This window comes from Phytobacter sp. MRY16-398, from assembly GCF_003925915.1.
Lineage (GTDB): Bacteria > Pseudomonadota > Gammaproteobacteria > Enterobacterales > Enterobacteriaceae > Phytobacter > Phytobacter diazotrophicus.
Genome location: NZ_AP018756.1, coordinates 1,093,242 through 1,150,727, shown reverse-complemented (window position 1 = coordinate 1,150,727; position 57,486 = coordinate 1,093,242). Strand labels below are relative to the sequence as shown.

Here is a 57,486-nt window from a genome sequence, read left to right as displayed (position 1 = left end):
ACGGGTTAAATTTTACTTTAACTTGAGCATCAAAATAAAAAGCCTGCCAGCGTCGGGCAATAAGCGAGAGGTCATGGGTATTTGCTAACGAACCTTGCCCAACTAAGGTTAATTTCCCATTACCCGTGGTGCCCATTTTTTCGCTGAACGGGACACGGAGCGTATTCCAGTTGGGATCGAGCGTTGCGGTTTTAAACTCGTCATACTGGCTATGGTCTTTTGCGCTTTCGGTGTAAATGGCATCGACGGGGCCTTCAACAAAGGTTTTCCCCCCGTGGCCGCCTTCGATACGCGGCCAGCCCTCTTCATCCCAAAATACTTTCTGGATAGACGTTTCCCGGCCCAGGGTTGACCAACCGCGAGGATCATAGGCGGACTCACCGGCACGATTCCATGGACGAGCGCAGAGCGAGGCGTAATACCATTCACCTTTGGGCGTCGAAACCAACGCGCCATGCCCCTGTTTTTGGATGTAGCTGTCCGGGGTATCGACGTTCGTTAAGAAAACGTCGCCGGGCTCTGTTTCAAAACTATTGGCATCCAGGGTTTTCGAACGCGCAACCACCTCCTGGTGGGTGAAAACGGTGCCTCCCTGAGCAGCAAAGAGATAATAATATCCGTTTATTTTGTAGAGATGCGGCCCCTCAACAAGTGCAACGGCGGTGCCCCGATAAAGGGTACGCGCGGTTTCTGGTTTCAATTTTAGGGTGCGGGTATCAAACTCAGTCAACGTGATACCATCAAAAGGGTGATGGTATTCCCGATGGTCCCAGGTTTGTTGCACTAAATATTTACGGCCATCGTCGTCATGGAAAAGTGACGCGTCAAAACCCACGCCATTAAGCTTAATGGGATCTGTCCAGGGCCCGCGAATGTCGGTTGCGGTGGTCAGGTAGTTTGTCATGTCTTTAAAGGCACCTTCTGTGACTTTGACATCCGTATACACTAACCAGAATTTGCCGTCAGCATAAGAGAGATCCGGAGCCCAAATCCCACCAGAGGAAGGATTGCCTTTCATATCTAACAGCGCGGTTGTTGATAATGGCGACGGCAGAAGATTCCAATGTTCCAGGTCTTTTGACTCATGTAAACGAACGCCAGGGAACCATTCAAATGTGGAATTCGCAATATAGTACGTGTCATCTACACGGATAATACTTGGGTCTGGGTTAAATCCAGGTAATATAGGGTTTTGAATAACTGACATATCGTTTACCTTTTTAAATTATCCATTTTGTATTTATTATCATTTTTAATTTTTGAACTATACACGAATCTCATCAAGTTGACGGTTGATATCATTGACATTGTCATCTGAAATTGGATAGAAGTGAATGGCAACCATCGACATAATGGCTAACACCACCGGGATCCAGATAGCCGTCATATTTATTCCGGCGATAGCATTGGCATGCTGATATACACTGGTTTCGTTAAAGCCATAACCGGCCAGTAACCACAGAGGAAGCGCACCGCCAATCGTAAAACCTATCTTGAAGAAAATGCCCATAATCGCGTTAATGATTGCGGCATTTCGCTTGCCTGATTTCAATTCGCCATAGGCAATCACTTCCGGAACAAGCGCCCACATAAAGCCAGTAGCCGATGTTAAGCCCCACTGTTTAATAAAGGTGGCGATGTACGCAAGCCAGAGAGCATCATGCATTCCGTCGAGTGACCAAATGTAAGTGAGAAATTCACCGACAATAAACATGCCAAGGAAAAGATGGAAAAAACCTTTTTTACCGAAAATCTTCTTAAGTTTTGGCCAAAAAACCGGGAATAAGATACCTGGAATTGAAGCTACCAGACCCACAGCCCCCATCCATTCTGAGTGGCCGACAACAAACTGATTGAAAAAGCCATTAGCCGTGTTCATGACAAACATGAAGGTAAAGGCCAGCATGAAAAACAATCCGAGAATAACAAGCGGTCGGTTATTTTTGAGTTCAAGGAAGAGGTCTGTCGTTTTTACGTTAGCTGTTTGTTCTTCAGTAGCGACGACGCGTTCTTTGGTTAATTTATAGCAGAGGAAGAGCGCAACGGCCCCAATAACCATATAAATAGAGTAAACACCAAACCAGGCGTAGTTAGCAGAAGGATCGGTATAATTCCCCAGATTGAGATGCAGACCAAAAAAACCCGTATCCTTGAGGCTTCTGTCTTTTGGCGCAGCCATTTGCACAAACATGGGGAACAGCGTGTAGACAAGCAAATTAGCACTGTTGGCCAGCATCATTCGTGTACTTGTAAGCTTGTCAATTGATTCAGGATCCCTTGTTAATGAAGCATTAAGAGAACCATAAGGGATATTTACAACGGAATAGACTAAATCCAGGGCAAGGTAAATAATAAAAGCAAAGGGAACTGAACCTCTCACCCCAGGAATGGGGGCAAAGAGTAAAGCAGAAAGAATAACGAGAGGAATGCCTGCTCTTAAAAGCCAGGGGCGATATTTACCAGCTTTTGAACTTCTTTTGTCAACATAGGTTCCTACCATCGGGTCCCAAATGACATTGATGATACGGACAAAAAGAAATATAAACCCTGCAGTTGCTGTACTGATCGTATTCACAGTGAGCATGTGAAGAGCAAGGAAACCACCTATCGTACCAAAAACAAGGTTTTGGGCAAAGTCGCCCATCCCATAACCAATGCGTTCCACACGAGTTAACTTATGATACTCATCATGTCGATTGTGTATTAAGTTTTCACTCATTTTAATCACATCTCCGGTTTATTTTATAAATGAGGAATACTTTCTGACACAGGTAAGCCCGCAAAATCCATTACGTTTTTGGATTAAGTAATTATGTTTTTTTACTAGTGTGATCATTAGAACAAAGGACTTATACAAGCCGCACAACCCCGATGTTGACTGGTAATTCGCCAGTAATACCTGCGGCAGATGAACGCACCTGGCAAAACCGACATTTTATTTCAGCGCTTTTCATCTCTAAAAGCGAGAACGCCAGATGATTCCTGGGGCTTTGAATACCTTGCCACATTTTTTTGCGACACTGCTCACAATTAAGCATTCTCTTAGCCATCGAGTGAAATAACGTAATTGAACGACCGGCCAGGAGAACAGAGGATGTACGCAGTCATCGTTTATTCATGGTTTCGTTCATGCACAGAAACGTTCGCGATATATTGCCATCGTGCTTCATTGTTCAACACATTAATACTTAGCCTGGTTAATGGAGTTGGTGAGACGCTGTCGTATTTATTTCTGACCTGTCGTGTCGTTGTCACGCGTTGAGAATCTCCAGACGCACAGTAATGTCAATGCGGCTTCGGGTTTGTATAGTGATGCGACAGGCGTATATGCTGGCAACACAATAGCAGCACGGGAAATAAGTGGATACCAGGATTAATGATGTTCAGGCAGCTCGATAACGTTACGCTTCAAATCAGAGAAGAACCCACCACGACAGCGATGGGGAAATACGAGGTGCTGATTGCTGAAAACGGGACAGGTATTACCGTTCCGGTTCAGATACTGGAGGCTGCTGTTCAGGTGGATGACAAACGGCTGTTGTTATTCCTTACTGATGATACGCCCTTCGAGGAAATGCTTAATATTGCGCTGATTGATCTGGATGATGGGGTGAAAGAGATACTGACGCTGGGTGGCGCGTACCTGACAGGATCGTTTACAGACCTGCATATAGCGCCGAATGCCGTTGAGTTTAGCTTTATCGGTGAGACAACATGGCGGATTGAAATCCCCCCGTCACCCTTTGTGAAAGTGCCTTTTACCGGCGATCCGCGTGGTGTTTCGCGGTCTGTAGCCGTGAAACATTACATTAAAATTACTGCCAACCCTCCACCCGCGCGGATAGACGGTAGTCGCTAAAGGTGGAGTAAGCGGGCAGTGTCGGTGTTGCCTGTTACGGTATTGCCATCATGGTTTTCCCGGATGGCGGTGCAGGCGCCTTATCCGGGGCTACACTTGCTTAATCAGGGCATGAGGTTACTCGTCCACACGCCGCCTTCGTTTTCAGGTTAAACAGTAAATAGCTCGCCAGAGACAGGCAACCTACCCCCACGGCCCCGTATATCAGCACACCGGAAAAGCCTTCGGTAAGCACTGCTGTAATGATATCGCGGCTCAGCGAAACCTCAGCCCCACCGGCTATGCGTTCTGCCAGTACAGACTTGTCGCTCACGGTGTTCATATGGTTTTGCAAACTTTCGGCTATCCCCGAGACCAGCAGACTCCCCATGAGGGCAATATTGATGGAAAGCGTGATGAAGCGCGCGCTGATATCAATCCCGGATGCCATTCCAACGCGGTCAGGCTCGACGGATCCCGTGGTGGCGTTAGTGACAGGCGTATTGGTCAATCCCAAAGCGATCCCTGAGAGCAGCGCTCCAGGCAGCAAACTGAGCTGATATGTGACTGCCAGCGCCATCAGCGCAAAACCCAGGCCTATACAAAATAGCCCCAGCGGAATGACGCGCGAAGCGTTGAATCGCAGCGCTAATTTTTCCCCCAATGGCGGCATTAATAATGTCGGCAGCGTGTAGGCCAGAAGCGCCATGCCGGTCGCCATACTGCTGTACCCAAGCCCACTTTGATAATAAACCGGCAGATAAATCATCAGCGGCCAGAAGCTGAAATTCATGCCAATCGCCCCCATAAGCGCACCGGAAAAAGGCCTTATGCGAAACACAGAGAAATCAAACATGGGGTGTGAATGCCGTGTCTCAATAATGACAAAGAGTGCAGAACTGATTAAGGTGGCAAGAAAAATTAATCGCACTTCAAGGCTACTCCAGCCGATACTCCCGCCCTGAGTAATAAGCCAGGTGACGCCAACAACGCTCATCGTCAGGGTCATTAAACCAGCAACATCAAGTTTTTTTGTCGTGTTATCACGTGATTCCACGACGTTGTTCAGCGCCAGAACCAGGGTGAGTAAAGCAATAACGCCATGCACCAAAAATACCCATTGCCAGCTAAACCACGCCACTAACATCCCGCCAATAATGGGGCCGAATCCAAGCCCAAATCCAAAGGTGATCCCCCAGGCGGCAAACGCCCGGCTACGTGCTTTTCCTTGTGGAAACTGGAACGACAGTATGGCGATCAGGCTGGTTAACATCGCGCCGCCGCTTAATCCTTGCAAGAAACGCCCAACGATAAGCCAGAATGCGCTTTCAGCCATGCCGCATATTACCGAGGTCAGGCCAAAGCCAATGATGCTGATAATAAAAATGCGTTTACGCCCATATCTATCCGCTAATGTGCCGGTCGCCATTAATACCGCCGTGCATGAGAGGGTATAGGCATTCATGATCCACTGCAGCTCGCGAAAATTGGCCTGCATCTGCTTTTCCAGCACCGGCAAAATAACCGGAACACTGGATATTTCCAGTCCCGACATTAATGCGGCCAGACACACCGCCATCAGCGCTAATATGTTCTTCATACTCAGTTCCTGTGAAACGTTAACAGGGCGCCAGCATGAAAGATTTACGTGGCAGTAGAAATCCATGTCCGTGTCAGTTATCGTCAAGATCGTGCCATTTTCAATAACAAGGTTTCTATGCAGATCGCCTCCCCCCTTCACCGCCCTTCTTTTACGCTTAAAAACCGGCGCATGGTGCTGCTGGCATATGAATGCCTCTGCACGTTTGAATTTGGTATTGCCGCCGAAGCGTTTGGACGCGTTGATGAGGTGCTGGGTCAACCGCTTTATGATCTGCGTGTGGCGTCGTTAGAAGACGGTGCTTTTGGCGCGCAGGGGGGTGTTCGAATGGTGGTTGATGGCGGACTGGAACTACTGGAAGATGCCGGAACCATTGTCATTCCCGGCTGGCGCAACGTCTATGAATCAGCCCCGGAAAAGCTTATCGCGGCATTACAAAAGGCCTACCAGAAAGGCACACGGCTTGTCGCGATTTGTGCCGGGAGTTTTATACTCGCAGAGACGGGATTACTGAACGGCAAACGCGCGACTGCCCACTGGAATAGCACAGAAATTCTTGCACAAAGGTTTCCTGAGGTGCAGGTGGAACATAGCATGATCTACGTTGATGAAGGCAGTATCGTCACCTCGGCGGGCGGCGCTGCGGGTGTCGATTTATGCCTGCACCTTATCCGGCGCGATTACGGTATTGAAGTCGCCAATCGCTGTGCGCGCCGAATGATTACCCCGCCCCTGCGGGAAGGCAGCCAGGCGCAGTTAATCCAACAACCCGTCCCGCAACGTCAGGCCAAAAGCCTCGCGCCATTGTTGGACGATTTGCGCAATCACCTCAATACGCCCATGGTGATTGAACAACTGGCTCGCAAAGTGGGGATGAGCCGTCGAACCTTTATACGTCGATTTTATGACGCCACCGGTACCTCACCGGGAGAGTGGATGCTCAACGTTCGCCTTGAAAAAGCCTGTACTCTTCTGGAAAGCGAAAGGCTAAGCATCGATCATGTTGCAGAGCAGGCCGGGTTCGGCTCACCTGAAACGCTGCGCCATCATTTCAGACGGCGTTTTAAAACGACGCCAACGCAATGGCGCAAGGCATTCCGCGAGCGAGCAATGATGCCCGCCTGCTGATACAGACAGTATCATTGCCCACGGCTTTTATTTTTAGCGGTAATCAGTGCGTTGGATTATTAATTTTGTACATAAACGTTGTCGTCTGAAGCGTATTATCGATAGACCTTGCGTAACAGGGGATTGTCCCGGCAATCTGCCAGCCCAGGGAAAGATATAAATCGCTGGCGACATCGCCACTGCGTGTATCAAGAACAAGCAATGAAATCTCTTTTTCCCAGGCCATAGCCTCTGCCCTATTCATTAACTCTCTGGCAATCCCCTGACGACGCGCCTGCGGGTGAACGAGCAGTTTGGATATTTCAGCACGATGACGCCCATTAGGCGTTCGGCAATAATTAATGAAAACGGTTGCGGCTAAAAACCCGTTATCGCGGGCGATAAATAACTCACAGTCGTGACTGGCAAGACTATAAATTTTATCTTTCCAGAAGCTATCTATTGCCCGACGATCGTTGGGATCGGTAAAACCTACGCTTGCCCCATCCTTTACACAAGCCTGTAATACGTCACCTAATTCCGGTAAGCATTGATGCGCCTGTGTAGCACTGAGAATTTCATATTCAATCATGATTTACATACCACCAAAATGTAATGGGCACCGAGGCTTTCATGCGCGCTAAAAGATGAAGAGCCTGATAAATGAAAACGTAAACTGTCACCTTCTTTCAAGGTCCATTGTTCACTGTTCATCGCAATGGTTAATTCACCGGAATATAACCATATATATTGTTCAAGCCCCTGAACGGGAGGGTTGGAATATTCAATGAAAGCACCCGGACGCAATTTTCCTTCAACCATCTCGCATCTGAATTGATTCGAAGGGGGTATTAACATGCGTCGCTCAAACCCATTAAGCTCATCCTGCCATAGGGTTTGTTGGTCAACCCGGAACAGATTATCCGCAACCTGTTCAACCTCGCTAATAAGCCGGGACATCGTCATTCCGTATACAATACAGAGTTGGTTGAGGACCTCTGCTGTCGGGCTGACTTCACTGCGTTCAATGCGTGACAAAGATGCCCTGCTGATGCCTGACGCAGCGGAAAGCTCCTCAAGCGACCAGTTATGTTGTAAGCGCAGCGCCGCCAGACGTGCGGCTAATCGTGCTCTGTAATCTTCATTGTTCATGACACATCTCTTATATGAGAATTTATTCCCACAAATGAGATTACTGATTACTGAAATACTGTCAAGCGCTATTGCACCGCTTAGCGTTTAACCCTCCCCCGACTGCGGGCGCTGGGGTGGCTAAGAGCTCATTGTGTTTCAGGTAAGGAGAGCTGAAAACGCGTTCGAATCGCTGTAGCGATACCCGATGCATCGAGCCCGCAATCAGCCAGTAGCGTTAGCGGGTCGCCATGGTCAATAAGGTGACGTTGTCGAGCCTTTCTCGCCCTGCAACCGAGATAGCTGCCAGCGATTCAGGCTGATCCATTTCGCCATCGCCCAGAAACGCCCACACTTTACGCCCCTGATGTTCCAGCATTCCACGATACTCGAGATAGCGCATAAACCGGGCCTGATAGACCGCAGTCAACGGGCCAGGCCCCATCGATACCTTCGGGAATTGCCAGAAGTCGGGCATCAAACGGGGGTGTGGGTAGGAAGAGAGGCCATCACGCCCGAATTATGAATTGCAAATGCAATCCTCGCGTTCGCAATGCTAAGTCAGGTATAATTGCAATTGCAACTAAAAAAATGAAAGGAGCCCGCCATGGAGAAGAATCAAACGGATCTCTGGTTTTCGTTTGTACGCGCTCATCGCTTGATGATTCGTGAAGTGGAGAGCCGTCTGGCAGCCGCGAAACTGCCCGCCTATGCCTGGTACGACGTACTTTGGGGGCTGGAAAGTGGGCAAGGCGGCACCCGTCGGATGCATGAACTGGCCGATGCGCTGGCGATAGAGCGCTACAATCTCACGCGTCTGGTAGACCGCCTGGAACAGGAAGGGCTGGTCGAGCGCACCCGTTCGCCCGATGACGGTCGTGCGGCGTATGCCACCATCACTAAGGAAGGGCGTGCGCTACGCAAGAAGATGTGGAAAGTCTATGAAAGTGCGGTGGCAGAACTTTTTCTGAACCAGTTCAGTACCGATGAGCAGAGCACCTTTTCTGCCGCGCTGGACCAGGTCGCTGCTGCGGCCCGCGCACAAAAGGCGCTGCGTTAACAGCGCCACAGAATAACGCCCGTATGCCTTTGGCATGAAGGCGTTCACCCGCTCAGACATGGTTCGAACCGCCAGGCGCGTTACACCTTTTTGCCGAAAACGTCTGTAAGAGTGAACCCGCCGAATTGCTGGCCACATTCATTACCGACAGCCATTGTGGTCCCCTTGTGATACCTGAGTGAGGATTTCCCAAAGCAAATCATCAAGCCTGGAATATGAAAATAATTCCCGCTCAAACAGGGTTGTCAGCGTGTATTCTGACCCGTGCGTGAATACGTTTTTTTGGATGCAGCAACGGTAAATACAGGTGAGATGATGACTGAACATATAACGAATAAGCCGGGTGGGAATTATGTACCCGTTATTATCCATGACGGGCTGGCTTATGTGAGCGGGCAGCTTCCGCGTAAAGGTGAAACTCTACTTTATTCAGGAAAAGTGGGAATGGACATTGATCTCCCTGATGCCCAACAGGCTGCTGCTTTTTGTGCAGACCTCTGTATTGCGGCAGTGAGTGAGGCCGCAGGCGGTGAGGAGAATATTATCCAGGTGCTTAAAGTGGTTGGGTATATTGCTTCTGCGCCTGGTTTTACCCAGCAAAGCCAGGTGATGAACGGAGCTTCCGATCAACTCGTCGCAAGGCTTGGGGCAAGGGGCACCCATACCCGAACCTCGGTAGGTGTCGCTGAACTCCCTCGGGGCGCGCCTGTTGAGCTGGAAATGATAGTCGCGGTGCGAAAGTAGAAATCATTCCCGGTAGAAAGCCTGGGCTGTTGCAATAGTTTTTATAAGCCTCCAGGGATACGGAGGCAAATCGGTTTGCAGATAACGGGCATAGTGTTGAGAGAGAATATTAATTTATTCCCGAAAATTTCCATCAACATAATACCCATCGGGCGTTTCTGGTTATTCCGGGAAATGACAAATGTCCTGCGTTATTTCCATAGCGGCGGTCTTTATCCGTACAGAGGGTTATGATGAAAGAAAAGCCTGTTTATATCCCCGTTCTGGAGTTTTTGCAGCGCCAGTTGCAAGGAACACTGGACGAGACAATGACAACACATATGAATTATCCCACTGCCATCTCACGGCTACTTGGTTTCAGTATTGTGGATGTCGGGGAAGCGACAGCGACCCTTGCGCTTGATGCCGATCCGGCACTTCACGGAAATCAGCAAGGTACCGTCCACGGCGGGCTATTATGCGAACTGGCGGACGCGGCGATTGGAACGGCGCATTCTACCTTAATGAAAAAGGATGAAAGTTTTACCAGCATCGACATTAAAACCACGTTCCTGCGCCCCGTATGGCGTTCACGTTTGTTGGCTACCGCCAGGGTGGAACATCGCGGTAAAATGATCAGCCACTACCGGTGCGAAATAGCGCGCGAGGACGGTAAAGTCGTCGCCATTATCACAAGTACGGTGTTAACGCTGACCGGTGAAAAAGCCAGGGGAAGATAAGATCTGCGTTATTAGCGATAAAATTAAGAGGTCAGGGTTCCTGCCTATCTTCTCTGTTTTAGCACAGCGGCCTGTTAAGCCACTGTGTCATTAACGTAGAGGCACTACCGCCAGCCGGGCCAATGATGTGCTTACCCCGTTGTTTCGCAGAAACGTAATCCGATAATGCCAATAAAAGCCAGCCCCATAAAACACATCCGGGGCCAGCTCATCTCATCCTGAAAAATCAGCATACCCGCCAGCACCAGCCCAATCGTTCCTGTGCCGGTCCACATGGCATAAGCCATTCCAACAGGCAGAGAACGCAGCGCCAATGCAAGCAAGTAAATACTGCCCAGCCCAGCCATAACGGCGATGATACTTGCCCCGAGCCGGGTCCACCCCGCGTTTAATTTGAGGGAAACGCCCATCACGATCTCAAGGGCTGCGGCAAGAAACAAATAGGTCCATGCCATAGACTTACTCCTCACTGGAGGTTGAGCGTTGCCTCGTTGCTCTGGAAGTCGGCTTACTCGCATGAAGTCCCGCTTGTACTGCCGGTCGCGCGGCGATCACATGAAGCCACCGCTTGAGGTGCGGGTAAGGCGTAATGTTCAGCCTCAGCTCGTCCCAGGTTCGCAGCCAGGTGAATGCGGCAATATCAGCAATGCTGTAGTTTTCACCAGCGAGGAAAGCAGACTCACTGAGCCGCGTATCCACAACCTGGTACAGGCGCAGTGATTGCGCCTTGTATCGCGCTATTGCCTCGTCATTGACCGTTTTGGCGCCATGCAAAAACCACCACAACTGCCCCAGCATTGGGCCGATACTGCCGACCTGGAAAAATAGCCACTGCTGCACGGCAATGTTTTCCGCTTCTGTCGCGGGCAGCAAACACCCCGTTTTCGATGAGAGCCAGGAAAGGATGGCACCCGACTCAAAAATGCGCAGGCCGGTTTGCCGATCAACAATCGCGGGGATCTTGCCAATCGGGTTGATCTTAAGGAAATCGGGTTGATGCTGATCCCCCTTGCCAAGATCAAGATCGAACTGCTCATACGCCAGGCCGGCTTCTTTCAGAAAAATGCTGACTTTTTGCCCGTTTGGCGTATCCGCCGTATAAAAAGCGAGGTCGCGGGTTACCTGTGTCATGTTTATCCTTATTGCGTGATTGGATTGCAAATACAATCGTTGCAATTGCAATCATATGCCACTCAACATGGCCGTGCAACAAGCATCTCAACGCGATCATGCGTGCGGCTGGAACCGCTTCATATCGCAGATATGATTTTCAAAGGAGAACAACAGGTATCCGGGAGATTGGCCAGGCGAAAATAGCGGACTCAGGGAGTCGGGGATGGGCTGCATTTGAAATGCAGAGTACGCATTCCGGCACGTCCCTGAGCCGGACATACGAATTACTGACGCATGCCGATCGCCAGGCGGTTAAATGCGTTCATCAGTGCAATCGCAAAGGTCAGATCGGAAATTTCAGCTTCGCTGAAATGGGCCGCCAGAGGGGTATAGTCTTCGTCAGGAGCATGCGTTTTATCGACATGCGTCAGCGACTCCGTCCACGCGAGGGCGGCACGTTCACGTTCACTAAATAATTCGCTGACCCGCCAGCCTGCCAGGCTGTCCAGCCGCGCAGCGCTTTCACCGTCGGCACGCAGGGCTTTGGCGTGCATCTCAAGGCAAAATGCGCAGCCGTTAATCTGCGAGATGCGCAGCCAGACTAACTCAATCAGCGCTTTCCCGAGGCTGCTCTTACTGAGCGCCTTTTTGGTCGCAGTAAAGCCGTTATACGCTTCCGCGGAAAGGGTGTAATAGGGTAAACGTTGTGGGGTGCTCATCAGGTTATCTCCGGTTATTAAAAAAACGTCATATTAAGGACTGGCGAAAGTGCATACCTACCGCCAGCAAGCCTTGTCGATAGTAGAAACGTTGGCCCAGCGCATTACCTAAACCGGTATCCAGCACCAGGTGAGTACAAGTCTGAGCGCGCGCCTCTTCACGCAGAGCATCGATTAATATCGCGCCCAGACCGAGGCTGCGGGCATGGGGCGCTGTCACAAGGTCATCCACATACAGAAAACGCCCGTACAGCAAATTTTCAGAGATCCGGTAGCCCGCCAGAGCCAGTAGCTCTTGCTCCTGCCAGACGCCCAGCAGGCAATACCCCTTCTCAGCCTGGCGATGAACGCGAGTGATAAAGTTCTCTGCATCGGTCAGGTGTGGTCGCAACTCCCGCATCACCAGGTACGCGGCATGGAGCGCCCGTTCACTTTCCACCTTATGTACTTCAAATGTCGCCATACGTTTCTCCTGTCTGATGGCTGCAATATATCGCCGCAATGACCTATGCTACAGTGACAAGAATTATCTAAATGACCAGGACAAAGACCGTGAAAGCACTGATGCCTGAAGCCACCTGGCAGCCGGACACACCGCTCTATTTGCAGCTTTATCAGCGATATCGCGACGCCATCACTGCCGGTCGGTTACGTCCAGGGGAACGTGTGCCATCAATACGTAATCTCGCCAGCGAGCTTCACGTGGCGCGGGGAACGGTGGAAATGGCTTATCAGATGCTGGTGAGCGAAGGCTATCTTGTGACGAAGGGAGCGGCAGGTACCCAGGTTTCCCCCCAACTGGCGAGGCTGCCGAACGCCGGAAGTCCGCCACGGCGGCGCAAAACCTCTGAGGCACAGGCGTATCAGACGCGCCTGACGGGAAATATTTTACCGTTTCAGCCAGGTGTTCCGGCGCTGGACGCGTTCCCACGGAAAATATGGTCTCGCCTGTCGGCACAAACACTGCGCCTGATTGAGTCAACGGTGATGACTCAGCCCGATCCGGCCGGATATGCGCCGCTTCGGGAAGCCATCGCCACCTATCTGGGCATCTCTCGCGGTATCGCCTGCACGCCGGAGCAGGTCTTTATTACCATCGGCTATCAGGGGGCGCTTGAACTGCTGTGTCGCACCGTTTTACGGAGCGGTGACGAAGGCTGGTATGAAAACCCCGGCTATTTTCCCGGCAGATATTTTTTGCAGCAAATGGGCATGACACTGACACCCGTTCCGGTAGATAAAGAGGGGATACAGGTTGCCACCGGGGAGCAACTGGCACCGAACGCCCGTTTTGCTGTCGTTACCCCTTCTCACCAAAGCCCCACAGGCGTCGCGCTGTCCTTACCCCGACGCCTGGCATTGCTGGCGTGGGCGAACCAAAAAGACGCCTGGATCATAGAGGATGACTACGACAGTGAGTTCCGCTACCACGGCCACCCACTCCCGGCCCTGAAAAGCCTCGACCATGAGCAACGTGTGCTTTATACCGGCACCTTTAGTAAGGTTCTTTTTCCCGGCTTACGTCTGGCCTACGTGGTGGTGCCCCCCTCTTTGCAATTGACCTTTGACGAGGCCGTTAATCACTGGCCAGGGCCGGGATCGATTCTGCCGCAAGCGATGGTGGCAGCGTTTATGCAACAGGGGCATTTTGCCCGCCATTTGCGCAAAATGCGTCAGTTGTACGCCATCAGGCGCGGTTATCTTGTAGAGGCACTTGAACGTGTTTTCGGCTCATCTCTGCATATCCAGCCACAGGCCGGGGGAATACAGGTTCTGGCTTACCTGGATGAATATCAATCCGATAAAGCACTGGCAACGGCGGCGCTGGCGGCAGGGCTGGGCGTCAAGGCGCTCAGTGAATGGGATGCAGGCACCCCGCCGCAAAACGGGCTATTGATGGGATTTACCAATTTTACCAGTGCGCAAGAAGCACATGCGGCGGTGAAACGGCTGTCAGCGCTGTTATCGCCCTGATGTCGCCTCCTGGCAGGGTGAAAATCACCATCGTTACCCAGCGGGCGGGTGCGGGCAAAGCGCGTTTGGTATTCGCGTTGATCCGCCCCGTTAATTAATACACAGCAATGTTAGTTTTGAGGCGACGGTTTTCATCCTTCCGATCTTTTATCTATTTGATATCAGTGGCTTGCATAGCGCCGTACTTTACTTTCCAGTTGTAATAGCTGACCTCGACGCACCTCAGAACGGCAATGATCTCATGTTCGGTAAATCGGGCTTTACGCATGGCTATCTCCTCCGAGGAAATAACCACTATGTCGGAAGATTTCTAAAAGAAAATAACTCCTTTTGCAGGGAAAGTTACAGATGAAGCCGATACTGTTCTTATCACCCAACAGATAGCAAACTGGGGCAATATTCAAGAAAATCTGGTCATTTTATCAAAGAGAAGAAACGCATTTTAATCACTGACAAGCTCATAAATTCAAATGAGGCAATAATTAACCTGGCCATAAAATAGGGTTTTGACTCTCATGTTCTCTTGACCAGAATCAGAAATAAAAAACTTCCCAATAAATTACCTTCATATCAGCCCTGGACAAAATGGTTATTTACCACGCTCCAAATTAGCTTTATTTCTGAATTCTAATTATTGGCGCCAGGAAAAGCAGTCATGAAGGTGCGGGCAAGAAACAATATAATATAAACTCTTATAAATAATTAAATGATATATAAAAGTAAAAATTATCATTTAAAAGAGTGTCAAAAAACTGTCATAAAACACATATCCATTTACAGGGAGTATGAACATGGCAGTTTTACTTGTTAGCGCCGTTTACGGTCTGGCGGTACTAACGGAAGGATACATTTGAGAAATGATGACAACGTTGTATTCGCTTGCTCCGGTGATGTTCCTGATCGTCATGGGATTTGTACTGCGGGCCAAAAACCTGCTTGATCATCAGTTCTGGTTGCCTTGCGAAAAGCTTAATTATTTCTGGCTGTTTCCGGCGCTGATGTTTTCTCAGGTGGCGACGGCGAGCCTGAATGATTTTCCGGTCAGGCCAATAGCGTGGTCGATTCTGGGCGCAGTGGTGATTGCCGCAATTTCACTCTGGTTGTGGCGGATATGGCGAAGCCAGTCGGGAACCGTCTTTTCTTCCGTCATTCAGGGTGCGCTACGCCCTAACACCTATATTGGTGTTGCAGCGGCTGCGTCCACTTACGGCAGTACCGGGTTGACGGTCACATCTATCAGTATCGCCGTGGCTATTCCCCTGCTGAATGTCGCTTCTATCATTATCTTGATGCATTATGGGCAGGGGAAAAGGCCAGCCGTAGGGCAGATTGTCAGAGCATTGGTACGTAATCCGGTGATTATCTCAGTGGTTGCAGGGCTGGCGTTTAATGTCAGTACGCTCAAACTTCCTGATGTGATCGGCAATATTCTGCATATTCTCGGCGGCGCGTCGCTGCCTCTGGGCTTACTGGCGGTAGGCGCGGGGCTCGATCTGCAAGCCGCACGCTCGGCGCACGGGCCAGTATTACAGTCGTCATTTGTGAAACTATTACTGGTGCCGGTTATCACACTCTTTATTGGCGTTGAATTGGGCATTTCAGGGCCGGTACTGGCCACCGTCGTCTTATTTAATGCCCTGCCTTGTACGCCTTCTGCCTATATTATGACTAAACTTCTCGGTGGTGATCATCGGCTTTCCGCCGGGATTATTTCCGTGCAAACGGTGCTGGCAGCGGTGACCATTCCCTTTATTCTGATGCTGACCCGGCTATCACCGAACTGAGGGAATGCGCTTCTCCATGGAAACAGTGCCAGTCTAAACTGAAATCGCCAGCCTCTCTTCCATCTTACAGAGAGGCATCTCGCCATGAAAAAGACCCGTTATAGCAAAGAACAGATAGCCTTAGCTTTGTCACCAGACCTCATCATTTCTCTCGTTTTAAACGACAGCAGCCTTCCCTCTGGTTTTCCTCCCTCACAGACTCCGTTATCATGCAATCTGTGCATTTATGAAATGCCCCGGCATTCATAAAAATCAATGAGACGTGAAACTCAATGAGAACAAAAAACATCACTAACTCATTAAAATTTAAGAAAATGGACATCACAAACTGATGAGTACACTAGAGAATTTCGACGCACATACGCCAATGATGCAGCAGTATCTGAAACTGAAAGCGCAGCATCCGGATATCCTGCTCTTCTATCGCATGGGCGACTTTTACGAGCTGTTTTATGACGATGCGAAACGTGCATCTCAGTTGATGGACATCTCGTTGACGAAACGCGGCGCTTCCGCAGGTGAACCCATCCCGATGGCCGGGGTGCCGCATCACGCGGTAGAGAACTATCTGGCAAAACTGGTCAGCCTGGGTGAATCGGTCGCCATTTGCGAGCAAATCGGCGATCCGGCCACCAGCAAAGGGCCGGTTGAGCGCAAAGTGGTGCGTATCGTCACCCCCGGCACCATCAGCGACGAAGCGTTATTGCAGGAGCGTCAGGACAACTTGCTGGCGGCCATCTGGCAGGACAGCAAAGGGTTTGGCTATGCCACGCTGGATATTAGCTCCGGGCGTTTTCGCGTCAGTGAACCCGCCGACCGTGAAACCATGGCGGCAGAACTGCAGCGCACTAACCCCGCTGAGCTGCTCTATGCCGAAGACTTCGCCGAAACATCGCTGATTGAAGGTCGTCGTGGCCTGCGTCGTCGCCCACTGTGGGAATTTGAAATCGACACTGCACGCCAGCAGCTCAATCTGCAATTTGGTACCCGCGATCTGGTTGGCTTTGGTGTGGAAAATGCCCCGCGCGGCCTCTGCGCTGCGGGTTGTCTGTTGCAGTATGTCAAAGATACCCAGCGCACCGCCCTGCCCCACATTCGTTCCATCACCATGGAGCGCCAGCAGGACAGCATCATTATGGATGCCGCCACGCGCCGCAACCTGGAAATAACCCAGAACCTGGCGGGCGGTATCGAAAACACCCTCGCATCCGTGCTCGACTGCACGGTCACGCCGATGGGTAGCCGTATGCTCAAACGCTGGCTGCATATGCCGGTACGCGATACCAAAACCCTTCTGGAACGTCAGCAGACCATTGGCGCATTGCAGGAAAACACCGGCGAATTGCAGCCAGTACTGCGTCAGGTTGGCGATCTGGAACGTATTCTTGCCCGTCTGGCACTGCGAACCGCCAGACCCCGCGACCTCGCGCGCATGCGCCATGCGTTCCAGCAACTGCCGGAGCTGCGCGCCCAACTGGCGCAGGTGAAGAGCGAGCCGGTGCAAAACCTGCGGGAGAAAATGGGTGAGTTTACGGAGCTACGTGAACTGCTGGAACGCGCCATCATTGATGCCCCGCCGGTGCTGGTGCGCGATGGCGGCGTTATCGCGCCGGGATACAACGCCGAGCTCGATGAGTGGCGAGCGCTGGCAGACGGCGCAACGGACTACCTCGACAGGCTGGAAATTCGCGAGCGCGAAAAGCTCGGTCTCGATACCCTTAAAGTCGGCTATAACGCCGTACACGGCTATTACATTCAGATTAGCCGCGGGCAGAGCCATCTTGCCCCCATTCACTATGTTCGCCGTCAGACGCTTAAAAATGCTGAGCGCTACATTATTCCTGAACTGAAAGAGTATGAAGACAAGGTTCTGACCTCAAAAGGCAAAGCGCTGGCGCTGGAAAAACAGCTTTATGATGAACTGTTCGACAAATTGCTTCCACACCTTGGCGATTTGCAGCAGAGCGCCACGGCGCTGGCAGAGCTGGATGTGCTGGTCAACCTGGCAGAGCGTGCGGACACGCTGAACTACTGCTGTCCGACATTCAGCGATAAACCGGGTATCCGTATTGTTGAAGGCCGTCACCCGGTCGTGGAGCGTGTGCTCAATGAGCCGTTTATCGCCAACCCCTTGAACCTTTCGCCCCAGCGCAGGATGCTAATCATTACCGGGCCGAATATGGGCGGTAAAAGTACCTACATGCGCCAGACGGCGCTGATCGCGTTGCTGGCCTATATTGGCAGCTACGTTCCGGCGCAGAAGGTGGAAATTGGCCCTATTGATCGCATCTTTACGCGTGTGGGCGCGGCAGATGATCTGGCAAGCGGGCGGTCGACCTTTATGGTGGAGATGACCGAAACGGCCAATATCCTGCATAACGCCACGGAAAACAGCCTGGTGCTGATGGATGAAATTGGTCGCGGCACCTCTACCTACGACGGTCTGTCGCTGGCCTGGGCCTGTGCAGAGAATCTGGCCAATAAAATCAAAGCGTTGACGTTGTTCGCCACCCACTATTTCGAACTGACCCAGTTGCCAGAAAAAATGGAAGGCGTGGCCAATGTCCATCTTGACGCACTGGAACATGGCGACACCATCGCCTTTATGCACAGCGTGCAGGATGGTGCGGCGAGCAAAAGCTATGGTCTGGCGGTTGCCGCACTGGCAGGTGTTCCTAAAGAGGTGATCAAGCGCGCGCGTGGAAAATTGCGCGAGCTGGAAAGCCTGTCGCCGAGTGCCGGCGCCACGCAGATTGATGGTACGCAGATGTCACTGTTAGCCGTACCGGAAGAGACCAGCCCGGCAATGGAAGCGCTGGAAAATCTGGACCCCGATTCCCTCACGCCGCGTCAGGCGCTTGAGTGGATTTACCGCCTGAAAAGCCTCGTCTAACTCCCCCGGCCCGCAATGACCTTGCGGGCCATGCTTTATCGAATAATTTCCCCGAATGCCAGGCAAGCCCGATATCGGCTTCTATACTTTTTATTTGTCTCGACTGATTTCTCTCAATAATGAAAAGGAACCATGCTATGGCAATTCACAAGAAAGGGCAGGCTCACTGGGAAGGTGATCTGAAACGTGGGAAAGGGACTGTTTCAACAGAAAGCGGTGCCCTTAAAGAACTTCCTTATGGCTTCAACACCCGTTTCGAAGGCGTTCAGGGGACTAACCCGGAAGAGCTGATCGGCGCGGCACATGCGGCCTGTTTCTCAATGGCGCTTTCGCTCATTCTGGGCGAAGTAGGCTACACGGCAGACAGCATCGACACAACGGCAACCGTCACGCTGGACCAGGTTGACGGCGGGTTCGCGATTACCAAAGTCGCCCTGAAAAGTGCGGTAAAAGTACCGGGTGCCGACCCTGCTAAATTTGATGAAGCCATTCAGAAAGCCAAAGCCGGTTGTCCGGTATCGAAAGTATTAAATGCGGAAATCTCACTGGAATACACGCTGAACTAATACGTCGTATTTTGCAGGAAACACTCCGTCCGGATTGTTTCCTGCCCTTCCCTACTGACTCAGCGCATCATCCGACGAACAAGCTGCGTGAATTGTTCACGTTCTTCCTCGCTTAACTTGCCAAGAAACTCTGCGTCCACGCCATTACCCACCGGGATGCTCGCTTTCAGCACCGCTTCACCTTCCTCGGTCAAAAATAAAAAACGGCGTCGTTTATCGTCCGGATCGTGCTCACGGCGGACCAGACCACGCGTCTCCATACGGCTGAGCATTTCCGCGAGGGTCGCTTTCGTGCTGACCGCCACCTCCGTCAGGGCGACCTGTTCAATACCGGGATTTTCGGCAATAGAACGCATCACCGCATATTGTGGTTTGGTCAGTTCCGGCAGTACCTGTTGCCAGCGCGCCGTGTGCTGCTGGAATAGCTGACGTAGCAGGTGAAAGGCCTCTTTTCTTAACTCCATGAATGCTCCGTTATGGGTTTCTCCTCCCTATGATAGCCATTAACTTGCCGAATTTTAACGCGACTTTTTTTAGCAAAAAATGCGCATGTATACGAACAATCTTGTCTGTGACGATCCTCAGGAGTAGGTTATTTCAAAACGTTCGCATACGAACAATGATTGAGGTGGTGAATGAAACTGATAATCGGGATGACGGGGGCAACCGGCGCACCATTGGGCGTGGCGTTATTGCAGGCGCTACGGGAGATGCCAGAGGTTGAAACTCATCTGGTGATGTCGAAGTGGGCGAAAACCACTATTGAACTGGAAACGCCCTGGACTGCCCGCGAAGTGGCGGCACTGGCTGATGTCACTCATAACCCGGCCGATCAGGCAGCCACCATCTCCTCAGGCTCGTTTCGCACCGACGGCATGATAATTATTCCCTGCAGCATGAAAACGCTGGCAGGTATCCGTGCGGGCTACGCCGAAGGGCTGGTTGGTCGCGCCGCCGATGTGGTGCTCAAAGAGGGCCGCAAACTGGTGCTCGTCCCGCGTGAAATGCCGCTTAGCACCATTCATTTAGAAAATATGTTAGCGCTTTCCCGCATGGGGGTGGCGATGGTCCCTCCCATGCCCGCGTATTACAACCATCCGCAGACTGTTGATGACATTACCCAGCATATCGTGACCCGCGTGCTCGATCAGTTTGGTCTGGAGCACAGCAGAGCACGCCGTTGGGAGGGCCTGCAGGCGGCACAGCATTTTTCACAGGAGAAAGAATATGGCTTTTGATGATTTACGAAGCTTCTTGCAGGCCCTTGATGATCAGGGGCAACTGCTGAAAATCAGTGAAGAGGTTAACGCCGAGCCAGATATTGCGGCGGCGGCCAATGCCACCGGGCGTATCGGCGACGGCGCGCCTGCACTGTGGTTCGATAATATTCGCGGCTTTACCGATGCGCGCGTGGCAATGAACACCATTGGTTCCTGGCAGAATCATGCGATCTCTATGGGGTTGCCATCGAACACGCCAGTTAAAAAGCAGATTGACGAGTTTATCCGCCGCTGGGATACCTTCCCTGTCGCACCGGAGCGCCGTGCAAATCCGCTGTGGGCGGAAAATACCGTCGATGGTGAAGAGATTAACCTGTTTGACATCCTGCCGCTGTTTCGTCTGAACGATGGCGATGGCGGTTTCTATCTTGATAAAGCGTGCGTTGTCTCCCGCGATCCGGTCGATCCTGACCATTTTGGTAAGCAAAACGTCGGCATCTACCGTATGGAAGTGAAAGGCAAACGCAAACTGGGCCTGCAGCCGGTGCCGATGCACGACATTGCGCTACATCTGCATAAAGCGGAGGAGCGTGGCGAAGACTTACCGGTTGCGATCACGCTCGGGAACGATCCAATCATCACCCTGATGGGTGCCACGCCGCTGAAATACGATCAGTCTGAATACGAAATGGCCGGGGCGCTGCGCGAAAGTCCTTACCCCATCGCCACCGCGCCGCTCACCGGTTTTGATGTACCGTGGGGCTCGGAAGTGATCCTCGAAGGGGTTATCGAGGGGCGTAAACGCGAAATCGAAGGCCCCTTCGGCGAATTTACCGGTCACTATTCCGGTGGACGCAATATGACGGTCGTGCGTATCGATAAAGTCTCTTATCGCACAAAACCGATTTTTGAATCGCTTTACCTGGGTATGCCGTGGACTGAAATCGACTACCTGATTGGCCCGGCGACCTGCGTCCCCCTGTATCAACAGTTAAAAGCGGAGTTCCCGGAAGTGCAGGCTGTGAATGCCATGTACACCCACGGCCTGCTGGCCATCATCTCCACCAAAAAACGCTACGGCGGTTTTGCCCGCGCGGTGGGCCTGCGCGCCATGACCACGCCGCATGGCCTGGGCTATGTAAAAATGGTCATTATGGTCGATGAAGACGTTGACCCGTTCAACCTGCCGCAGGTGATGTGGGCGCTGTCGTCAAAAGTGAACCCGGCAGGCGATCTTGTGCAGTTACCGAATATGTCGGTACTGGAGCTGGACCCAGGCTCAAGCCCGGCAGGCATTACCGACAAACTGATTATCGACGCGACGACGCCGGTCGCACCGGATACGCGCGGTCACTACAGCCAACCGGTACAGGATCTCCCTGAAACCAAAGAGTGGGTTGAAAAACTGACCGCCATGCTGGCCGCACGTAAATAAGGAGAAGAGAATGATTTGTCCACGTTGTGCCGATGAACACATTGAGGTGATGGCAACCTCACCGGTGAAAGGTATCTGGACCGTTTATCAGTGCCAGCATTGTCTGTATACCTGGCGCGATACCGAGCCACTACGCCGCACCAGCCGCGAACACTATCCGGAGGCGTTTCGTATGACGCAAAAAGATATTGATGACGCGCCGCAGGTGCCAACGATCCCACCGCTGCTGGCGGCAGATAAGCGTTAAGCCGGAAAGCGCGCAAGAAAAAGGCCGGTCATTTGACCGGCCTTTTGATGTCCAATACTTATTCGCGGAAAAGCGCTTCGATATTCAGCCCTTGCGCCTGCAGGATTTCACGCAGACGGCGCAGACCTTCAACCTGAATCTGACGTACGCGCTCGCGTGTCAGACCGATTTCACGACCCACATCTTCCAGCGTTGCTGCTTCATATCCCAGCAGACCGAAACGACGTGCCAGCACTTCACGCTGTTTGGCGTTCAGTTCGAACAGCCATTTGACGATGCTCTGTTTCATATCGTCATCTTGCGTTGTGTCTTCCGGGCCGTTTTCTTTTTCATCGGCCAGGATATCCAGCAGCGCTTTCTCGGAATCACCGCCCAGCGGTGTATCCACCGAGGTGATACGCTCGTTGAGGCGCAGCATGCGACTCACATCATCGACCGGCTTGTCGAGTTGTTCGGCAATCTCTTCCGCACTCGGTTCGTGGTCCAGTTTATGGGACAACTCACGCGCGGTACGCAGATAGACGTTCAGCTCTTTAACAATATGGATTGGCAGACGGATAGTACGGGTTTGATTCATAATCGCCCGTTCAATAGTCTGACGAATCCACCAGGTCGCATAGGTGGAGAAACGGAAACCACGTTCCGGGTCGAATTTTTCAACCGCACGGATCAGGCCCAGGTTCCCCTCTTCAATCAGGTCCAGCAACGCCAGGCCACGATTGCTATAACGACGGGCAATTTTCACTACCAGACGCAGGTTACTTTCGATCATGCGGCGGCGAGAAGCAACGTCACCACGCAAAGCGCGACGTGCAAAATAAACTTCTTCTTCGGCCGTTAGCAGTGGGGAATAACCAATTTCCCCAAGATAAAGCTGAGTCGCATCCAGCACACGCTGGGTAGCGCCCTGCGATAACAATTCCTCTTCGGCCAGGTCGTTATCACTGGGTTCCTCTTCAACTAAGGCTTTCTCATCAAAAGCCTCTACTCCGTTCTCATCAAATTCCGCATCTTCATTTAAATCATGAACTTTCAGCGTATTCTGACTCATAAGGTGGCTCCTACCCGTGATCCCTGGACAAAGCACCTGAAAAGCACTTCATTACTGACCATTGCAGCGGCATCTGCGCGCGCTGCAACGACAACAATGAGGAACGGTTCAACCACTTTGCCGATTTATCGCTGCGGCAAATAGCGCAGCGGGTTTACGGATTTCCCCTTGTAACGAATTTCAAAATGCAAGCGTGTAGAACTGGTTCCGGAGCTACCCATGGTAGCGATTTTTTGCCCCGCCTTAACTTCTTGTTGTTCCCGGACCAGCATCGTATCGTTATGGGCGTAGGCACTCAGGTAATCATCGTTATGTTTGATGATAATAAGATTACCGTAACCGCGAAGCGCGTTACCGGCATAGACGACGCGCCCATCTGCGGTCGCGACGATTGCCTGTCCTTTGCTACCTGCGATATCAACACCTTTGTTGCCACCTTCGGTAGCAGAGAAGTTGTCGATAACTTTGCCATCTGTCGGCCAGCGCCAGGAAGCAATCGGCGTACTGGTTGACGTGCTGCTGATGGTCGGTTCGGTCGTGCTGACAGTTGGAGCCGTAACAGGCGCTGTGACAGGGGTCGCAGGCTTGTTGTTCGGCAACATTTTGTTAGCACTTTGTTCACCTGAATCCTCAGAATACGTAATTGTTGGTTTTGAAGCAACAGCTACGGTGGAATTTTGTGCAGGTTTTGAGACAATTCCTTGTGCGCTCGCATCTGCCTGAGTTATCGCGTTTCCGCCCGTTATTGGCGTACCTGATGCATTACCCACTTGCAAGGTTTGACCCACTGTCAAGCCGTAGGGTGCAGCAACATGGTTGCGCTGGGCAAGATCGCGGAAATCGTTCCCGGTTATCCACGCAATATAAAATAAAGTATCACCGCGTTTTACGGTATAGGTACTGCCGCCGGTATAGCTCCCTTTCGGAATGTTCCCATACTGACGGTTATAGATGATTTTGCCATTAACAGTCTGAACAGGCTGTTCCGGAACAGACTGAACAGGCGCGGTCTGTACCGGGCGCTGAACGGGCTGTACGGGCTGAATTTGCGGCTGTGACGCGGTACCGATTTTTGGTGGCGGAGTGATTAACATTCCGGAATTGCTGCTGGAGCTGGTGTTGCCACCCACCGAACTGACCGGAGCGGGTGCGTTGCTGGAGCTTGTACAGCCTGCCAGCCAGATAGAAACCAGTGATAGTGCCGCAACACGGCTTACGGTGAATTTAGGGCTTCCCGTGCTCATTTATCCCCCAGGAATGTGTTAGCTACCAATGACTTAAAATTAACCGTGAACGGTTTCGGCAAATTTGCCCACCATACGCTGATGCGGCATGAAAACATCAGGAAAAATCTGTTTATCAGGCCAGTTCGCCTTTAACCAGCGGCACAAAGCGCACGGCTTCCACGGTATCGATTACAAATTCGCCTCCCCGCCGACGAACACGTTTAAGAAGTTGCTGCTCGTCGCCCACAGGTAAAACGAGAATCCCGCCTTCATCCAGTTGCGACATCAACGCCGCCGGAATTTCTGGCGGTGCGGCGGTGACAATAATGGCATCGAATGGACCCCGTGCCTGCCAACCCTGCCAGCCATCGCCATGTCGAGTTGAAACATTATGTAAATCAAGTTGTTTAAGGCGACGTCGTGCGTGCCATTGCAGACTTTTAATGCGTTCAACCGTACAAACGTGATGCACCAGATGCGCCAGTATCGCAGTCTGATAACCAGACCCCGTGCCAATTTCCAGCACCCTGGATTGCGGCGTCAGCTCGAGTAAAGCCGTCATCCGCGCCACCATATAAGGCTGAGAGATAGTCTGGCCCTGGCCGATAGGCAGCGCCACGTTATCCCAGGCCTTATGTTCAAACGCCTCATCGATAAATTTCTCGCGCGGTACCAGAGAGATGGCTTCCAGCACATGCTCATCGGTAATGCCCTGCGCGCGTAATTGATCAAGCAGTGTTTGTACGCGTCTGTTCACCATCGTTCAGTCACTCCGGCGCGATCCAGCCAGCCCGAAACCACATCATGCGCGCTATGCGCAGTTAAATCCACGTGTAGCGGGGTGACAGAAACAAAACCCTCATCGATGGCGGCAAAATCGGTATCCGGCCCGGCGTCGTATTTCTCGCCCGGAGGGCCAATCCAGTAAAGCGTGTTGCCTCGTGGATCCTGCTGCGGAATGACCTTATCCGCAGGATGACGACTACCGCAGCGGGTAACACGAATACCCTTGATTTCACTGAGCGGCAAGTCCGGGACATTAATATTCAGAATACGCCCGGTACGTAACGGCTCGCGCGACAGCGCGCGCAGAATGGAGCAGGTGACAGCCGCGGCTGTCTCGTAATGCGTCTGGCCGTTTAATGACACCGCCAGGGCCGGAAAGCCCAGATGGCGTCCTTCCATCGCTGCCGCGACAGTACCAGAATAGATAACATCATCCCCGAGGTTCGGCCCGGCGTTAATGCCAGAGACGACAACGTCCGGGCGCGGGCGCATCAGCGCGTTGACGCCCAGATAGACACAGTCGGTCGGGGTGCCCATCTGCACCGCAATGTCGCCGTTTTCGAAGGTGAAAGTTCGGAGGGAGGATTCCAGCGTTAACGAGTTGGATGCGCCGCTACGGTTACGATCGGGAGCCACGACCTGTACGTCGGCAAACTCCCGCAGGGCCTTTGCCAGCGTCTGAATACCTGGCGCATGAATCCCGTCATCGTTACTCAGCAATATTCGCATAATCACCCAAAGTATTGATAATTTCCCTTACCACACTGGTGGCGAAGCTACCTGCCGGCAGCCAGAAGCGTAACTCGACGGTCACGTCATCCCACCAGTTCCAGCTTAATTGTTGCGGAAAGAGCAACATTGCGCGGCGCGACGCCTCAACCTTTTCACGCACCAGCAACGCCTGCAGCTCAGGCGCATCGGCAACGGCGGCCTGCTCAAATGACAGCGCTTCGCCCTGCGTTCCCCATTCGCCGCTTCCCGGCATTGAGGCGGTAATCATCAGCGCTTTATCATCAACGCGCGTCTGCAGCTCAGCACGCTCTTCTGCGGTCGCCACAAACCAACTTCCGCGCCCCGATAATTGTAGCGCATCGCCGTCAACAACTTGATTAAAGTCTGTTTTTTTCAGGCGCTCGCTAACAATCTGATTAAACAATGCACTGCGTGCCGCCGACAACCAAAAACTGCGCTTATTACGATCGCGCACCGGGGCATCGCTTTGAGCCCAACGTAGCGCCCCCTGTAGATTGCTGCCGCCGATGCCAAAACGTTGCGCACCAAAATAGTTCGGTACGCCGCCCTCGCGGATTGCCTGCAGGCGGGATTCCACGTCGTCCCGGTTGCTGATTTCGCGCAGCACAAGGGTGAAACTGTTGCCTTTAAGCGCGCCTAAACGCAGTTTGCGCTTATGGCGGGCATATTCCAGCACTTTACAGCCTTCCGGCTGAAACGCGCTCAGGTCCGGCATATCTTTACCCGGCACGCGCGCGCACAGCCATTGCTCGGTCACCGCGTGTTTATCTTTCTGCCCGGCAAAGCTGACTTCACGGGCGTGTATTTTAAGGAACTTCGCCAGCGCGTCGGCAACAAAGCGCGTATTGCAGCCGTTTTTCAGAATTCGCACCAGAATATGTTCACCTTCACCGTCGGGTTCGAAGCCTAAGTCCTCGATAACCACGAAATCTTCCGGATTGGCTTTCAGTAAACCGCTAGCCGCAGGTTTACCGTGCAAATAGGTTAGCTGGTCGAAGCCGGTCATTTCGCCGCCTTAAGCAGGAGCGCCACCGCCTCACAGGCAATACCTTCGCCACGTCCGGTAAAACCGAGTTTCTCGGTTGTGGTTGCTTTCACGTTCACGTCGTCCATGTGGCAGCCCAAATCTTCGGCGATAAACACGCGCATCTGCGGGATATGCGGCAACATTTTCGGTGCCTGCGCGATGATAGTGACGTCCACATTGCCAATCACGTAGCCTTTGGCCTGGATGCGACGCCATGCCTCGCGCAGCAGCGCACGGCTGTCTGCCCCTTTGAACGACGGGTCGGTATCCGGGAAAAGCTTACCAATATCCCCCAACGCCGCCGCGCCTAACAGGGCATCGGTCAGCGCATGTAACGCGACGTCGCCATCGGAGTGCGCCAGCAGGCCTTTCTCCCAGGGAATGCGAACGCCACCGATAATAATGGGGCCATCGCCGCCAAATGCGTGTACGTCAAAACCGTGTCCAATGCGCATTATGCCTTCTCCTGGTGTTAAGAATGGGTGAGATAAAATTCTGCAAGTTTCAGATCCTCAGGACGCGTCACCTTAATATTATCCGCGCGTCCGGCGACCAGTTCCGGGTGGAATCCACAATATTCGAGTGCCGAGGCTTCATCGGTGATGGTCGCGCCTTCGTTGAGCGCGCGCGTCAGGCAGTCGTGGAGGAGTTCCAGAGGGAAAAATTGCGGCGTGAGCGCATGCCATAAATCGTTACGCTCAACGGTGTGGGCAATAGCCGTTTTACCAGGTTCAGCACGCTTCATGGTGTCGCGAACCGGTGCGGCAAGAATACCGCCGACCCGGCTGGTTTCACGCAGTTGTAGCAGGCGATTTAAATCATCCTGATGCAGGCAAGGACGTGCGGCGTCATGCACCAGTACCCACTGAGCCCCTTGCGCGGCTTTCAGCCCCGCCAGTACGGAGTCCGCACGTTCAGCGCCACCAGCCACAACGGTAATGGCGGGATGTTGCGCCAGCGGCAAGCGGGCAAAACGCTCATCACCGGGGCTGACGGCGATAATGACACGCCCCACGTTTGGGTTGACCAGCAAGGCCGCCACCGCGTGTTCGAGGATCGTTTTATCGCCAATGGAAAGATATTGCTTGGGACATTCCGTTTGCATGCGGCGGCCAAATCCGGCAGCCGGCACCACCGCACAAACGTCCGGAATAATTACAGACATGTCGTAAACCCGGGATTGTTTATCGATTATTTTGTGTGTTCTGTACTGACCCCTGGTTGCGTTTGGACGCGTCCGGCACCAGACGATAAAAGGTTTCGCCCGGTTTGGTCATCGTTAATTCGTTGCGAGCGCGTTCCTCAATCGCTTCCTGGCCGCCATTGAGATCGTCAATTTCAGCAAAGAGTTGATCGTTTCGCGCTTTTAATTTGGCGTTTGTCGCCTGCTGTGCGCCCACATCTTCGCTGACACGGCTATAGTCGTGAAGACCATTTTTGCCAAACCACAGTGAATACTGTAGCCAGACCAGCAAAGCCAGCAATAGCAGCGTTAGTTTACCCATCCTGCCCCCTGAAAAACGGCATCATCATCCCATAACTTTTTCTCAGACTCCACACCGGGGCCGGGTGATAACGAGTCACCGCGACAGAATGTAACATATTTACGCACCTTTCCGTAGGGTTGTCCCCAGGACACATCGTCTTAATGTGGGTTACGGTTTGAAGTATGGATGGCTTTAGCCCATCAGCCACATAAACAACGCGCCAAACATGGCCACAACCGTGAGCGCGGTGAGGACAATGCTGTAGAGCAGCTTGCCATTGACGATGGAATGCAGGGCTATACCCACCACAACCGAAACGGGCATCAGCGCAAGGAAGAAAGGCCAGGTGTAGAGGAGGAAGAACAGCGTGTTAGGACCGTAAATCAGAAAAGGGATAGCCAGCGCCAACAGCCACGCGACAAAGCCCACTGCGGCCCCAGGCAGGGACCAGGTGGTCTCTTCGCTGGTCGTGATGGTATCCGACCTTGAGATGGTGATGTTCTGACTATTACGCATATCTGATCCCATTAACTGACTGGCCGACGAAACAGGATACGCCCCACGTTCTGCGTATCCCCGGCACTGTCTCAGGATCTGATCATATCGTCCCGTCTCATGAGGTCTAATAATTGGCTCACCAAATTTGTTACCAATTGTTCACCTTGCAGGTGAACTTCGGGTGTTTCAGGCGCTTCGTAAACGGCGTCGATGCCGGTGAAGTTGCGTAACTCCCCCGCGCGCGCTTTTTTATAAAGTCCCTTCGGGTCGCGTGCTTCGCAAATCGCCAGCGGCGTATCCACGAAAACTTCTATAAAACGCCCTTCCCCCACGCGCTCACGCACCATCTGCCGCTCAGCACGGTGCGGGGAGATAAACGCGGTCAGCACCACCAGCCCGGCATCAGCCATCAGGCTGGCGACTTCCCCGACCCGGCGAATGTTCTCTTTGCGGTCTTCATCGCTAAAACCCAGATCGCTACACAGGCCGTGACGCACATTATCACCATCGAGCAGGTAAGTACTGACACCCTGCTGATGTAATGCCTCTTCCAGCGCCCCCGCTACCGTCGATTTACCGGAACCAGACAGCCCGGTAAACCACAGCACAACCCCACGGTGGCCGTGGAGTTGCTCACGCTGCGCAACGGTCACCGGATGAGGATGCCAGACGACGTTCTCATCATGAGCGGCCATTACTTACCTCCCAGCAAATCACGCGCGCCCCAGTGTGGGAAATGTTTACGGATAAGCTGATTCAACTCCAGCTCAAAGGCGCTGAACTGCGACGGTACAGTCGTCTCCTGCTGATGCACTTCACGCACCATGCCGGCGCCTACGGTCACGTTGCTCAGGCGGTCGATAAAGATAACACCGCCAGTCACCGGGTTTTGTTGATACGCATCCAGGGTCAGCGGCTCATCAAAGGTCAAATCGACCAGACCGATACCGTTTAACGGCAGCGTATCCACCTGACGCTGGGTGAGATTGTTAATATCTACCTGATATTGAATGGCATCGACGCGGGCGCGGGTCTTTTTACCGGCCACTTTGATGTCAAAGCTCTGTCCTGGCGCCAGCGGCTGCTCAGCCATCCATACTACGTCGAGGGACGCGCTCTGCACCGCAGGCACGCTCTCCTGGGCATCCAGGATCAGATCGCCACGGCTGATGTCGATCTCGTCCTTAAGTACCAGGGTAATCGCTTCACCCGCATGGGCTTCCTGTAGGTCGCCATCAAAGGTCACGATGCGCGCAACGGTGGATTCCACCCCAGACGGCAGTGCTTTGATGCGCTGGCCAACCTTCACGCTGCCCGAGGCCAGCGTACCGGAGAAGCCACGGAAATCGAGGTTCGGGCGGTTAACGTACTGCACCGGGAAACGCATCGGCTGGGTGTCCACAACGCGCTGAATTTCGACGGTTTCGAGGACTTCCAGCAGCGTCGGGCCGCTGTACCACGGAATGTTGGCGCTCTGGCTGGCGACGTTATCCCCTTCCAGCGCCGACAGAGGTACAAAGCGAATGTCCAGATTGCCCGGTAGCTGTTCAGCAAAGGTCAGGTACTCTTGACGAATGTTCTCAAAGGTCTCTTCGCTAAAGCCGACCAGATCCATTTTATTGACCGCCACCACCAGGTGTTTAATGCCCAGCAGGGTGGAGATAAAGCTGTGGCGACGGGTCTGATCCAGCACGCCTTTACGGGCGTCAATCAACAGGATCGCGAGATCACAGGTTGACGCACCGGTAGCCATATTACGGGTGTACTGTTCGTGCCCCGGGGTGTCGGCAATGATAAATTTGCGCTTCTCGGTTGAGAAGTAACGGTACGCCACGTCGATGGTGATGCCCTGTTCACGTTCCGCCTGCAGGCCGTCGACCAACAGGGCCAGGTCGAGTTTTTCCCCCTGGGTGCCGTGACGTTTGCTGTCATTGTGCAGCGTAGAGAGCTGATCTTCATAAATCTGGCGCGTGTCATGCAGCAGGCGGCCAATCAGGGTGCTTTTCCCGTCATCGACGCTGCCGCAGGTCAGAAAACGCAGCAGGCTTTTGTGCTGCTGTGCGTGCAGGTACGCTTCGACGCCGCCTTCGTTGGCAATTTGTTGGGCAATAGTGGTATTCATGGCGGCTCCTTAGAAGTATCCCTGACGTTTTTTCAGCTCCATGGAGCCTGCCTGGTCGCGGTCAATCACGCGGCCCTGACGTTCACTGGTGGTGGAAACCAGCATCTCTTCGATAATTTCCGGCAGCGTCTGCGCTTCGGACTCCACAGCGCCGGTCAGCGGCCAGCAGCCAAGCGTACGGAAACGCACCATCCGCTGTTCGATCACTTCGCCAGGTTGCAGGTCGATACGATCGTCGTCGATCATCATCAGCATGCCGTCGCGCTCCAGCACCGGGCGCTCTGCGGCCAGATACAGCGGAACAATTTCGATATTTTCCAGGTAGATATACTGCCAGATATCCAGCTCGGTCCAGTTTGAGAGCGGGAACACGCGGATGCTCTCGCCTTTGTTAATCTGGCCGTTGTAGTTGTGCCACAGTTCAGGACGCTGATTTTTTGGGTCCCAGCGGTGGAAGCGATCGCGGAAAGAGTAGATTCGCTCTTTGGCGCGGGACTTCTCTTCGTCACGGCGTGCGCCGCCGAAGGCCGCATCAAAACCGTATTTGTTCAGCGCCTGCTTAAGCCCTTCGGTTTTCATGATATCGGTGTGCTTGGCGCTGCCGTGGACGAATGGGTTAATGCCCATCGCCACCCCTTCCGGGTTTTTGTGCACCAGCAGCTCACAGCCATACGCTTTCGCTGTGCGGTCACGGAACTCATACATCTCACGGAATTTCCAGCCGGTGTCCACATGCAACAGCGGGAATGGCAGCGTGCCAGGATAGAAGGCTTTACGCGCCAGATGCAGCATCACGCTGGAGTCTTTACCGATGGAATACATCATCACCGGATTGGAGAATTCGGCGGCCACCTCGCGAATGATATGGATGCTTTCGGCTTCCAGTTGTCGCAGGTGAGTGAGTCGTTTTTGATCCATAACCGTTCCTTAAGCCAGATTCACCACGGAGGCGTCAAACGCTTCCGGGCCTGTCGTGTGTTGAAACCAGGCGAGTTCATGATGCAGTTGTACCACCTCGCCCACGACCAGCAGGGCGGGCATTGGCGCATCTTTCGCCAGTTCCTCAAGTTGTTGTAATGTGCCGGTTCTGACCTGCTGGTCAGCCCGTGTGCCGCGCGAAATCACCGCGACCGGTGTCTGTGCCTCTCGCCCGTGAGCGATGAGTTGTTCGCCGATTTCTGCCGCTTTCATCGTACCCATATAGATAGCCAGCGTCTGGCGACTTTGCGCCAGTTGCGACCAGTCAAACGGTGCGCTGTCGGCTTTGTAATGTCCGGTAACAAAGGTGGCACTTTGTGCGTAGTCGCGGTGGGTCAGCGGAATGCCTGCGTAAGCCGTCGCGCCGGATGCCGCCGTCACGCCGGGCACCACCTGGAAGGGGATACCTGCTGCCGCAGCCGCCTGTAACTCTTCGCCACCGCGACCAAAGATAAACGGGTCGCCGCCTTTCAACCGCACCACAGTTTTGCCCGCCTGCGCGGCCTCAACCAGCATGCGATTGGTGTCATGCTGCGCAACCAGGTGCGAGCCAGCGCGTTTACCCACGCTGATCAGTTCCGCATCGCGGCGTACGAGTTCCAGCACGCCATCGGTTACCAGATGATCGTAAAACACCACGTCAGCCTGCTGGATAACCTGCAAACCACGCAACGTTAGCAGCCCGGCATCACCGGGCCCCGCGCCAATCAGAATGATTTCGCCGGTGCTACTGCCCGGTTTCGCGAGTTCATCAGCCAGCACCTGTTCCGCAGCCTGCTCTTTGCCCGCCGCCATCAGGCTGGCAAAGCGGCCACGAAAGGCACTCTCCCAGAAACGACGACGTTCATCGGTGGTTTTACGAAATGCTTTAATGCGCGTGCGCCAGCGCCCGGCCACCTCAGCCATACGGCCTAAGTTCGCGGGCAACAACGCTTCAATTTTTTCACGCAGCAATCGCGCCAGTACCGGTGCGTTGCCGCCGGAAGAGATAGCCACAAGCAGCGGCGAGCGGTCAACAATCGACGGGAAGATAAATGAGCACAGCGGCTGGTCATCTACCACGTTGACAAGACGATGGCGGGCATTTGCGGCGTCAAAGACACGACGATTGACGTCCCCGTCATCCGTTGCCGCAATCACCAGAAAGACGTTGTCGAGTTGCGCTTCATCGAACGTATCCGCCAGCAGGTGGATCTCTTGCTCATCCACTAACTGTTGTAGTGAGGGTTCGAGATGTTTTGTCACCACCAGCACGCGTGCCCCCGCGCGGCGTAAAAAAGCAATCTTACGAGCGGCGACGTCGCCACCACCGACAACCAACACGGGGCGGTCTTTGACGTCAGCAAATAAAGGAAGGTAATCCACAGGGCAACAACTCACTCGCAACCAGTAATAGTGGGACTATAGGGGGGAGAGTAGAGTGAATGAAATTACGAATTGGAATGAGTAGTTCCGCAAAGGAATAACGAGATAAAAAAGCAAATGCCAAAAAGTGCTTAACCACCACATTTTTGCAGAGTTAAGAACAAATGAAATTGTGTAAACCGGGTCACAGTTTCATACTAAGCGCGATAAAATTTTTGTCGTAAAAGGACTCTCTATGCTCTCCGCATTGCGCCACCGTACCGCTGCCCTGGCGCTCGGCGTATGCTTTATTTTTTCTGCTCAGGCACGAGCACCTCATCCCGGTGAATTTGCAAGTAATCAGGCGCGCCATATCGCCACCTATTTTCCCGGCCGCATGACCGGCTCGCCGGCTGAAATGCTCGCAGCGGATTATATACGCCAGCAGTTTGCGCAGATGGGCTATCAGAGTGACATCCGCAAATTCAACAGCCGCTACAGTTGGGCTTCTCGTAGTAATCAGCACAACTGGCAGAACGTCACCGGCAGCACCGTTATTGCCGCGCATGAAGGCAAGCACCCACAGCAGATCATTATTGTGGCGCATCTGGACACCTACGCGCCGCGCAGCGATGCGGATACCGACAATAATCTGGGTGGTCTGACGCTACAGGGGCTCGATGATAACGCCTCAGGAGTGGGGGCGATGCTGGAGCTGGCGGAACAATTGAAATCGGTGCCAACGGAATACACTATTCGCTTTGTGGCGACCAGCGGTGAAGAGCAAGGCAACCTCGGGGCCGAGAACTTCCTCAAACGCATGAGTGAGCATGAGAAGAAGCAAACGCTGCTGGTGATTAATCTCGATAACCTTATTGTCGGCGATAATCTCTATTTCAACAGCGGTAAGAAAACCCCCGCATCGGTGCGTAAGCTCACCCGTGACAGGGCGCTGGCTATCGCACGCTCTCTGGGGATTAGCGCGACCTCCAATCCGGGCCTTAACCCTGATTATCCTCAGGGAACAAGCTGCTGCAATGATGCAGAAGTCTTTGATAATGCCGGTATTCCGGTGCTATCCGTTGAGGCCACCAACTGGAATTTGGGGAAAAAGGATGGCTATCAGCAGCGCGCGAAATCGAAATCCTTCCCGGATGGCGTGAGCTGGCATAACATCAAGCTCGATAACGTCCAGCATATCGATCAGGCCCTGCCGGGGCGTATCGACCGACGCAGCCGCGATGTAGTGCGTATTATGCTGCCGTTGGTCAAAGAACTGGCAAAGGCGGGGACAAAGTAAATCTGCCGTTCGTAAAAACGAAAAAAGGGAGCATCGGCTCCCTTTTTGTTATTTGATGCCCAGTGAGGCATTGAGTTGTTTTACTGCCGCCAGTCCCTGCTTACAGCCTGCATCCTGTTGCTCTACGCTGTAAGTCTCAAGCTGTTTTCTGCCTTCCGCGAGCTGGGTCTTCAGCATGTCCACCTGCGCTTTCGCTTCTTCATGTTTTGACGCTTCTTTAATGAAGCTGTCCATTTCAGCGAAGTATTGTTTGCAGGTTTCGGTTTCCGCATAAGACGCAGTGCACATCCCCATCAGCAGCGCCGCCAGCGCGATATTTTTCATTGTCATATCCCTGAGTGATTAAATTAACGCCATCCCAAATGGCGCCAATACGATAGCAGAATCCGTGCGTGGGAATATGTCCGGAATCGGACATGGAGATGGGGTTTGGGGCGGGGGAACCCCGCTGGCGCGGGGAACCCCGCTGGCGCGGGGAACACCGCTGGCAGCACTTTAGACGCGGGGGAGTGAACGGTTTATCCCCGCTGGCGCGGGGAACACTGTGACACCTCGGAAGAGACGAGGAAATCAGCCGGTTTATCCCCGCTGGCGCGGGGAACACGCGGTCGGTGGGAGTTATAACGCCAGATATGACGGTTTATCCCCGCTCGCACGGGGAACACAACTCAATGATTTTGAAAAAGCGGTTACGGCTCGGTTTATCCCCGCTGGCGCGGGGAACACTTATCGGACACTGGTCGCCACCTTTTTTACCACGGTTTATCCCCGCTGACGCGGGGAACACTTCTGCAGGACGATGTGCGCGGGTTATTCAACCGGTTTATACCCGCTGGCGCGGGGAACACTTTTTCGCACCACTTTCAGGCGCAAGTCATCATCCAGCGCCAGCTTCGCCTGATAAAGCAGCTTATCCGCTCGCGCCCCGCCGGGCTGTCCGGAAGCGTAAACCCGCACTCCCGCTTCCCCAACCCATACCAGTAGCGTACCGACCGTCGAAGCCAGGCGCACCGCCGCATGAGAAACCCGAGTACCCAGCTCCAGCATGATACAGGCCACCGATCCCACCGGAATATGGGTGCGGATCCCCGTCTTATCGATCAACACAAATGCGCCATCCAGCACGTCAACCTGCCCGTACTGGAGAAAAATCATCGACGTGCGATCTTTAAGAGGTATCGGACTTAGCGGCACAAATATCACTCGCCGTCTCCAGGTTTAATCAACATCAAACCACAGCCGAAAGCCCGGCTTTTACCGTATCCCTGAATCAAGCGTCGCAGGAATAACATGGGTTCGTTAACCACCAGCACGCCGGAATAATCCACGCTGCTAAACTGGATCACCTGACGGGACTTCACTCGCACAACCTGCTGCTGCCGATAGGCATCCACATTCACTTCACGCAGTGAAAACCCATTTTGCTCACCCTGACGCGCCAGCCAGTCCTGCGCCACCTGCTGCTGATGCTGCCAGATATCCGGGCCATTAACCTGTCCCCTTACCTGGCGCTTCGCTTCCATCAATAGATCGTGACGTTTACCGGACTTACAAATCGTTGGGTTAGCGCGCAGGCTAAAACGCAAGGTCTGCCCTGTGCTCAGGGTCGGTGCAAACGGTCGGTATTGAATATCAAAGATCTCACTTTCAGCAGGAGGCTCAAGGGAAAGAACAAAGAAACGAAACGCCCCCTGAAGCTCCTCCCGGCGATAAAGAAACTGCCGCTCCTGCCCACCGGGAAATAACTTCCAAAGCCACTGGTGCATCACATATTCACCGCGATCCACCAGTTGTAATAGCTGTGATGGTGAAAGCTGACTGGTATGCAGCGTTATTTTTGCGAGGTACACGGTTCCTCCTTGATGAACAGCGGTCCTTGGTTAACGGTACGCTCGCCAAACGTCCACTGCCGACGGCTCATCGGCCTATCGCGACGACGTAAGACTTTATTAGCATTCAGACCGTCATGCTCGCCTTCCCACCAGCACTCAGGTTGCAGCTCCGCTAGTCGGATATTTATCTTGTTGAACTTCTCCCGGTACTGTCGATACGCCTCGTTCAGCACATCCGGTGCGGTACCCTCCAGCAACAACGGCGCAAGTGGCAAAGCCAGCGGGTGACTTTTTCGCCCCAGATACAGAGGAAATACAGGGTACTGTAGCGCATCCCGCAGTTGCTCCAGCGAATAGGGTGCATCAGGCGTTTGCGTTAGCGCCACCACCCACCAGGCATCGGAGTAATAATCCCGCCGGGAGATCAGCGCGCTGAGCAGTGCTGGATCGCTCAGCTCTTCACGACGGCTGAAATAACGAGCTTTACGCACCTCTCTCGGCATCTGGACCGTGTGATAGTCTCGCGCCCAACGGGGGTTTTTGCTGGCGCACAGCAGAAAAGAGTAATGCTGATTGAACGCGTTCAAGCGCGCTTCTTCATCACGCCGGATACCCAGCGCCGCCGCCAGTAAACCCAGCAGAGCCGAACGCGAGGGCAGCTCGTGGCTATGGCGCACTTCGCCGGGCGCATCTACGCCCCAGGAGGCCATCGGCCCGTGAAGCTGAAAAACCAGATATTGGCTCATAGCCGCCCCTTACGCGCAGATAAAGTCCAGCACGTTCTTCATGCTTCCCTTCCCGCTCACAACATCAAAATCAACGAATTGCGTTTGCTGTTCATAAACCTTATTCATATTTTCACGCAGTTCGGTGATACGTTTTACGGCAACATCAAGCTGATTAGTGCCGTTGATCGGATTGTAAAACGCTGCCGCCAGCGAACGCGGTTGCTCGGTGCCTTTTTCCGCCAGCGTCCAGGACGCATAGGCGCGGCTGGCGAAGCTGTTTTGCTTTCCGGTTGGCGAGACTTTCAGCGCAGCTTCGGTAAACGCGCGCAGCGTTTTGTTCGCCAGCTCTTCATTACCATTCAGGTTTTTGACCAGCAGATCTTTGTCGATGCAGATATAGGTGTAAAACAGCGCGGAGCCGAATCCGGTTTCGCCGAGGTGTCCGGCACCGGCATCTTCTAGCGAAGTCTTACGAAGATCATCAACAGCGGTAAAGAAATCGTCTTCGACAATCGTTTCGCTGACGCCGAAAGCGTGTGCGACCTGACAGGCGGCTTCAACATTGAATTCCGGCTTATTGGCCAGCATGCGGCCAAACATCGCAATATCGACAGCCATACGGTCGCGACGTAATAAAGCGAGCTCTTCTTCTTTCGGCGCACGTTTTTCTTCCGCCAGACGATGCGCCAGGTCCATAACCGCATCGTATTCAGCCGGACTGATATGTACCAGTTGCTCAGTTTCAGCGTTGGTCAATGAATCTTTAGGCTTTTTCTCCGTTTTGGCTTTACCTAAATAGTCCGCGATGTGTTTAACCCACTCGACGGCTTTTTTATCATCAATACCGCTTTCCATCAGAATCTTCGCCGCTTCGCGAGCAATACGCCCGCTACGAATGCCAATATTGCCAGCAAGCGCCTGTTCAAAAAGTTCAGAAGTGCGCCATGCGCGCTTCAGGCTTTGCGAAGAAACGCGCAGACGCGTCGCGCCGCCGAGCACGACTGTTTTCGGGGAACCGGTGTCGTCGCGGTTCAGGTTGGCGGCCGGGTAAGCAGTCAGTAAATGCAGCTGAATAAATGTGGTCATCTGATAGTCCCTTATTGATCGTCGTTGTTAGCTTCACCGGCCTGGTAATATTCCAGCGCCCAGCGGATACGGATAAATTCAGTCGGCCGCTGCTGGCGGCGGATATGGTTAAGTAGCTCGTCGTTTTCCCGACACCAATGGAAAACGTCGTCCGCCAGGGAGGGAAGGTTCACCACACCATTAAGCAACCGAACGGCACGCAGTAGCTGACGCAGCAGTTCGTCAGGCGTTTTTACCGCAGACAGCCGGGAAAAGCGCAGTTCGGACATGACCGGTTTATTGCCGATCATCTGGCCTAGCTGGACAGCTAACGTCTGGCGTTCATCAATATATTTAACCTGTGCTGCCAGCGCTGCCGTAATAGCGAGGGCAGTAAAACGCCACTCCTCGTTTTCACGTTTCCATAACGTGTGAGTCTGCATCAGCAGGGAACGAAATCCTTCCGACAGGCAGGTTTCATTCACCGTTTTGCTGCGCCGCAGGCTGGCGCGCAGGCCGCGTTTTTCTTGTAATTCAGCATGCCATCGGCGCAGTGTCGCCTTATGGTCGTCCTTCACAATACTCATTCAGTAGCCTCCTGCTTTTTAGCTTTGGCGGCTTTCGCGTTCTGTTTCTCCGCCGATTGGGTGAAATATTTTTTACGCGCCAGCATGATGCGTTTGAGATCGGTACTCTCGTAAGGGTTGGTAAAAACGCGGCCATCAAAGTAGCTGCGAGTAAACAGCCAGATATTCGTTTGCCAACTCTTCAACCTTTCGTCTGCGTTCTGGCCGTTTTCAAGATCGCGAATAAGCTCAAGAAAGCGTCCCTGAGTCAGATGCCAGAAGTCGATATCAATAAAGCTGAAATCTCCGCGAGCGCCTTTGGCATCAGAAAACCAGGCCTCTTTCAACGCGCTACGCAGCAGGCTAAGGTTGCGCGATGCCGTTAGCGCCGCCTTGCGTAGATCGGGAATAATATTTTCGGTAAATAGCAGCGGAAAATGATGTTCATGCCAGCAGCGGGCTTTCATATTGTCGAAATCATAGCCAAAGCCCCACAACCCGGCTTTTACGTCATTAAGGCTGCGTGCACTGAATGTTGTAACGACTAAAGCTGGATATTCAGTGTTATTTTCCGAAGCGCCTTTCTGATTTAAACCCAGCCAGTCGCGCCAGATAAGCCCCCCGGGTTGCGGCTTGACGGAATAACGCTCGCCGCCCTCCTTCAGAGGCAGACGATAAGGCGTCAGCGGATGCATCCATCCCGCGTAATTGACGCCATAATTCTTCACGGTCATCCCGCTAAGCAATTCATCACTTTCGGTTTCACAGAGATCGCAGCGGCCTGAATGGATAGTATTAAAATCAAGGCGAATGCGTCGTGGCATTCCCCAATAGGCCTGGAGCGGATTCACCTGCTCCGGCGTGGTGACTGCGCTTGCCAGTTCGCTGGTACGGGTAGGGGCCAGCCAGGGAAAAATGGTTTCATCATACCTTTCAGGCACAGGCATTCCGGCGCTATCCTGCGGCATAATGTTCAGCCACAGCTTGCGCCACAGCGGCGTTTGCCGCTCTCCCTTATATTCCTGTAATTCAATCAACGTCGTCATCGGCCCGCCGCCGCGCAGACCGGTGCGGTAACCTTTGCCGCCCGATGGCGCATTAAGCTGCAACGAAAATAATGCCAGCGCCGCGCAGTGCGGGCAAAAGTTCTCCGTGACGCCACGCTTAACAAAATGATCTTTATTAAACTTAGTAGTTTGCGCGCCGGGGATTTCTGGTAACAGTGAAGCTATCGAGACTTTTTCTCCAGTTAACGCTTCGAAATCCTGCATAAAAGAGGGCGTATCAGCGCCAAACTGGAATGCAGGCTCCAGCGGTGCCAGCGCCCGCTGAAGCGCATCTGCATCCAATCCCTCAACCCAGATATCCTCCCAGCGAGAATAGTTTTTCGGTGCCATACTGCACTGCAATAAACCCAGCAGAAATTGCCAGGCCGCACCTTGTAAATCCGCCCGCGCAGCGGCTATATCCACCACGTTTTCATCCGCCAGATTAACCGGCGCCAGCTTGCCCGTAGAGCCGTCTTTTAAACGCACGGGGAGCCAGGGGGTTGTTAAAAGTGAGAAACTATTCATGTGGTTAGCTGCTAGACCTCCATTCTTCCGATTAATCCTTCGCAGGCTGAATAACCGCTGTTTTCAACCTTCGACACCACAATCACCACGGCGAACTCCTTATTCTGATGCTGTTCAATGCACCACTGCCGGAGTCGCTCACCGTCAAGCAGAGTAAAATCCCCCCGGTGTTTTTCCCACCAACCCTGGCGCACCCGCAGCACACTCATTTCCCAGGCATGTTCGCCTGGCGCATAAGGCTTAACCGCCCCATCGACAATTTTCGCCAGCCACAGCGAAACCGACTCTTCGGCCAGACGCGTCGAAAGCTTTTCCGGCAAAAAATCGCTGCTTTCGGTACTGTAGCCCGGCGCAAAGTTGATAATGTTTTGTTTAGCAAATGCCCGATCGCAGTAATACTTTCCTTCCTGCAACTGTTCCGTCTTCGCGAACCCCGCGGGCATATCAACGTCTTCACCGTAGACCGATTCAATCAGCAGCCGGGCAGATTGCGGCATCCTAATTTCACCCTGTTCGCGCAGCACGCGCTGGGTCAGCCACAGGCGACCATGGTCGGGGTAGACATAGGCGCTGTTGCGCATAGCGCCTGAGAACCAGTCCTCTCGTGGCGAGTCATCCCATTCCGGCGCGAAGATCAGTAGCTCAGGCGCGGGACGTTCGTCTTGTCCGGAAGCTTTCAACAAGCCGTTACGATCGCGGATATGCCGCTGTAGACGTCCAGCTCGCTGAATCAATAAATCTACCGGGGCTAAATCGGAGATCATTTCATCCAGGTCAATATCTAAACTTTGTTCAATAACCTGGGTAGCGATCAGCACTTTTCCGGCCCGCTGCGCACTCCCTTTTTTACCAAACTGCGTGAGTGACTGGTTTTCAATCCGTTGACGATCGTGAAAAGCAAAGCGGCTGTGAAATAGCAGAAGGCTTTCAGCAGGAATAACCTCTCTGGCGAGAAGCTGGCGATATATACCAATCGCGTCATCAACAGAGTTGCGTATCCAGGCAATGCATTTTCCCAGGCTTACGGCCTGCTCAATGCGTTCAATGCACTCCTGTTCGCTGTGCATCCAGCCAATTTTAACGCTGCGCTCAACTTCTTTACGGGTCTCCACATGTTGAGAAACCACCGCCGAACTCGTCACCTGCGTTAGCCAGGGATAGTCGTCATAGCCCAATAATGGCGCTTCAACCCGACTCTTAGATCCTTTAGCAAAAGCGGCAACCAGCCTGTCTCTCTGTTGCTGTGATAGGGTGGCGGAAAGCAAAATGGTGCAGTTGCCGTCACTGGCCTGTTTTTCAATCAGGCTCTCCAGAACCCGCGACATGTAGGCATCACAGGCGTGTATCTCATCAGCGAGCAGGATCTTATTATTCAGCCCTAGTATCCGCAGGTTATTGTGCTTAAATGGCATCACCGCCATCATCGCCTGGTCAAGCGTACCGACACCGACTTCCGCCAATAGCGCTTTCTTATTACTATCGGCAAACCAGGCGGCGCAGCCCTGGCTGGAAGGTTGAAGATCGTCGGGTTCTTCTGAACCCGCTAATTCTCCCGTCCAGAGAGATTGATTAAACCGGTCCATTAACCCACGCGCGCTGTGCGCCAGCACCAGGCTTGGCCGTGAATCCGGTTGATACAGCGCAAGCCAGCTCTCCGACATCCGGTCGAACATAGCATTCGCCGTCGCCATCGTCGGCAGACCAAAATAGAACCCCTGCGCCTTTCCCGCCGCCATCAGGCGATGCGTTAAAATCAACGCGGCTTCTGTTTTTCCGGCGCCTGTAACATCTTCAAGAATAAATAATTGCGGACCTTCTTTATTAATATCCAGCTCCAGCGCTTTTTGCTGTAAAGGCGTTGGCTGTTGAATAAAGGGAAATAGCCTCGTTATTCCGGAAAAAGGGGCAACGGTAGACGAAGGAGGGAAAACAGAAATCGCGAGTTTCGCTTTAACCAGCGCATGCTGTTGCCAATATTCATTGATACATATTGGCTTAGCGATTCGGGGGAAATGTTGGGTTGAAGAACCCACCCAATCTGCCAGGACTATGACTGCGGAAATAAGCCATGACAAATGTTTAAAGAGAGCAATACCCTCATCGTCATCCCAAAATTCGGGAATCTCAACCAGTGGGAATAATGATTTAATCCTGGCAAGAAAATCACGAGCTGCTTCTTTATCCTGCTGGCGGAAATTTTTCAGTTCCGTTACTGACGAAGGTGGTCGCCCATGATGCCCTGTCGTAAGCGGCATCCAAAGCGCAATAGCGCGCTTCAGTTTACGGGCTGCAAGAGAAGAGTTGGGAAAAAGCTCAGGAAACTCACTAAGGTAATTATCCCAGAGCCAGTAGCCTAATGTTGCATGAGGGATTTTTTCATAATGTTCTATATATTCGTCATGTAAATTCAAGTCATTATGAATATAAATCTGCTGAAAAGAGTGGGCGAATTTTCCGATATCATGCCAGCATAATAACCAGGCAAAAAACTGCGCGGCCTTGTTCTTATCATGGAGACCTACTTTTTTAAGATAACCAGCAGCGCCATAGATATTGCATTGCACCATCCAGTAACCAACAGCAGCAACATCCAATGAGTGCCAGCACAGCAGGTGGTATTCATCTCCACCATGTTTATTTCCTCGACTGGTCTTCCCCCAATAATTAAATATTGTCAAGCGATGTCCCTTATCCGACTGTTATCGATACATACTGCGCTTTTTATAAAGTATATTTTGTGATTTAAATCACCAGAAGGTTACATATATAAATTTTGTATTTGTTACTATGAAAATGATTTAACAGGTAATATCTCTTATAAGTTCAGTATCTATTATAGCTTTCTTAGTTTATAGAGATGCAATGAAGCCGTCGGATAATAGCTGTCCATAAAGAAAATATTAATGATAACGAGCTATTTTTATCAGGCATAAAGAGTTATCCCCGCTTGCGCGGGGAACACCTCGTCACATCCGCGCCGTGCTTGCCAGCGTTCGGTTTATCCCCGCTCGCGCGGGGAACACGTGGAGCAGCGCATCGACCTGAACGAACTCCTCGGTTTATCCCCGCTCGCGCGGGGAACACCGGGTGAGTTTGGGGCGCGTGAATGACGTCACCGGTTTATCCCCGCTCGCGCGGGGAACACTCCTGCCCGAACGGCGCGCGCCCCAGTGCTGCCGGTTTATCCCCGCTGGCGCGGGGAACACATGTATCACGCGACGCCGGTGATGTCGGTCTTCGGTTTATCCCCGCTGGCGCGGGGAACACGGAATTGAATTGGCTATTGGTCGCCCGGTAGACGGTTTATCCCCGCTGGCGCGGGGAACACTCTAAACGTAACTCATTAAATTTAAACAGCAATTACCACTCCCAAAATTCTACCAACATTTCCGTCTTTTTTAAGATCGGTAATTGTTTGATTTTACTTATTAAAGAAAACCACACCATGTACAAACTCTCATTTCACCAACGTATAACCCATAAAAAACGCCCGGTGGTTAGCCGGGCGCTTATCTTATCTATTTATTGAAAAGCCAAAAATCAGCCTTCGTGCAGACCGCACTCGCGTTTCAGGCCGAAGAAGCGGGTGTCCTCTTCTGCCATGCCCGGTTCCCATTTACGGGTGGTGTGCGTATCGCCCACAGACAGATAGCCTTCATCCCACAGCGGGTGATATTTCAGGCCGTGTTTTTGCAGATACTGATACACCGTACGGTTATCCCAGTCGATGATCGGCAGCACTTTGAAAACACCGCGCTGAATATCCAGCACAGGCAGGTTGGCACGGCTACTGGACTGCTCACGACGCAGGCCCGCAAACCATGTCCGGGCGTTCAGTTCTTTCAGCGCCCGGTTCATCGGCTCAACTTTGTTGATGTCGTTGTATTTTTCAATACCCTCAACGCCCTGCTCCCACAGCTTGCCGTAGCGTGCTTCCTGCCAGGCAGGGCTTTGCGGCGCACGGTAAATCTGCAGATTCAGGCCGAGCTTCTCGGTCAGCTCATCAATAAACTGATAGGTTTCCGGGAACAGATAACCTGTGTCCGTCAGGATAACCGGAATGTTCGGGCGCACCTGATTCACCAGATGCAGACTCACCGCCGCCTGGATACCAAAACTGGACGACAGCACATACTCACCCGGCAGATTTTCCAGCGCCCAGGCCACGCGTTCCTCTGCGGTTTGCGCTTCCAGTTGGGCGTTAGCCTCCGCCAGCGCCAGCGTGCGGTCGTCTTTCGACAGAGCATTCAGGGCAGATAGATCGAGTACGGACATAATTACCTCTCGTATGTTTACTTCCCTCACCCCTCCCTAAGGAGAGGGGGAAGGCAAGGAAGCTTAATCCCAGAGATCGCGCGCCGGGTCGAGCACCGGGCGGATAATGCCCGCACGGATGGTGAAATCACCGAACCCTTCACCCGCTTCGCGTTCTTTCGCCCAGCGCCCTACCAGTTCATCGAGCGAGGCAATGATTTCCGGCTCGGTAATGTTCTCTTTGAACATACGCGGGATGCGCGTACCGATGCGGTTACCGCCCAGATGCAGGTTATAGCGACCAGGCGCTTTCCCCACCAGGCCCACTTCCGCCAGCATCGCGCGGCCACAGCCGTTCGGGCAACCCGTCACGCGCGTCACGATATGCTCATCACTCAAACCATGCTTCGCCATCACCTCTTCCACTTTATCGATAAACGACGGCAGGAAGCGCTCTGCTTCGGCCATCGCCAGCGGACAGGTCGGGAATGACACACAGGCCATCGAATTTTCACGCTGCGGCGTTACGGCATCCATCAGGCCGCTCTGACGCGCGATTTTTTCGATTTTCGCCTTCTGGCTATCCGGCACACCGGCAATGATCAGGTTCTGGTTTGCCGTAATACGGAACTCGCCTTTATGGATCTTCGCGATCTCCAGCAGACCCGTTTTCAGCGGACGCCCCGGATAATCGAGAATACGACCGTTTTCGATAAACAGCGTCAGATGCCATTTATTATCGATCCCTTTCACCCAGCCAATGCGATCGCCGCGCCCGGTAAATTCATACGGACGAATCGGTTCGAATTTGATACCTGCACGACGCTCAACTTCCGCTTTGAAGGTCTCAACACCCACACGCTCCAGCGTATATTTGGTTTTCGCGTTTTTACGGTCGGTACGGTTACCCCAGTCACGCTGAGTGGTGACAACAGCTTCGGCAACCGCCAGCGTATGCTCAACCGGCAGATACCCAAACTCGCTCGCCGTGCGAGCATAGGTTTTCTTATTACCGTGCTCGATGGAAAGACCACCGCCCACCAGCAGGTTAAAGCCCACCAGCTTGCCGTTTTCCGCTACCGCGACAAAGTTCATGTCGTTGGCGTGCAGATCGATATCGTTTTGCGGCGGAATAACCACGGTAGTTTTGAACTTACGCGGCAGATAGGTCTGACCGAGAATCGGCTCTTCATCGGTGGTCGCCACTTTTTCCTGATCGAGCCAGATCTCTGCGTAAGCGCGGGTACGCGGCAGCAGATGTTCAGAGATCTTCTTCGCCCATTCATAGGCTTCGGCGTGCAATTCTGACTCGTACGGGTTGGAGGTACACAACACGTTACGGTTCATGTCGTTAGCGGTCGCCAGGGCGTCCAGACCAACGGAGTGCAGCATCTGGTGTACCGGTTTCACGTTCTTTTTCAGAATGCCGTGGAACTGGAACGTCTGACGGTTGGTCAGGCGGATACTGCCGTAAATTGTGTTCTCAGCGGCGAACTTATCAATCGCCTGCCACTGTTTGGTGGTGATCACGCCTCCCGGCAGGCGGCAGCGCAGCAGCATCGCATGACGCGGCTCCAGCTTCTGTGCAGCACGCTCAGCGCGAATATCGCGATCATCCTGCTGGTACATGCCGTGGAAACGGATCAGCAGAAAGTTGTCGCCTTTAAAGCCGCCGGTCAGCCCGTCGTTAAGATCTTCCGCAATGGTCCCGCGCAGATAGTTGCTTTCCAGCTTCATGCGCTCGGCGTCTGTCAGTTTACCTTCGACCACCAGTGGGCCTGGATGTTTTTCACTCATTAGTAGACATCTCGCTGGTAACGGCGCTCTACGCGCAGCTCACTTAAATATTCGTCCGCCGCTTCGGCGTCCATCGCGCCAAATTCGGCAATCACGTCCAGTAAAGCCTGCTCAACGTCCTTCGCCATGCGATTCGCGTCGCCGCAGACATAAATGTGCGCACCGTCATTAATCCAGCGCCACAGTTCCGCGCCTTGCTGACGCAGTTTGTCTTGTACGTATACTTTTTCTTTTTGGTCACGCGACCAGGCCAGATCGATACGGTTCAGCACGCCTTCTTTGACGTAACGCTGCCACTCAACCTGGTAGAGGAAATCTTCCGTAAAGTGCGGGTTGCCGAAGAACAGCCAGTTTTTGCCTTCTGCCCCGTCTGCCGCTCGCTGCTGCATAAAGGCGCGGAACGGCGCGATACCGGTACCCGGCCCAATCATGATGACCGGCGTTTCCGGGTTGGCAGGCAGACGGAAGTTATCGTTATGTTCGATGAACACACGCACTTCGCCCTCTTCTTCCACGCGATCGGCGAGGAAGCTCGACGCCCCACCTGCACGCGCGCGGCCTTCAATGTCATAGCGCACCACACCGACAGTAACGTGCACTTCGGTTTCCACTTCCGCCTGCGAAGAGGCGATGGAGTAAAGACGCGGTGTCAGCGGACGCAGCAGGCCAATCAGCGCAGTGGCATCCAGTTGTGCCGGGGAGAAACGCACCATATCCACAATCGGCGTGGTCGCCGCATAGTGCTGTAATTTGGCCTTATCGCCCACCAGCGGCAACAGTGATTCGCTGCGGGTCAGAGTGGCATAGTTTTCCACGATATTGCCGGTGTTGACCGTCAATTCGAAATGCCACTGCAGCGCTTCGGACAGCGGCAGGGTTTTGCCGTCGACGCTGACCGGTTCATCGCCTTTAAGCCACAGCAGCTCAACCAGCTCTTTCACCAGTGCCGGATCGTTCTGATACCAGACGCCCAGCGCGTCGCCCGGCTGATAGCGCAGGCCGGAATCGCCCAGATCGATTTCGATATGACGCACATCTTTTTCTGAGTCACGGCCCGTGATTTTTTGATTCACTGAGAGAGTCGCGGTCAGCGGTTCTTCTTTCGTATAAGGGCTGGAGAAAACCTCATTCACCGCCCCCGTTGCCGTCACAGCGGCCTGGGCCGGCGTCTCTTTCGGGACTCGTGCTTTCAGTACTTCAACTACACGAGCGCGCCATTCAGCGGCGGCAGCCTGGAACTCAACGTCTGCGTCGACGCGATCCAGCAGGCGCTCGGCACCAAGTTCAGCCAGTTTGCTGTCAAAATCTTTGCCTGCCTGGCAGAAAAATTCATAAGACGTGTCGCCAAGCCCCAGCACGGCGAAAGCAGTGCCATCAAGCTTCGGCGCTTTTTTCGAGAACAGGAACTTATGTAACGCAACGGCCTCTTCCGGTGGCTCACCTTCCCCTTGTGTGGAAGCAACAACAACCAGCAGTTTTTCGTTAGCGATTTGTTTGAATTTATAGTCGCCCGCGCTCACCAGTTTGACGTTGAGTTTCGCCGCCAGCAGATCGTCACGCAGTGCTTCCGCAACGCGACGGGCATTACCGGTTTGCGAGGCGGAAAGTAGCGTAATGGTCGGGGTCTCGGTCGCCGCAGGTGCTGCCGTTGCAACTGCCGCACCGGGTTGCTGGTTCAGCACGCCCCAAAAATAGCCGGAAACCCAGGCAAGCTGGGTGGGAGTTAAATCGGTTGTGACCGCCTGAAGGCGTGCCAGTTGCTCCGGGTTCAGCGGAAGCAAAGCGGAAGGTGGGACCTGAGTCGTCATGCGTCGTTATGTTCCAGTAAGCAAAAGCTGCTTATACGCCCTGTCAGCGCCATAAAAGCAGAAGAGAAAGTAAGGTTAACGGCGGGGATAATAACAATTAAAGAAAGGTTGGAAATAATAAATAACCAAAAGAACTAACCTGTTTTATTCATAGTTTATAACAGTAAAACAGATTAATTAATATATTGATTTATAATGGAAAAATACAGGTCATCAGGCAAAGCGTAACGGTTAATCACTTTTGCCGATTTTAGTTAATGATAAAAAAGGTCATTTCGGCTACCATGCCGCGGTTTTTCTAGCCAGTCAGAGAGTTCAGAATGTCCACCACGTTATTTAAAGATTTCATGTTTGAAGCCGCTCACCGTTTGCCACATGTTCCAGCCGGGCATAAATGCGGTCGTCTTCATGGTCACTCATTTATGGTGCGTCTGGAGATCACCGGCGAGGTGGATCCGCATACGGGCTGGATCATGGATTTTGCTGAGCTTAAGGCGGCGTTCAAACCGACCTATGATCGTCTGGATCACTACTATCTTAACGATATTCCGGGCCTTGAGAACCCGACCAGCGAAGTACTGGCAAAATGGATTTGGGATCAGTTGAAACCCGTCGTTCCGCTGCTGAGCGCCGTGATGATCAAAGAGACCTGCACCGCAGGGTGTATCTACCGCGGCGAGTAATTTCACTTCTGTGTCGTCAGCGCACCTGAGTGCGCTGATTTTATGGCTCGGTTTATCCCCGCTCGCGCGGGGAACACATGATGCGCGTACTTGGTACCAACCCGCAGAACGGTTTATCCCCGCTCGCGCGGGGAACACTTCGTATTTCATGAATTCATCTTCCATGCATTCGGTTTATCCCCGCTCGCGCGGGGAACACCATCGGGATGCCTAACATCTCGTTTTTGCGTACGGTTTATCCCCGCTCGCGCGGGGAACACCCTTGACCAGCTAGCTTATGGGTGGCGTGGAGCGGTTTATCCCCGCTCGCGCGGGGAACACGGCTTCGGCCCCTTGTTTATTTCCGGAGTAACCGGTTTATCCCCGCTCGCGCGGGGAACACAGATTCGCAAAATCAACCCTCCGAAAACTCAACGGTTTATCCCCGCTCGCGCGGGGAACACCTCACTTCATCACCTGGGGCGACCAAAATTGCCGGTTTATCCCCGCTCGCGCGGGGAACACTCGTGGCGCTGGCCGAAAAATATTTGTAACACCGGTTTATCCCCGCTCGCGCGGGGAACACTCGAGTGGCCGGGGTTGGAAATGATTTTTGGGCGGTTTATCCCCGCTCGCGCGGGGAACACATGCTCCAGCGCAATCTGTTTCCAGTCCCGCGCGGTTTATCCCCGCTCGCGCGGGGAACACTGTATTTTCTACTTTATGTAGTAATATGCACTCGGTTTATCCCCGCTCGCGCGGGGAACACCGATATTTTTTACCCTACCGTCGAGGAAGTGGCGGTTTATCCCCGCTCGCGCGGGGAACACGGCTGATTTTGTGCAGGCGCGTTTTGGCGACGCGGTTTATCCCCGCTCGCGCGGGGAACACGCTACGATTACCTACCTGACGCCAGTAACGCGCGGTTTATCCCCGCTCGCGCGGGGAACACATGGAAGGACTACCAACCCGGCGCGGCACACCCGGTTTATCCCCGCTCGCGCGGGGAACACTATGGCGGATTCGACCGCACAGACCTGATTATCGGTTTATCCCCGCTCGCGCGGGGAACACTCTGGTAAGAGCATTAGGCAGACGGCAATCTACGGTTTATCCCCGCTCGCGCGGGGAACACTATCGCACTAATCAGGTGCCAGCATTCGACATCGGTTTATCCCCGCTCGCGCGGGGAACACGGCAACCAAAAAAACAGCGGCCACTGCGGCGGCGGTTTATCCCCGCTCGCGCGGGGAACACTCTAAATATAACCCATTGAATTATAGAATCATTTATCACAGCTCAAATTCTACCGATTATATCGACGCAAGCTGAATCATTAACCCATTGATTATTAATAAAAATAAAAACACACCGCAGGCAAAAGCTGATTTTACCGAACAGCGTTGTTTCACAAACCTTTACCCTGCCCGCCGGACAGGTAAACGAAAACGCCCGGCCATAAGGCCGGGCGCTCAGGTAATACCTGTCTTGTCGGTGCAATAACACCGGCAGAAACCAAATCAGGCAATATTCAGATACTTATGCGTTTGCATCGACAGCCGCCAGTTGCGGGCGATACAGGTTTCAATGCACAAGCGGGTGGCGTCGTCTTTTTGGCTGATAGGCTGCAGTGCAATGACCCGGTGTTTGTCATCGGTCAGTTGCGTCAGAAGCTCATCAAGCGCCTCAATGTCTCGGGTACGTCCAACCGGGTGTTTGATCTCATCGGCGCGTTCCAGCGCCTGCTGGAGGATGTCATAGCCTCCGCGCATATTCACCTTCGGTGACACGGTGACCCAGGTCGCATGAGACGTGCGCACTTCATGGGTACCGCTGGTCTCAATCTGGCAACTGAACCCCTGTTTTTCCAGAAGATGAGTCAACGGAATCAGATCGTGGATACAAGGTTCGCCACCAGTAATCACCACATGGCGCGCAGTCCAGCCCTGACGCTCAATAATTGCCAGCAGATCTTCACTGCTCGCCGCGCCCCATTTATCGCTCTCTTTGGTCTTGGCCAGAATGCTGTAGAGGGAGACTTCCCGATCTTCAAGCTTATCCCAGGTGTGTTTGGTGTCGCACCAGGCGCAACCAACCGGGCATCCCTGTAAACGAATAAAAATGGCGGGAACGCCGGTAAAATAGCCCTCGCCTTGCAAGGTCTGGAACATCTCATTAATCGGGTACTGCATAATCAACTCTGATCGGGGAAAACATTAATTATTACAGATTTCGCTCTTGAGGGCGAGTTGAGGCAGGGGTTAATGTTGCGTGATTGTCATCGAAATAAAGCAAAAAAATGGACAATGGATAGCAGGCTTAGCATCATTTTATTTGTAATTAATTATTTCAGCAACGCTCATTTATATAAGAAAACCATTAAAATAAAACGCTAAACCAGAGAATAAAAATACTTTAATTTCAATATTTTATAAATATTTTTATTTTTAATGAATTTATTTCTGCGTTTGTCTGTCCAATTAAACTTGTTCCGCATTTAAAGCTTAAAATCACCTTAAGAAATCGATTTATTTCCGCCTCTCTTATTTAAGCATTGTTTAATTTTCGCTGAATACAATCCGCGAATTAACAACAATGAGCATGCGATCATGAAAACTCTACTGATCACCGGCGTCACCGGATTCCTCGGTGGTGCAGTGTTTGAGAAAATACTTAATGATGATAGTCAAATCAACTATTTACTTTTAGTCAGGGCAACGGATAGCCAGGCTGGCGTTGAGCGCGTAAAAGAGAACATGCGCAAATTCAATATCAGCGAATCTATCCTCTCCCGTCTGACCTGCGAACATATCATCATCGGTGATCTGGGTACGCCGGAGCAATTTCTGGACGACCCGCGTCTGGACAGTGTCACCCACGTGCTGAACTGCGCAGCCGTCGCCTCTTTTGGCAACAACCCGCTCATCTGGAAAGTGAACGTGGAAGGCACTCTGGCCTTTGCCGGACGTATGGCGAAAGTACAGGGGCTACAGCGTTTCCTGCATGTCGGCACCGCTATGTCGTGTGCGCCAGAAGCCGATTCGCTGGTCTATGAGAGCCAGGAATTCAAAGAAAACGCCGAGCACCTGGTGGAGTACACCCACTCCAAATCCACCATCGAACACCTGATGCGCAAAACCTATCCGGATCTGCCGCTGGTTATCGCACGTCCGTCTATAGTGGTGGGGCATACGCATTACGGCTGCCAACCCTCCAGCAGTATCTTCTGGGTATTCAGCATGGCGCTGATGCTGCAAAAATTCATGTGCTCACTGGAAGACCGTATTGATGTGGTGCCGGTGGACTATTGCGCCGACGCGTTGATCATGATGCTGAAAAGCGACATCCCGGCGGGTGAGGTCATTCATATCTCCGCAGGCGAAGAGAACAGCGTGAAGTTTTCTGATATTGATGCCGCGATGGCGTCCGCGCTGGAAACGGTACCGGTTAAAGATGTCTACACGCAGGTTAGCTACGAGACGCTGGTGAAGATGCGCCGTGAATTGAAAAACATCTTCGGCCCCTGCAACGAGCGCCTGATGCTTAAAGCCATGCGTTTGTACGGTGCGTTCGCCATGCTGAATGTCCGCTTTAGCAATGACAAGCTCATAGAGCTGGGCATGCCGAAGCCGCCACGCTTTACCGATTATATCGCTCAGTGCGTACAGACCACCCGAGGGCTTTCCATTCCGCAGCAAATGGCTGTCGATTTTAAATAACGGTTATTGCAGGTAAAAAAATGCCAGCCCGAGGGCTGGCATTTTCATTTCAGAGAAAGACAGGCTTATGCCTGACCTTTGATCTCTTTACGACCGTTGTACGGCGCTTGTTCACCCAGAGCTTCTTCGATACGAATCAACTGGTTGTATTTAGCAACGCGGTCAGAACGGCTCATAGAGCCAGTTTTGATCTGGCCAGCAGCGGTACCAACAGCCAGGTCAGCGATGGTAGCGTCTTCAGTTTCGCCAGAACGGTGAGAGATGACAGCAGTGTAGCCAGCGTCTTTCGCCATTTTGATCGCAGCCAGAGTTTCGGTCAGAGAACCGATCTGGTTGAATTTGATCAGGATGGAGTTAACGATGCCTTTTTCGATGCCTTCTTTCAGGATTTTGGTGTTAGTTACGAACAGGTCGTCACCAACCAACTGGATTTTGTCGCCCAGAACTTTGGTCTGATAAGCAAAGCCAGCCCAGTCAGACTCGTCCAGACCATCTTCGATGGACACGATCGGGTACTGTTTGGTCAGGTCTTCCAGGAAGTGAGTGAATTCTTCGGAGGTGAACGCTTTGTTGCCTTCGCCAGCCAGAACGTATTTACCGTCTTTGTAGAATTCAGAAGCCGCGCAGTCCATCGCCAGAGTGATGTCTTTGCCCAGCTCGTAACCCGCAGCTTTAACAGCTTCTGCGATAACAGCCAGCGCTTCAGCGTTAGAACCCAGGTTCGGCGCATAGCCGCCTTCGTCACCAACAGCCGTGTTCATACCTTTGGATTTCAGAACCTTAGCCAGGTTATGGAACACTTCTGAACCCATACGTACCGCTTCTTTCAGGGATTTCGCGCCAACCGGCTGAATCATGAATTCCTGAATGTCTACGTTGTTGTCAGCGTGCTCACCACCGTTGATGATGTTCATCATCGGAACCGGCATGGAGTATTTGCCCGGGGTGCCGTTCAGTTCAGCGATGTGTGCGTACAGCGGCAGGCCTTTAGAGGCAGCAGCAGCTTTAGCAGTCGCCAGAGAAACAGCCAGGATTGCGTTAGCACCGAAGTTAGATTTGTTTTCAGTACCGTCCAGGTCGATCATGATCTTGTCAATGCCAGCCTGATCTTTGGCATCTTTGCCCAGGATTGCCTGAGCGATCGGGCCGTTAACCGCGCCAACCGCTTTCAGTACGCCTTTACCCATGAAGCGGGATTTGTCGCCATCACGCAGTTCCAGCGCTTCGCGGGAACCGGTAGAAGCACCTGACGGAGCAGCTGCCAGACCAACGAAACCACCTTCCAGGTGTACTTCGGCTTCAACAGTCGGGTTACCACGGGAGTCGATGATTTCACGACCGATGACTTTAACGATTTTGGACATTAGGATTTCCTCAGTACAAGTTAAACTAAAACTCCAGACAAACAGTGCACCCATTTGGGTGCACTGCCGTTCTAACTCTTACTTCGCCTGACGCTTCTGGTACTCACTGGCGGCTTTCACGAAGCCTGCAAACAGTGGGTGCCCATCACGCGGCGTAGAAGTAAATTCCGGGTGGAACTGACAAGCGACAAACCACGGATGATTTGGCACCTCGATGATCTCGACCAACTGATCATCGCCGGAACGGCCTGCAACACGCAGACCCGCAGCTTCAATTTGTTTCAACAGCAGATTGTTCACTTCATAGCGATGGCGATGGCGTTCGACAATGGTCGGCTCGCCATACAGTTGACGGACCAGGCTGTCGTCGCCAAGCTGGCACTGCTGTGCGCCGAGGCGCATGGTGCCACCGAGATCGCTCTTTTCCGAACGTACTTCAATCTTGCCTTCTTCATCACGCCATTCGGTAATGAGCGCCACAACCGGGTACTTACAGTCTGGCACAAATTCCGTCGAGTTGGCGTTCTCCATACCTGCAACGTTGCGAGCAAACTCGATCAGCGCAACCTGCATCCCCAGGCAGATGCCCAGATAAGGAATATCGTTTTCACGCGCGTAGCGTGCGGTGGCGATCTTACCTTCCACACCGCGATAACCGAAACCGCCAGGGATCAGGATAGCATCCAGACCTTTCAGAATTTCGACACCACGTGTTTCAACATCTTGCGAATCGATCAGTTTGATGTTGACGGTAACTCGATTTTTCAGGCCACCGTGTTTCAGCGCTTCGATAACTGACTTATAGGCATCCGGCAGTTCAATATACTTACCGACCATACCGATGGTGACTTCGTCTACCGGGTTCGCCTGCTGGTAAATAACCTGTTCCCATTCGGCCAGATTTGCTTCCGGGCAGTTCAAGCTGAATCGTTTACAAATATAATCGTCCAGCCCCTGCGATTTCAACAGGCCCGGAATTTTATAAATGGAATCGACGTCTTTAAGGGAGATAACCGCCTTTTCCGGAACATTACAGAACAAAGCAATCTTTGCACGCTCGTTTGCCGGCACGGCACGATCGGAACGACAAATCAGAATGTCAGGCTGAATACCAATAGAAAGCAGCTCTTTTACTGAGTGCTGAGTCGGCTTGGTTTTGACTTCACCCGAAGCGGCCATGTAAGGCACCAGCGTCAGGTGCATATACAATGTGCGTTCGCGACCCACTTCAACAGCCATCTGGCGAATCGCTTCAAGGAACGGCAGCGATTCGATATCGCCTACGGTACCGCCGATTTCCACCAGCACCACGTCATGGCCTTCACCGCCTTCGATGATGCGCTCTTTGATAGCATTGGTGATGTGCGGAATAACCTGAACGGTCGCGCCCAGGTAGTCGCCACGGCGCTCTTTGCGCAGCACTTCGGAATAGATACGGCCAGTCGTGAAGTTGTTACGACGGGTCATCTTGGTGCGGATGAAACGCTCATAGTGACCCAGGTCCAGATCGGTTTCAGCGCCGTCTTCGGTAACGAACACTTCCCCGTGTTGGATTGGGCTCATGGTACCCGGATCGACGTTAATATACGGATCCAGTTTCATCATGGTCACATTGAGGCCACGGGCTTCAAGAATGGCTGCGAGGGAGGCTGCGGCAATGCCTTTACCCAGAGAGGATACGACCCCGCCGGTCACAAAAATATAGTTCGTTGTCATGCTGAACCTGAGAAGTTAGGGTGAAACGATGGAATAACCAGGACGGGAAAGTAGTATACCTGAACAGGGCGTGCCTCACAAACTTTCATTCTCACCCCTTATCCCTAACCTCACCTGTAATAAGGAGTGAGAAAATAGCCACTTTCAGCAAAATGATTTTGACGTAAATCAAGCGCTTGTTATTTAAAAAATCATACAAATCGCACTTGAAAGCATAATATCTTTAGATATCAGTTTCCTGGCGTTTTACCTGCTGCCATACCTCTTCCATCGCTTCCAGGTCGATTCCGCTCATTTCCAGGCCGCGAGCGGCAACGATCCGCTCAACTTCGCGGAAACGACGTTCAAATTTCAGGTTCGCTTTTTGCAAGGCGACTTCCGCTTTTACCCCCAAATGACGCGAAAGATTGACCGTTGCGAACAACAAATCGCCCATCTCTTCTTCCAGTTTCGCCTCATCCACGACAGCCTGTTTTGCCTCATCCATCACTTCGTCGATTTCTTCGTAGACTTTGTCCAGCACCGGTCCCAGGGAGGTCCAGTCAAAGCCCACGGTTGCGCAGCGCTTCTGGATTTTGTGGGCACGCATCAATGCCGGGAGGCTATGGGGAATGTCATCGAGCGCGGAATGCTGTGACTTTTCGGCGCGCTCAGCGCTTTTAATCTGCTCCCAGCGGGCCAGCACTTCACTGCTGTTTTCCGCCTGCGCGTCACCAAAAATATGCGGATGACGGCGCTCCAGCTTGTCACTGATGGCCGCACACACATCGTCGAAGTTGAACAGATTTTGCTCCTGGGCCATTTGTGCATAAAACACCACCTGGAACAGTAAATCGCCTAATTCGCCGCGTAAATCGTCAAAATCTTCGCGGGAAATGGCATCCAGCACTTCGTACGTCTCTTCCAGGGTATAGGGTGCGATGGTGGCAAAGGTCTGTTCTTTATCCCACGGACAGCCATTTTCCGGGTCGCGCAGACGTTGCATGATGCCCAGCAGGCGGGTGATTTGAGTCATAGTTCTGTCCTGATGAAAAAAAATGCCGGGTGGCGGCGTCGCCTTACCCGGCTTACAGAAGAGTGGATTTAACCGCCGTGCAATCGACGCGCGTCGATAACGTCCGGCACCTGGTTCAGCTTGCCAAGCACACGGCCAAGCACCTGCAGGTTGTAGATTTCAATATTCATATCGATAGTGGCCAGTTGCTCTTTGGTATCACTGCGGCTGGCGACGCCCAGAACGTTAACTTTCTCGTTAGCAAGAATGGTCGTGATATCGCGCAGCAATCCGCTGCGATCGTTGGCGGTCACACGCACCACCAGCGAGTAACCTGCCGAGTAGCTTTCCCCCCACACTGCATCGACGATGCGCTCAGGCGCGTGGGTGCGCAGCTCTTCGAGTTGGTCGCAGTCCGCCCGGTGAATAGAAATCCCACGGCCCTGGGTGATAAAACCAACAATGTCATCACCGGGGATCGGCTGGCAGCAGCGTGCAATGTGATGCATCAGGTTACCCACCCCTTCCACCACTACCCGGCCATTATCTTTGCTACGGTTTTGCGGCGCGTAGGTCTTCTGCTGCAACTGTTTCAGTGCCGCGGCATCCTGCTCTTCCGCGCTCGGCTTGTTGAACTGCGACTGCAGGAAGTTGACCATCTGGTTGAGGCGTATATCGCCGCCGC

53 protein-coding genes, 2 pseudogenes and 2 CRISPR repeat arrays (2 of these 57 running past the window's edge) are annotated in these 57,486 nt (G+C 52.8%); of the genes and pseudogenes, 15 read left to right on the top strand and 40 right to left on the bottom strand.

All coding sequences use genetic code 11. The annotated features are described in order from the left end of the window. A protein-coding gene (locus MRY16398_RS05480; RefSeq protein ID WP_125123949.1) for a glycoside hydrolase family 43 protein crosses the window boundary here: on the bottom strand, positions 1-1,207 show its 5' portion. It extends 473 nt beyond the left edge of the window; 1,207 of the gene's 1,680 nt are visible here — the first part of the coding sequence; its start codon is at positions 1,205-1,207; the stop codon falls past the left edge of the window. Positions 1,208-1,264: 57 nt separating this feature from the next. After that, on the bottom strand, positions 1,265-2,704 hold the full coding sequence (locus MRY16398_RS05475) for an MFS transporter (RefSeq protein ID WP_162303324.1): 1,440 nt from the start codon (positions 2,702-2,704) through the stop codon (positions 1,265-1,267). A 672-nt stretch (positions 2,705-3,376) separates the two neighbouring features. On the opposite strand from MRY16398_RS05475, the gene MRY16398_RS05470 reads away from it, so the two are divergent. Next, positions 3,377-3,859: a hypothetical protein gene (locus tag MRY16398_RS05470; RefSeq protein ID WP_232034381.1), complete on the top strand. Its 483-nt coding sequence runs from the start codon at positions 3,377-3,379 to the stop codon at positions 3,857-3,859. 100 nt (positions 3,860-3,959) lie between these two features. Here MRY16398_RS05470 and MRY16398_RS05465 read toward each other — a convergent pair whose 3' ends face one another. Further along, positions 3,960-5,438, bottom strand: a complete 1,479-nt coding sequence (locus MRY16398_RS05465; RefSeq protein WP_079497788.1) for an MFS transporter — start codon at positions 5,436-5,438, stop codon at positions 3,960-3,962. A 117-nt stretch (positions 5,439-5,555) separates the two neighbouring features. On the opposite strand from MRY16398_RS05465, the gene MRY16398_RS05460 reads away from it, so the two are divergent. Next, positions 5,556-6,566, top strand: a complete 1,011-nt coding sequence (locus tag MRY16398_RS05460; RefSeq protein WP_079497874.1) for a helix-turn-helix domain-containing protein — start codon at positions 5,556-5,558, stop codon at positions 6,564-6,566. A gap of 43 nt (positions 6,567-6,609) precedes the next feature. On the opposite strand, the gene MRY16398_RS05455 is transcribed toward MRY16398_RS05460, so the two are convergent. The 3 genes and pseudogenes from MRY16398_RS05455 to aceE all read right to left on the bottom strand — a co-directional run. Next, positions 6,610-7,137: a GNAT family N-acetyltransferase gene (locus tag MRY16398_RS05455; protein WP_039077668.1), complete on the bottom strand. Its 528-nt coding sequence runs from the start codon at positions 7,135-7,137 to the stop codon at positions 6,610-6,612. After that, a complete protein-coding gene (locus tag MRY16398_RS05450) occupies positions 7,134-7,697 on the bottom strand; it encodes a helix-turn-helix domain-containing protein (protein WP_079497786.1) in 564 nt (187 codons plus the stop codon). Before MRY16398_RS05450 ends, MRY16398_RS05455 begins: the two co-directional genes overlap by 4 nt. Positions 7,698-7,932: 235 nt before the next feature. Beyond that, positions 7,933-8,187 (bottom strand): annotated as a pseudogene (gene aceE / locus MRY16398_RS05445) (pyruvate dehydrogenase (acetyl-transferring), homodimeric type); the annotation flags it as partial. Positions 8,188-8,283: 96 nt separating this feature from the next. Between aceE and MRY16398_RS05440 the strand changes: the two are divergent. From MRY16398_RS05440 to MRY16398_RS05425, 3 genes are all read left to right on the top strand, one after another. Then, entirely contained in the window at positions 8,284-8,736 is a 453-nt protein-coding gene (locus MRY16398_RS05440; protein WP_125123948.1) for a MarR family winged helix-turn-helix transcriptional regulator, read from the top strand. Between the two features lie 312 nt (positions 8,737-9,048). After that, positions 9,049-9,480, top strand: coding sequence for a RidA family protein (locus MRY16398_RS05430; RefSeq protein ID WP_232034380.1), 432 nt, complete (start codon positions 9,049-9,051; stop codon positions 9,478-9,480). A gap of 230 nt (positions 9,481-9,710) precedes the next feature. Next, complete coding sequence (locus MRY16398_RS05425) at positions 9,711-10,199, top strand: PaaI family thioesterase (RefSeq protein ID WP_232034379.1); 489 nt, start codon at positions 9,711-9,713, stop codon at positions 10,197-10,199. Between the two features lie 131 nt (positions 10,200-10,330). On the opposite strand, the gene MRY16398_RS05420 is transcribed toward MRY16398_RS05425, so the two are convergent. From MRY16398_RS05420 to MRY16398_RS05405, 4 genes are all read right to left on the bottom strand, one after another. Beyond that, complete coding sequence (locus MRY16398_RS05420; RefSeq protein ID WP_108700734.1) at positions 10,331-10,654, bottom strand: DMT family transporter; 324 nt, start codon at positions 10,652-10,654, stop codon at positions 10,331-10,333. Between the two features lie 4 nt (positions 10,655-10,658). Next, complete coding sequence (locus MRY16398_RS05415) at positions 10,659-11,330, bottom strand: glutathione S-transferase family protein (RefSeq protein ID WP_125123947.1); 672 nt, start codon at positions 11,328-11,330, stop codon at positions 10,659-10,661. A gap of 266 nt (positions 11,331-11,596) precedes the next feature. Then, complete coding sequence (locus tag MRY16398_RS05410) at positions 11,597-12,031, bottom strand: carboxymuconolactone decarboxylase family protein (RefSeq protein ID WP_071194760.1); 435 nt, start codon at positions 12,029-12,031, stop codon at positions 11,597-11,599. A gap of 28 nt (positions 12,032-12,059) precedes the next feature. Then, a complete protein-coding gene (locus tag MRY16398_RS05405) occupies positions 12,060-12,494 on the bottom strand; it encodes a GNAT family N-acetyltransferase (RefSeq protein WP_125123946.1) in 435 nt (144 codons plus the stop codon). A 71-nt stretch (positions 12,495-12,565) separates the two neighbouring features. Here MRY16398_RS05405 and pdxR point away from each other — a divergent pair, with 71 nt between their 5' ends. The 4 genes from pdxR (at position 12,566) to MRY16398_RS05380 (ending at position 19,248) form a co-directional block, all read left to right on the top strand. Beyond that, positions 12,566-14,005, top strand: a complete 1,440-nt coding sequence (gene pdxR / locus MRY16398_RS05400) for a MocR-like pyridoxine biosynthesis transcription factor PdxR (protein WP_232034378.1) — start codon at positions 12,566-12,568, stop codon at positions 14,003-14,005. Between the two features lie 857 nt (positions 14,006-14,862). After that, positions 14,863-15,789 (top strand): AEC family transporter, encoded by a 927-nt coding sequence (locus MRY16398_RS05390; protein ID WP_125123945.1) that lies wholly within the window; start codon positions 14,863-14,865, stop codon positions 15,787-15,789. Positions 15,790-16,120: 331 nt separating this feature from the next. Next, positions 16,121-18,682, top strand: coding sequence for a DNA mismatch repair protein MutS (gene mutS / locus MRY16398_RS05385; protein WP_107223848.1), 2,562 nt, complete (start codon positions 16,121-16,123; stop codon positions 18,680-18,682). Between the two features lie 137 nt (positions 18,683-18,819). Then, positions 18,820-19,248 carry an OsmC family protein gene (locus MRY16398_RS05380; protein ID WP_039077674.1) on the top strand — a complete coding sequence of 143 codons (429 nt, stop codon included), beginning with the start codon at positions 18,820-18,822 and terminating at the stop codon, positions 19,246-19,248. 59 nt (positions 19,249-19,307) lie between these two features. On the opposite strand, the gene MRY16398_RS05375 is transcribed toward MRY16398_RS05380, so the two are convergent. Then, positions 19,308-19,712: a MarR family winged helix-turn-helix transcriptional regulator gene (locus MRY16398_RS05375; protein ID WP_039077675.1), complete on the bottom strand. Its 405-nt coding sequence runs from the start codon at positions 19,710-19,712 to the stop codon at positions 19,308-19,310. Between the two features lie 171 nt (positions 19,713-19,883). Here MRY16398_RS05375 and MRY16398_RS05370 point away from each other — a divergent pair, with 171 nt between their 5' ends. The 3 genes from MRY16398_RS05370 to MRY16398_RS05360 are packed head-to-tail and all read left to right on the top strand — an operon-like array spanning position 19,884 to position 22,150. Beyond that, entirely contained in the window at positions 19,884-20,486 is a 603-nt protein-coding gene (locus MRY16398_RS05370) for a non-oxidative hydroxyarylic acid decarboxylases subunit B (protein ID WP_039077676.1), read from the top strand. Beyond that, a complete protein-coding gene (locus tag MRY16398_RS05365; protein ID WP_039077677.1) occupies positions 20,476-21,903 on the top strand; it encodes a non-oxidative hydroxyarylic acid decarboxylases subunit C in 1,428 nt (475 codons plus the stop codon). The genes MRY16398_RS05370 and MRY16398_RS05365 overlap by 11 nt, the downstream gene beginning before the upstream one ends. Positions 21,904-21,913: 10 nt before the next feature. Beyond that, a complete protein-coding gene (locus MRY16398_RS05360; RefSeq protein ID WP_039077678.1) occupies positions 21,914-22,150 on the top strand; it encodes a non-oxidative hydroxyarylic acid decarboxylases subunit D in 237 nt (78 codons plus the stop codon). 58 nt (positions 22,151-22,208) lie between these two features. Here the strand turns inward: MRY16398_RS05360 and rpoS are convergent, their stop codons facing one another. The 13 genes from rpoS to cysG all read right to left on the bottom strand — a co-directional run bounded on the left by rpoS (position 22,209) and on the right by cysG (position 33,443). Then, complete coding sequence (gene rpoS / locus MRY16398_RS05355) at positions 22,209-23,201, bottom strand: RNA polymerase sigma factor RpoS (protein ID WP_039077679.1); 993 nt, start codon at positions 23,199-23,201, stop codon at positions 22,209-22,211. Between the two features lie 125 nt (positions 23,202-23,326). Further along, positions 23,327-24,385 (bottom strand): murein hydrolase activator NlpD, encoded by a 1,059-nt coding sequence (gene nlpD / locus MRY16398_RS05350; RefSeq protein WP_223878793.1) that lies wholly within the window; start codon positions 24,383-24,385, stop codon positions 23,327-23,329. Between the two features lie 175 nt (positions 24,386-24,560). Then, entirely contained in the window at positions 24,561-25,187 is a 627-nt protein-coding gene (locus MRY16398_RS05345) for a protein-L-isoaspartate(D-aspartate) O-methyltransferase (RefSeq protein ID WP_039077681.1), read from the bottom strand. Then, on the bottom strand, positions 25,181-25,942 hold the full coding sequence (gene surE, locus MRY16398_RS05340; RefSeq protein WP_039077682.1) for a 5'/3'-nucleotidase SurE: 762 nt from the start codon (positions 25,940-25,942) through the stop codon (positions 25,181-25,183). The genes MRY16398_RS05345 and surE overlap by 7 nt, the downstream gene beginning before the upstream one ends. Continuing rightward, complete coding sequence (gene truD / locus MRY16398_RS05335) at positions 25,923-26,972, bottom strand: tRNA pseudouridine(13) synthase TruD (protein ID WP_071193819.1); 1,050 nt, start codon at positions 26,970-26,972, stop codon at positions 25,923-25,925. Before truD ends, surE begins: the two co-directional genes overlap by 20 nt. Continuing rightward, positions 26,969-27,448: a 2-C-methyl-D-erythritol 2,4-cyclodiphosphate synthase gene (gene ispF / locus MRY16398_RS05330; RefSeq protein WP_039077684.1), complete on the bottom strand. Its 480-nt coding sequence runs from the start codon at positions 27,446-27,448 to the stop codon at positions 26,969-26,971. The genes truD and ispF overlap by 4 nt, the downstream gene beginning before the upstream one ends. Positions 27,449-27,465: 17 nt before the next feature. Further along, a complete protein-coding gene (gene ispD, locus MRY16398_RS05325) occupies positions 27,466-28,158 on the bottom strand; it encodes a 2-C-methyl-D-erythritol 4-phosphate cytidylyltransferase (protein WP_039077685.1) in 693 nt (230 codons plus the stop codon). Between the two features lie 19 nt (positions 28,159-28,177). Continuing rightward, positions 28,178-28,498, bottom strand: coding sequence for a cell division protein FtsB (ftsB, locus tag MRY16398_RS05320; RefSeq protein ID WP_039077686.1), 321 nt, complete (start codon positions 28,496-28,498; stop codon positions 28,178-28,180). Positions 28,499-28,672: 174 nt separating this feature from the next. Continuing rightward, on the bottom strand, positions 28,673-28,996 hold the full coding sequence (locus MRY16398_RS05315) for a DUF3561 family protein (RefSeq protein ID WP_039077687.1): 324 nt from the start codon (positions 28,994-28,996) through the stop codon (positions 28,673-28,675). A 71-nt stretch (positions 28,997-29,067) separates the two neighbouring features. Next, positions 29,068-29,673, bottom strand: coding sequence for an adenylyl-sulfate kinase (gene cysC, locus MRY16398_RS05310; protein WP_039077688.1), 606 nt, complete (start codon positions 29,671-29,673; stop codon positions 29,068-29,070). Continuing rightward, the gene (gene cysN, locus MRY16398_RS05305; RefSeq protein WP_039077689.1) at positions 29,673-31,100 is read right to left on the bottom strand and encodes a sulfate adenylyltransferase subunit CysN; all 1,428 of its coding nucleotides are present in this window, start codon (positions 31,098-31,100) and stop codon (positions 29,673-29,675) included. The genes cysC and cysN overlap by 1 nt, the downstream gene beginning before the upstream one ends. Before the next feature lie 9 nt (positions 31,101-31,109). After that, the gene (cysD, locus tag MRY16398_RS05300) at positions 31,110-32,018 is read right to left on the bottom strand and encodes a sulfate adenylyltransferase subunit CysD (RefSeq protein ID WP_039077690.1); all 909 of its coding nucleotides are present in this window, start codon (positions 32,016-32,018) and stop codon (positions 31,110-31,112) included. Positions 32,019-32,027: 9 nt separating this feature from the next. Next, positions 32,028-33,443, bottom strand: coding sequence for a siroheme synthase CysG (gene cysG / locus MRY16398_RS05295; RefSeq protein ID WP_125123944.1), 1,416 nt, complete (start codon positions 33,441-33,443; stop codon positions 32,028-32,030). Between the two features lie 235 nt (positions 33,444-33,678). Between cysG and MRY16398_RS05290 the strand changes: the two genes are divergently transcribed. Next, positions 33,679-34,722 (top strand): aminopeptidase, encoded by a 1,044-nt coding sequence (locus MRY16398_RS05290; RefSeq protein WP_039077692.1) that lies wholly within the window; start codon positions 33,679-33,681, stop codon positions 34,720-34,722. A 48-nt stretch (positions 34,723-34,770) separates the two neighbouring features. On the opposite strand, the gene MRY16398_RS05285 is transcribed toward MRY16398_RS05290, so the two are convergent. The 11 genes and pseudogenes from MRY16398_RS05285 to cysJ form a co-directional block, all read right to left on the bottom strand. Beyond that, the gene (locus MRY16398_RS05285) at positions 34,771-35,046 is read right to left on the bottom strand and encodes a DUF5339 domain-containing protein (protein ID WP_125123943.1); all 276 of its coding nucleotides are present in this window, start codon (positions 35,044-35,046) and stop codon (positions 34,771-34,773) included. Positions 35,047-35,571: 525 nt separating this feature from the next. Beyond that, positions 35,572-35,925 (bottom strand): annotated as a pseudogene (locus tag MRY16398_RS05280) (CRISPR-associated endonuclease Cas1); the annotation flags it as partial. Next, the gene (gene cas6e / locus MRY16398_RS05275; RefSeq protein ID WP_125123942.1) at positions 35,922-36,572 is read right to left on the bottom strand and encodes a type I-E CRISPR-associated protein Cas6/Cse3/CasE; all 651 of its coding nucleotides are present in this window, start codon (positions 36,570-36,572) and stop codon (positions 35,922-35,924) included. The gene cas6e and the pseudogene MRY16398_RS05280, both read right to left, overlap by 4 nt. After that, on the bottom strand, positions 36,554-37,300 hold the full coding sequence (gene cas5e / locus MRY16398_RS05270) for a type I-E CRISPR-associated protein Cas5/CasD (RefSeq protein ID WP_125123941.1): 747 nt from the start codon (positions 37,298-37,300) through the stop codon (positions 36,554-36,556). The genes cas6e and cas5e overlap by 19 nt, the downstream gene beginning before the upstream one ends. Positions 37,301-37,309: 9 nt before the next feature. After that, positions 37,310-38,368 (bottom strand): type I-E CRISPR-associated protein Cas7/Cse4/CasC, encoded by a 1,059-nt coding sequence (gene cas7e / locus MRY16398_RS05265; RefSeq protein WP_125123940.1) that lies wholly within the window; start codon positions 38,366-38,368, stop codon positions 37,310-37,312. Between the two features lie 11 nt (positions 38,369-38,379). Next, positions 38,380-38,934: a type I-E CRISPR-associated protein Cse2/CasB gene (gene casB, locus MRY16398_RS05260; RefSeq protein WP_125123939.1), complete on the bottom strand. Its 555-nt coding sequence runs from the start codon at positions 38,932-38,934 to the stop codon at positions 38,380-38,382. Continuing rightward, positions 38,931-40,487: a type I-E CRISPR-associated protein Cse1/CasA gene (casA, locus tag MRY16398_RS05255; RefSeq protein WP_125123938.1), complete on the bottom strand. Its 1,557-nt coding sequence runs from the start codon at positions 40,485-40,487 to the stop codon at positions 38,931-38,933. The genes casB and casA overlap by 4 nt, the downstream gene beginning before the upstream one ends. An 11-nt stretch (positions 40,488-40,498) precedes the next feature. Further along, a complete protein-coding gene (cas3, locus tag MRY16398_RS05250) occupies positions 40,499-43,165 on the bottom strand; it encodes a CRISPR-associated helicase Cas3' (protein WP_125123937.1) in 2,667 nt (888 codons plus the stop codon). A 255-nt stretch (positions 43,166-43,420) separates the two neighbouring features. Then, positions 43,421-43,815: a CRISPR direct-repeat array (repeat unit 29 nt; unit sequence CGGTTTATCCCCGCTCGCGCGGGGAACAC). 212 nt (positions 43,816-44,027) lie between these two features. Further along, on the bottom strand, positions 44,028-44,762 hold the full coding sequence (cysH, locus tag MRY16398_RS05245; protein WP_039077694.1) for a phosphoadenosine phosphosulfate reductase: 735 nt from the start codon (positions 44,760-44,762) through the stop codon (positions 44,028-44,030). 63 nt (positions 44,763-44,825) lie between these two features. Further along, entirely contained in the window at positions 44,826-46,538 is a 1,713-nt protein-coding gene (gene cysI / locus MRY16398_RS05240) for an assimilatory sulfite reductase (NADPH) hemoprotein subunit (protein WP_039077695.1), read from the bottom strand. Further along, on the bottom strand, positions 46,538-48,346 hold the full coding sequence (gene cysJ, locus MRY16398_RS05235; protein ID WP_079497740.1) for an NADPH-dependent assimilatory sulfite reductase flavoprotein subunit: 1,809 nt from the start codon (positions 48,344-48,346) through the stop codon (positions 46,538-46,540). The genes cysI and cysJ overlap by 1 nt, the downstream gene beginning before the upstream one ends. Before the next feature lie 320 nt (positions 48,347-48,666). On the opposite strand from cysJ, the gene queD reads away from it, so the two are divergent. After that, the gene (queD, locus tag MRY16398_RS05225; RefSeq protein WP_039077697.1) at positions 48,667-49,029 is read left to right on the top strand and encodes a 6-carboxytetrahydropterin synthase QueD; all 363 of its coding nucleotides are present in this window, start codon (positions 48,667-48,669) and stop codon (positions 49,027-49,029) included. A gap of 48 nt (positions 49,030-49,077) precedes the next feature. Continuing rightward, a CRISPR array of direct repeats spans positions 49,078-50,265; the repeat unit is 29 nt; unit sequence CGGTTTATCCCCGCTCGCGCGGGGAACAC. A 263-nt stretch (positions 50,266-50,528) separates the two neighbouring features. Here the strand turns inward: queD and queE are convergent. After that, a complete protein-coding gene (gene queE, locus MRY16398_RS05220; protein ID WP_039077698.1) occupies positions 50,529-51,200 on the bottom strand; it encodes a 7-carboxy-7-deazaguanine synthase QueE in 672 nt (223 codons plus the stop codon). A 417-nt stretch (positions 51,201-51,617) separates the two neighbouring features. On the opposite strand from queE, the gene MRY16398_RS05215 reads away from it, so the two are divergent. Beyond that, positions 51,618-52,727 (top strand): SDR family oxidoreductase, encoded by a 1,110-nt coding sequence (locus MRY16398_RS05215; RefSeq protein ID WP_071193823.1) that lies wholly within the window; start codon positions 51,618-51,620, stop codon positions 52,725-52,727. Positions 52,728-52,792: 65 nt separating this feature from the next. Here the strand turns inward: MRY16398_RS05215 and eno are convergent, their stop codons facing one another. The 4 genes from eno to relA form a co-directional block, all read right to left on the bottom strand. Further along, the gene (eno, locus tag MRY16398_RS05210) at positions 52,793-54,091 is read right to left on the bottom strand and encodes a phosphopyruvate hydratase (RefSeq protein WP_039077700.1); all 1,299 of its coding nucleotides are present in this window, start codon (positions 54,089-54,091) and stop codon (positions 52,793-52,795) included. Between the two features lie 78 nt (positions 54,092-54,169). Next, positions 54,170-55,807: a glutamine hydrolyzing CTP synthase gene (gene pyrG, locus MRY16398_RS05205; protein WP_125123936.1), complete on the bottom strand. Its 1,638-nt coding sequence runs from the start codon at positions 55,805-55,807 to the stop codon at positions 54,170-54,172. Between the two features lie 223 nt (positions 55,808-56,030). Then, positions 56,031-56,822, bottom strand: a complete 792-nt coding sequence (gene mazG, locus MRY16398_RS05200; RefSeq protein WP_108700705.1) for a nucleoside triphosphate pyrophosphohydrolase — start codon at positions 56,820-56,822, stop codon at positions 56,031-56,033. A 68-nt stretch (positions 56,823-56,890) separates the two neighbouring features. Continuing rightward, on the bottom strand, positions 56,891-57,486 hold the final stretch of the coding sequence (gene relA, locus MRY16398_RS05195; protein ID WP_039077703.1) for a GTP diphosphokinase. It continues 1,645 nt past the right edge of the window; only the last 596 of its 2,241 coding nucleotides appear in the window; its start codon lies beyond the right edge, outside the window; its stop codon occupies positions 56,891-56,893.

Excerpts from the sequence above, each read along its gene's own strand:
- MRY16398_RS05470 (WP_232034381.1), top strand. The coding sequence starts at position 3,377 with ATGATGTTCAGGCAGCTCGATAACGTTACGCTTCAAATCAGAGAAGAA.
- MRY16398_RS05465 (WP_079497788.1), bottom strand. The coding sequence starts at position 5,438 with ATGAAGAACATATTAGCGCTGATGGCGGTGTGTCTGGCCGCATTAATG.
- MRY16398_RS05460 (WP_079497874.1), top strand. The coding sequence starts at position 5,556 with ATGCAGATCGCCTCCCCCCTTCACCGCCCTTCTTTTACGCTTAAAAAC.
- MRY16398_RS05455 (WP_039077668.1), bottom strand. The coding sequence starts at position 7,137 with ATGATTGAATATGAAATTCTCAGTGCTACACAGGCGCATCAATGCTTA.
- MRY16398_RS05450 (WP_079497786.1), bottom strand. The coding sequence starts at position 7,697 with ATGAACAATGAAGATTACAGAGCACGATTAGCCGCACGTCTGGCGGCG.
- MRY16398_RS05440 (WP_125123948.1), top strand. The coding sequence starts at position 8,284 with ATGGAGAAGAATCAAACGGATCTCTGGTTTTCGTTTGTACGCGCTCAT.
- MRY16398_RS05430 (WP_232034380.1), top strand. The coding sequence starts at position 9,049 with ATGATGACTGAACATATAACGAATAAGCCGGGTGGGAATTATGTACCC.
- MRY16398_RS05425 (WP_232034379.1), top strand. The coding sequence starts at position 9,711 with ATGATGAAAGAAAAGCCTGTTTATATCCCCGTTCTGGAGTTTTTGCAG.
- MRY16398_RS05420 (WP_108700734.1), bottom strand. The coding sequence starts at position 10,654 with ATGGCATGGACCTATTTGTTTCTTGCCGCAGCCCTTGAGATCGTGATG.
- MRY16398_RS05415 (WP_125123947.1), bottom strand. The coding sequence starts at position 11,330 with ATGACACAGGTAACCCGCGACCTCGCTTTTTATACGGCGGATACGCCA.
- MRY16398_RS05410 (WP_071194760.1), bottom strand. The coding sequence starts at position 12,031 with ATGAGCACCCCACAACGTTTACCCTATTACACCCTTTCCGCGGAAGCG.
- MRY16398_RS05405 (WP_125123946.1), bottom strand. The coding sequence starts at position 12,494 with ATGGCGACATTTGAAGTACATAAGGTGGAAAGTGAACGGGCGCTCCAT.
- pdxR (WP_232034378.1), top strand. The coding sequence starts at position 12,566 with ATGACCAGGACAAAGACCGTGAAAGCACTGATGCCTGAAGCCACCTGG.
- MRY16398_RS05390 (WP_125123945.1), top strand. The coding sequence starts at position 14,863 with ATGATGACAACGTTGTATTCGCTTGCTCCGGTGATGTTCCTGATCGTC.
- mutS (WP_107223848.1), top strand. The coding sequence starts at position 16,121 with ATGAGTACACTAGAGAATTTCGACGCACATACGCCAATGATGCAGCAG.
- MRY16398_RS05380 (WP_039077674.1), top strand. The coding sequence starts at position 18,820 with ATGGCAATTCACAAGAAAGGGCAGGCTCACTGGGAAGGTGATCTGAAA.
- MRY16398_RS05375 (WP_039077675.1), bottom strand. The coding sequence starts at position 19,712 with ATGGAGTTAAGAAAAGAGGCCTTTCACCTGCTACGTCAGCTATTCCAG.
- MRY16398_RS05370 (WP_039077676.1), top strand. The coding sequence starts at position 19,884 with ATGAAACTGATAATCGGGATGACGGGGGCAACCGGCGCACCATTGGGC.
- MRY16398_RS05365 (WP_039077677.1), top strand. The coding sequence starts at position 20,476 with ATGGCTTTTGATGATTTACGAAGCTTCTTGCAGGCCCTTGATGATCAG.
- MRY16398_RS05360 (WP_039077678.1), top strand. The coding sequence starts at position 21,914 with ATGATTTGTCCACGTTGTGCCGATGAACACATTGAGGTGATGGCAACC.
- rpoS (WP_039077679.1), bottom strand. The coding sequence starts at position 23,201 with ATGAGTCAGAATACGCTGAAAGTTCATGATTTAAATGAAGATGCGGAA.
- MRY16398_RS05345 (WP_039077681.1), bottom strand. The coding sequence starts at position 25,187 with ATGGTGAACAGACGCGTACAAACACTGCTTGATCAATTACGCGCGCAG.
- surE (WP_039077682.1), bottom strand. The coding sequence starts at position 25,942 with ATGCGAATATTGCTGAGTAACGATGACGGGATTCATGCGCCAGGTATT.
- truD (WP_071193819.1), bottom strand. The coding sequence starts at position 26,972 with ATGACCGGCTTCGACCAGCTAACCTATTTGCACGGTAAACCTGCGGCT.
- ispF (WP_039077684.1), bottom strand. The coding sequence starts at position 27,448 with ATGCGCATTGGACACGGTTTTGACGTACACGCATTTGGCGGCGATGGC.
- ispD (WP_039077685.1), bottom strand. The coding sequence starts at position 28,158 with ATGTCTGTAATTATTCCGGACGTTTGTGCGGTGGTGCCGGCTGCCGGA.
- ftsB (WP_039077686.1), bottom strand. The coding sequence starts at position 28,498 with ATGGGTAAACTAACGCTGCTATTGCTGGCTTTGCTGGTCTGGCTACAG.
- MRY16398_RS05315 (WP_039077687.1), bottom strand. The coding sequence starts at position 28,996 with ATGCGTAATAGTCAGAACATCACCATCTCAAGGTCGGATACCATCACG.
- cysC (WP_039077688.1), bottom strand. The coding sequence starts at position 29,673 with ATGGCCGCTCATGATGAGAACGTCGTCTGGCATCCTCATCCGGTGACC.
- cysN (WP_039077689.1), bottom strand. The coding sequence starts at position 31,100 with ATGAATACCACTATTGCCCAACAAATTGCCAACGAAGGCGGCGTCGAA.
- cysD (WP_039077690.1), bottom strand. The coding sequence starts at position 32,018 with ATGGATCAAAAACGACTCACTCACCTGCGACAACTGGAAGCCGAAAGC.
- MRY16398_RS05290 (WP_039077692.1), top strand. The coding sequence starts at position 33,679 with ATGCTCTCCGCATTGCGCCACCGTACCGCTGCCCTGGCGCTCGGCGTA.
- MRY16398_RS05285 (WP_125123943.1), bottom strand. The coding sequence starts at position 35,046 with ATGAAAAATATCGCGCTGGCGGCGCTGCTGATGGGGATGTGCACTGCG.
- cas5e (WP_125123941.1), bottom strand. The coding sequence starts at position 37,300 with ATGAGCCAATATCTGGTTTTTCAGCTTCACGGGCCGATGGCCTCCTGG.
- cas7e (WP_125123940.1), bottom strand. The coding sequence starts at position 38,368 with ATGACCACATTTATTCAGCTGCATTTACTGACTGCTTACCCGGCCGCC.
- casB (WP_125123939.1), bottom strand. The coding sequence starts at position 38,934 with ATGAGTATTGTGAAGGACGACCATAAGGCGACACTGCGCCGATGGCAT.
- casA (WP_125123938.1), bottom strand. The coding sequence starts at position 40,487 with ATGAATAGTTTCTCACTTTTAACAACCCCCTGGCTCCCCGTGCGTTTA.
- cysH (WP_039077694.1), bottom strand. The coding sequence starts at position 44,762 with ATGTCCGTACTCGATCTATCTGCCCTGAATGCTCTGTCGAAAGACGAC.
- cysI (WP_039077695.1), bottom strand. The coding sequence starts at position 46,538 with ATGAGTGAAAAACATCCAGGCCCACTGGTGGTCGAAGGTAAACTGACA.
- cysJ (WP_079497740.1), bottom strand. The coding sequence starts at position 48,346 with ATGACGACTCAGGTCCCACCTTCCGCTTTGCTTCCGCTGAACCCGGAG.
- queD (WP_039077697.1), top strand. The coding sequence starts at position 48,667 with ATGTCCACCACGTTATTTAAAGATTTCATGTTTGAAGCCGCTCACCGT.
- queE (WP_039077698.1), bottom strand. The coding sequence starts at position 51,200 with ATGCAGTACCCGATTAATGAGATGTTCCAGACCTTGCAAGGCGAGGGC.
- MRY16398_RS05215 (WP_071193823.1), top strand. The coding sequence starts at position 51,618 with ATGAAAACTCTACTGATCACCGGCGTCACCGGATTCCTCGGTGGTGCA.
- eno (WP_039077700.1), bottom strand. The coding sequence starts at position 54,091 with ATGTCCAAAATCGTTAAAGTCATCGGTCGTGAAATCATCGACTCCCGT.
- pyrG (WP_125123936.1), bottom strand. The coding sequence starts at position 55,807 with ATGACAACGAACTATATTTTTGTGACCGGCGGGGTCGTATCCTCTCTG.
- mazG (WP_108700705.1), bottom strand. The coding sequence starts at position 56,822 with ATGACTCAAATCACCCGCCTGCTGGGCATCATGCAACGTCTGCGCGAC.